Annotated in this window: 60 protein-coding genes, 1 tRNA gene and 1 pseudogene (1 of these 62 running past the window's edge); 31 read left to right on the top strand and 31 right to left on the bottom strand. The window is 73.8% G+C overall.

The features are described 5' to 3' along the window. Window positions 1-382 (bottom strand): annotated as a pseudogene (locus ABD993_RS12525) (hypothetical protein); the annotation flags it as partial. Between the two features lie 324 nt (window positions 383-706). Further along, the gene (locus ABD993_RS12530; RefSeq protein ID WP_345416334.1) at window positions 707-1,603 is read right to left on the bottom strand and encodes a LytR/AlgR family response regulator transcription factor; all 897 of its coding nucleotides are present in this window, start codon (window positions 1,601-1,603) and stop codon (window positions 707-709) included. Between the two features lie 270 nt (window positions 1,604-1,873). Here ABD993_RS12530 and ABD993_RS12535 point away from each other — a divergent pair, with 270 nt between their 5' ends. The 3 genes from ABD993_RS12535 (at window position 1,874) to mftD (ending at window position 5,037) form a co-directional block, all read left to right on the top strand. Next, entirely contained in the window at window positions 1,874-2,974 is a 1,101-nt protein-coding gene (locus tag ABD993_RS12535) for a CE1758 family FMN-dependent luciferase-like monooxygenase (protein WP_345416337.1), read from the top strand. Between the two features lie 428 nt (window positions 2,975-3,402). Beyond that, window positions 3,403-3,687 carry a hypothetical protein gene (locus ABD993_RS12540; protein WP_345416340.1) on the top strand — a complete coding sequence of 95 codons (285 nt, stop codon included), beginning with the start codon at window positions 3,403-3,405 and terminating at the stop codon, window positions 3,685-3,687. Between the two features lie 171 nt (window positions 3,688-3,858). Beyond that, window positions 3,859-5,037 carry a pre-mycofactocin synthase MftD gene (mftD, locus tag ABD993_RS12545; protein WP_345416343.1) on the top strand — a complete coding sequence of 393 codons (1,179 nt, stop codon included), beginning with the start codon at window positions 3,859-3,861 and terminating at the stop codon, window positions 5,035-5,037. A gap of 71 nt (window positions 5,038-5,108) precedes the next feature. Here mftD and ABD993_RS12550 read toward each other — a convergent pair whose 3' ends face one another. The 7 genes from ABD993_RS12550 to ABD993_RS12580 are packed head-to-tail and all read right to left on the bottom strand — an operon-like array spanning window position 5,109 to window position 10,631. After that, window positions 5,109-6,575 (bottom strand): sensor histidine kinase, encoded by a 1,467-nt coding sequence (locus tag ABD993_RS12550; RefSeq protein ID WP_425568973.1) that lies wholly within the window; start codon window positions 6,573-6,575, stop codon window positions 5,109-5,111. Next, complete coding sequence (locus ABD993_RS12555) at window positions 6,572-7,252, bottom strand: response regulator (RefSeq protein ID WP_345416346.1); 681 nt, start codon at window positions 7,250-7,252, stop codon at window positions 6,572-6,574. Before ABD993_RS12555 ends, ABD993_RS12550 begins: the two co-directional genes overlap by 4 nt. Window positions 7,253-7,272: 20 nt before the next feature. Further along, window positions 7,273-7,482, bottom strand: a complete 210-nt coding sequence (locus ABD993_RS12560; protein WP_345416349.1) for a hypothetical protein — start codon at window positions 7,480-7,482, stop codon at window positions 7,273-7,275. Then, a complete protein-coding gene (locus ABD993_RS12565) occupies window positions 7,479-7,832 on the bottom strand; it encodes a hypothetical protein (RefSeq protein WP_345416352.1) in 354 nt (117 codons plus the stop codon). The genes ABD993_RS12560 and ABD993_RS12565 overlap by 4 nt, the downstream gene beginning before the upstream one ends. Window positions 7,833-7,884: 52 nt before the next feature. Further along, window positions 7,885-8,775, bottom strand: a complete 891-nt coding sequence (locus tag ABD993_RS12570) for an ABC transporter permease (RefSeq protein ID WP_345416355.1) — start codon at window positions 8,773-8,775, stop codon at window positions 7,885-7,887. Then, window positions 8,765-9,532: an ABC transporter ATP-binding protein gene (locus ABD993_RS12575; protein ID WP_345416540.1), complete on the bottom strand. Its 768-nt coding sequence runs from the start codon at window positions 9,530-9,532 to the stop codon at window positions 8,765-8,767. Before ABD993_RS12575 ends, ABD993_RS12570 begins: the two co-directional genes overlap by 11 nt. Window positions 9,533-9,548: 16 nt before the next feature. After that, window positions 9,549-10,631 (bottom strand): ABC transporter substrate-binding protein, encoded by a 1,083-nt coding sequence (locus ABD993_RS12580; protein ID WP_345416358.1) that lies wholly within the window; start codon window positions 10,629-10,631, stop codon window positions 9,549-9,551. A gap of 331 nt (window positions 10,632-10,962) precedes the next feature. Here ABD993_RS12580 and ABD993_RS12585 point away from each other — a divergent pair, with 331 nt between their 5' ends. Then, window positions 10,963-11,130 carry a hypothetical protein gene (locus ABD993_RS12585; RefSeq protein ID WP_345416361.1) on the top strand — a complete coding sequence of 56 codons (168 nt, stop codon included), beginning with the start codon at window positions 10,963-10,965 and terminating at the stop codon, window positions 11,128-11,130. Here the strand turns inward: ABD993_RS12585 and ABD993_RS12590 are convergent. After that, complete coding sequence (locus ABD993_RS12590; RefSeq protein ID WP_425568974.1) at window positions 11,127-11,636, bottom strand: AMP-binding enzyme; 510 nt, start codon at window positions 11,634-11,636, stop codon at window positions 11,127-11,129. The genes ABD993_RS12585 and ABD993_RS12590 overlap by 4 nt on opposite strands. 33 nt (window positions 11,637-11,669) lie before the next feature. Between ABD993_RS12590 and ABD993_RS12595 the strand changes: the two genes are divergently transcribed. Continuing rightward, complete coding sequence (locus tag ABD993_RS12595) at window positions 11,670-11,849, top strand: biotin/lipoyl-containing protein (protein WP_425568975.1); 180 nt, start codon at window positions 11,670-11,672, stop codon at window positions 11,847-11,849. Continuing rightward, window positions 11,846-12,166 (top strand): AtuA-related protein, encoded by a 321-nt coding sequence (locus tag ABD993_RS12600; RefSeq protein ID WP_425568976.1) that lies wholly within the window; start codon window positions 11,846-11,848, stop codon window positions 12,164-12,166. The genes ABD993_RS12595 and ABD993_RS12600 overlap by 4 nt, the downstream gene beginning before the upstream one ends. Here the strand turns inward: ABD993_RS12600 and ABD993_RS12605 are convergent. Both ABD993_RS12605 and ABD993_RS12610 read right to left on the bottom strand, forming a co-directional pair. Beyond that, the gene (locus ABD993_RS12605) at window positions 12,132-12,992 is read right to left on the bottom strand and encodes an alpha/beta hydrolase (RefSeq protein WP_345416367.1); all 861 of its coding nucleotides are present in this window, start codon (window positions 12,990-12,992) and stop codon (window positions 12,132-12,134) included. The two genes, ABD993_RS12600 and ABD993_RS12605, sit on opposite strands and share 35 nt — an antisense overlap. Before the next feature lie 178 nt (window positions 12,993-13,170). Then, on the bottom strand, window positions 13,171-13,608 hold the full coding sequence (locus tag ABD993_RS12610; protein WP_345416370.1) for an Lrp/AsnC family transcriptional regulator: 438 nt from the start codon (window positions 13,606-13,608) through the stop codon (window positions 13,171-13,173). Between the two features lie 150 nt (window positions 13,609-13,758). Between ABD993_RS12610 and ABD993_RS12615 the strand changes: the two genes are divergently transcribed. The 10 genes from ABD993_RS12615 to ABD993_RS12660 all read left to right on the top strand — a co-directional run bounded on the left by ABD993_RS12615 (window position 13,759) and on the right by ABD993_RS12660 (window position 25,159). Continuing rightward, on the top strand, window positions 13,759-17,142 hold the full coding sequence (locus tag ABD993_RS12615; RefSeq protein WP_345416373.1) for an indolepyruvate ferredoxin oxidoreductase family protein: 3,384 nt from the start codon (window positions 13,759-13,761) through the stop codon (window positions 17,140-17,142). A gap of 63 nt (window positions 17,143-17,205) precedes the next feature. After that, entirely contained in the window at window positions 17,206-17,670 is a 465-nt protein-coding gene (locus tag ABD993_RS12620; RefSeq protein ID WP_345416376.1) for an alpha/beta fold hydrolase, read from the top strand. After that, complete coding sequence (locus ABD993_RS12625) at window positions 17,667-19,028, top strand: FAD-binding oxidoreductase (protein ID WP_345416379.1); 1,362 nt, start codon at window positions 17,667-17,669, stop codon at window positions 19,026-19,028. Before ABD993_RS12620 ends, ABD993_RS12625 begins: the two co-directional genes overlap by 4 nt. An 11-nt stretch (window positions 19,029-19,039) precedes the next feature. After that, the gene (locus tag ABD993_RS12630) at window positions 19,040-20,359 is read left to right on the top strand and encodes an MFS transporter (protein ID WP_345416381.1); all 1,320 of its coding nucleotides are present in this window, start codon (window positions 19,040-19,042) and stop codon (window positions 20,357-20,359) included. Next, the gene (locus ABD993_RS12635; protein ID WP_345416384.1) at window positions 20,356-20,904 is read left to right on the top strand and encodes an alpha/beta fold hydrolase; all 549 of its coding nucleotides are present in this window, start codon (window positions 20,356-20,358) and stop codon (window positions 20,902-20,904) included. The genes ABD993_RS12630 and ABD993_RS12635 overlap by 4 nt, the downstream gene beginning before the upstream one ends. 65 nt (window positions 20,905-20,969) lie before the next feature. Next, on the top strand, window positions 20,970-21,641 hold the full coding sequence (locus tag ABD993_RS12640) for a RibD family protein (RefSeq protein ID WP_345416387.1): 672 nt from the start codon (window positions 20,970-20,972) through the stop codon (window positions 21,639-21,641). Continuing rightward, entirely contained in the window at window positions 21,638-22,570 is a 933-nt protein-coding gene (locus ABD993_RS12645) for a zinc-dependent alcohol dehydrogenase (protein ID WP_345416390.1), read from the top strand. Before ABD993_RS12640 ends, ABD993_RS12645 begins: the two co-directional genes overlap by 4 nt. 20 nt (window positions 22,571-22,590) lie before the next feature. After that, entirely contained in the window at window positions 22,591-22,989 is a 399-nt protein-coding gene (locus ABD993_RS12650; protein ID WP_345416393.1) for a 6-pyruvoyl trahydropterin synthase family protein, read from the top strand. Next, window positions 22,986-24,140 (top strand): glycosyltransferase family 4 protein, encoded by a 1,155-nt coding sequence (locus ABD993_RS12655; protein WP_345416396.1) that lies wholly within the window; start codon window positions 22,986-22,988, stop codon window positions 24,138-24,140. Before ABD993_RS12650 ends, ABD993_RS12655 begins: the two co-directional genes overlap by 4 nt. 131 nt (window positions 24,141-24,271) lie before the next feature. Further along, window positions 24,272-25,159: a lysylphosphatidylglycerol synthase transmembrane domain-containing protein gene (locus ABD993_RS12660; protein WP_345416399.1), complete on the top strand. Its 888-nt coding sequence runs from the start codon at window positions 24,272-24,274 to the stop codon at window positions 25,157-25,159. Here ABD993_RS12660 and ABD993_RS12665 read toward each other — a convergent pair. From ABD993_RS12665 to ABD993_RS12680, 4 genes are all read right to left on the bottom strand, one after another. Beyond that, on the bottom strand, window positions 25,107-27,479 hold the full coding sequence (locus ABD993_RS12665) for a protein kinase domain-containing protein (protein WP_345416402.1): 2,373 nt from the start codon (window positions 27,477-27,479) through the stop codon (window positions 25,107-25,109). The two genes, ABD993_RS12660 and ABD993_RS12665, sit on opposite strands and share 53 nt — an antisense overlap. Window positions 27,480-27,511: 32 nt before the next feature. Then, complete coding sequence (locus ABD993_RS12670; protein ID WP_345416405.1) at window positions 27,512-27,694, bottom strand: hypothetical protein; 183 nt, start codon at window positions 27,692-27,694, stop codon at window positions 27,512-27,514. Window positions 27,695-28,127: 433 nt separating this feature from the next. Beyond that, on the bottom strand, window positions 28,128-28,316 hold the full coding sequence (locus ABD993_RS12675) for a DIP1984 family protein (RefSeq protein ID WP_345416408.1): 189 nt from the start codon (window positions 28,314-28,316) through the stop codon (window positions 28,128-28,130). A 552-nt stretch (window positions 28,317-28,868) separates the two neighbouring features. Next, window positions 28,869-28,956 (bottom strand) — tRNA-Leu (locus ABD993_RS12680). Window positions 28,957-29,025: 69 nt separating this feature from the next. Here ABD993_RS12680 and ABD993_RS12685 point away from each other — a divergent pair. Together ABD993_RS12685 and ABD993_RS12690 are read left to right on the top strand one after the other, a co-directional pair. Next, a complete protein-coding gene (locus tag ABD993_RS12685; protein WP_345416411.1) occupies window positions 29,026-30,342 on the top strand; it encodes a M20/M25/M40 family metallo-hydrolase in 1,317 nt (438 codons plus the stop codon). Beyond that, window positions 30,342-31,091, top strand: coding sequence for an SDR family oxidoreductase (locus ABD993_RS12690; RefSeq protein ID WP_345416413.1), 750 nt, complete (start codon window positions 30,342-30,344; stop codon window positions 31,089-31,091). Before ABD993_RS12685 ends, ABD993_RS12690 begins: the two co-directional genes overlap by 1 nt. 135 nt (window positions 31,092-31,226) lie before the next feature. Here the strand turns inward: ABD993_RS12690 and ABD993_RS12695 are convergent, their stop codons facing one another. Both ABD993_RS12695 and ABD993_RS12700 read right to left on the bottom strand, forming a co-directional pair. Next, on the bottom strand, window positions 31,227-31,472 hold the full coding sequence (locus tag ABD993_RS12695; RefSeq protein WP_345416416.1) for a DUF5703 family protein: 246 nt from the start codon (window positions 31,470-31,472) through the stop codon (window positions 31,227-31,229). A gap of 67 nt (window positions 31,473-31,539) precedes the next feature. Beyond that, entirely contained in the window at window positions 31,540-32,466 is a 927-nt protein-coding gene (locus ABD993_RS12700) for an aldo/keto reductase (RefSeq protein ID WP_345416419.1), read from the bottom strand. Window positions 32,467-32,533: 67 nt separating this feature from the next. On the opposite strand from ABD993_RS12700, the gene ABD993_RS12705 reads away from it, so the two are divergent. The 5 genes from ABD993_RS12705 to ABD993_RS12725 all read left to right on the top strand — a co-directional run bounded on the left by ABD993_RS12705 (window position 32,534) and on the right by ABD993_RS12725 (window position 35,994). Then, a complete protein-coding gene (locus tag ABD993_RS12705; RefSeq protein ID WP_345416422.1) occupies window positions 32,534-33,355 on the top strand; it encodes an undecaprenyl-diphosphate phosphatase in 822 nt (273 codons plus the stop codon). A 10-nt stretch (window positions 33,356-33,365) separates the two neighbouring features. Then, window positions 33,366-34,052 carry a histidine phosphatase family protein gene (locus tag ABD993_RS12710; RefSeq protein WP_345416425.1) on the top strand — a complete coding sequence of 229 codons (687 nt, stop codon included), beginning with the start codon at window positions 33,366-33,368 and terminating at the stop codon, window positions 34,050-34,052. Window positions 34,053-34,103: 51 nt separating this feature from the next. Continuing rightward, window positions 34,104-34,694: a DUF3090 domain-containing protein gene (locus ABD993_RS12715; protein WP_345416428.1), complete on the top strand. Its 591-nt coding sequence runs from the start codon at window positions 34,104-34,106 to the stop codon at window positions 34,692-34,694. Window positions 34,695-34,698: 4 nt separating this feature from the next. Continuing rightward, the gene (locus ABD993_RS12720) at window positions 34,699-35,502 is read left to right on the top strand and encodes an SCO1664 family protein (protein WP_345416431.1); all 804 of its coding nucleotides are present in this window, start codon (window positions 34,699-34,701) and stop codon (window positions 35,500-35,502) included. A gap of 126 nt (window positions 35,503-35,628) precedes the next feature. Further along, on the top strand, window positions 35,629-35,994 hold the full coding sequence (locus tag ABD993_RS12725; protein WP_345416434.1) for a group I truncated hemoglobin: 366 nt from the start codon (window positions 35,629-35,631) through the stop codon (window positions 35,992-35,994). A 20-nt stretch (window positions 35,995-36,014) separates the two neighbouring features. On the opposite strand, the gene ABD993_RS12730 is transcribed toward ABD993_RS12725, so the two are convergent. Beyond that, window positions 36,015-36,434 (bottom strand): RrF2 family transcriptional regulator, encoded by a 420-nt coding sequence (locus ABD993_RS12730; protein WP_345416437.1) that lies wholly within the window; start codon window positions 36,432-36,434, stop codon window positions 36,015-36,017. A 153-nt stretch (window positions 36,435-36,587) separates the two neighbouring features. On the opposite strand from ABD993_RS12730, the gene ABD993_RS12735 reads away from it, so the two are divergent. The 5 genes from ABD993_RS12735 to ABD993_RS12755 all read left to right on the top strand — a co-directional run bounded on the left by ABD993_RS12735 (window position 36,588) and on the right by ABD993_RS12755 (window position 41,043). Continuing rightward, a complete protein-coding gene (locus tag ABD993_RS12735) occupies window positions 36,588-36,722 on the top strand; it encodes a hypothetical protein (protein ID WP_345416439.1) in 135 nt (44 codons plus the stop codon). 109 nt (window positions 36,723-36,831) lie between these two features. Then, window positions 36,832-38,268 (top strand): NADP-dependent phosphogluconate dehydrogenase, encoded by a 1,437-nt coding sequence (gene gndA / locus ABD993_RS12740; RefSeq protein ID WP_345416442.1) that lies wholly within the window; start codon window positions 36,832-36,834, stop codon window positions 38,266-38,268. Window positions 38,269-38,330: 62 nt separating this feature from the next. Then, the gene (locus tag ABD993_RS12745) at window positions 38,331-39,098 is read left to right on the top strand and encodes a polysaccharide deacetylase family protein (RefSeq protein WP_345416444.1); all 768 of its coding nucleotides are present in this window, start codon (window positions 38,331-38,333) and stop codon (window positions 39,096-39,098) included. 13 nt (window positions 39,099-39,111) lie between these two features. Next, window positions 39,112-40,290: a YncE family protein gene (locus tag ABD993_RS12750; RefSeq protein WP_345416446.1), complete on the top strand. Its 1,179-nt coding sequence runs from the start codon at window positions 39,112-39,114 to the stop codon at window positions 40,288-40,290. Between the two features lie 258 nt (window positions 40,291-40,548). After that, window positions 40,549-41,043 (top strand): hypothetical protein, encoded by a 495-nt coding sequence (locus ABD993_RS12755; RefSeq protein ID WP_345416449.1) that lies wholly within the window; start codon window positions 40,549-40,551, stop codon window positions 41,041-41,043. On the opposite strand, the gene ABD993_RS12760 is transcribed toward ABD993_RS12755, so the two are convergent. The 11 genes from ABD993_RS12760 to ABD993_RS12810 form a co-directional block, all read right to left on the bottom strand. Beyond that, the gene (locus ABD993_RS12760; protein ID WP_345416452.1) at window positions 41,036-41,710 is read right to left on the bottom strand and encodes a hypothetical protein; all 675 of its coding nucleotides are present in this window, start codon (window positions 41,708-41,710) and stop codon (window positions 41,036-41,038) included. The two genes, ABD993_RS12755 and ABD993_RS12760, sit on opposite strands and share 8 nt — an antisense overlap. A gap of 296 nt (window positions 41,711-42,006) precedes the next feature. Next, window positions 42,007-43,059 (bottom strand): FAD-dependent oxidoreductase, encoded by a 1,053-nt coding sequence (locus ABD993_RS12765; protein WP_345416455.1) that lies wholly within the window; start codon window positions 43,057-43,059, stop codon window positions 42,007-42,009. A 133-nt stretch (window positions 43,060-43,192) separates the two neighbouring features. Next, entirely contained in the window at window positions 43,193-44,173 is a 981-nt protein-coding gene (locus tag ABD993_RS12770) for a threonine ammonia-lyase (protein ID WP_345416458.1), read from the bottom strand. Then, complete coding sequence (locus ABD993_RS12775) at window positions 44,170-44,493, bottom strand: putative quinol monooxygenase (protein ID WP_345416461.1); 324 nt, start codon at window positions 44,491-44,493, stop codon at window positions 44,170-44,172. The genes ABD993_RS12770 and ABD993_RS12775 overlap by 4 nt, the downstream gene beginning before the upstream one ends. A gap of 8 nt (window positions 44,494-44,501) precedes the next feature. Next, window positions 44,502-45,296: a vWA domain-containing protein gene (locus ABD993_RS12780; protein WP_345416464.1), complete on the bottom strand. Its 795-nt coding sequence runs from the start codon at window positions 45,294-45,296 to the stop codon at window positions 44,502-44,504. A gap of 194 nt (window positions 45,297-45,490) precedes the next feature. Further along, the gene (locus ABD993_RS12785; RefSeq protein ID WP_345416467.1) at window positions 45,491-46,393 is read right to left on the bottom strand and encodes an AAA family ATPase; all 903 of its coding nucleotides are present in this window, start codon (window positions 46,391-46,393) and stop codon (window positions 45,491-45,493) included. A gap of 94 nt (window positions 46,394-46,487) precedes the next feature. Then, on the bottom strand, window positions 46,488-46,931 hold the full coding sequence (locus ABD993_RS12790; RefSeq protein ID WP_345416471.1) for a DUF6855 family protein: 444 nt from the start codon (window positions 46,929-46,931) through the stop codon (window positions 46,488-46,490). Next, complete coding sequence (locus tag ABD993_RS12795; protein ID WP_345416474.1) at window positions 46,882-47,406, bottom strand: DinB family protein; 525 nt, start codon at window positions 47,404-47,406, stop codon at window positions 46,882-46,884. Before ABD993_RS12795 ends, ABD993_RS12790 begins: the two co-directional genes overlap by 50 nt. A gap of 117 nt (window positions 47,407-47,523) precedes the next feature. Continuing rightward, window positions 47,524-49,233: a glycerol-3-phosphate dehydrogenase/oxidase gene (locus ABD993_RS12800; protein WP_345416477.1), complete on the bottom strand. Its 1,710-nt coding sequence runs from the start codon at window positions 49,231-49,233 to the stop codon at window positions 47,524-47,526. Between the two features lie 57 nt (window positions 49,234-49,290). Then, the gene (gene glpK / locus ABD993_RS12805; protein WP_345416480.1) at window positions 49,291-50,808 is read right to left on the bottom strand and encodes a glycerol kinase GlpK; all 1,518 of its coding nucleotides are present in this window, start codon (window positions 50,806-50,808) and stop codon (window positions 49,291-49,293) included. Beyond that, window positions 50,808-51,638 (bottom strand): MIP/aquaporin family protein, encoded by an 831-nt coding sequence (locus ABD993_RS12810; protein WP_345416483.1) that lies wholly within the window; start codon window positions 51,636-51,638, stop codon window positions 50,808-50,810. The genes glpK (ABD993_RS12805) and ABD993_RS12810 overlap by 1 nt, the downstream gene beginning before the upstream one ends. Window positions 51,639-51,801: 163 nt before the next feature. Here ABD993_RS12810 and ABD993_RS12815 point away from each other — a divergent pair, with 163 nt between their 5' ends. The 3 genes from ABD993_RS12815 to ABD993_RS12825 all read left to right on the top strand — a co-directional run bounded on the left by ABD993_RS12815 (window position 51,802) and on the right by ABD993_RS12825 (window position 55,016). Beyond that, window positions 51,802-52,563, top strand: coding sequence for an IclR family transcriptional regulator (locus ABD993_RS12815; protein ID WP_345416486.1), 762 nt, complete (start codon window positions 51,802-51,804; stop codon window positions 52,561-52,563). Then, window positions 52,560-54,050: a glycerol kinase GlpK gene (gene glpK, locus ABD993_RS12820; RefSeq protein ID WP_345416489.1), complete on the top strand. Its 1,491-nt coding sequence runs from the start codon at window positions 52,560-52,562 to the stop codon at window positions 54,048-54,050. Before ABD993_RS12815 ends, glpK (ABD993_RS12820) begins: the two co-directional genes overlap by 4 nt. Before the next feature lie 117 nt (window positions 54,051-54,167). Beyond that, window positions 54,168-55,016 (top strand): mycofactocin-coupled SDR family oxidoreductase, encoded by an 849-nt coding sequence (locus ABD993_RS12825; RefSeq protein WP_345416492.1) that lies wholly within the window; start codon window positions 54,168-54,170, stop codon window positions 55,014-55,016. 47 nt (window positions 55,017-55,063) lie between these two features. Here ABD993_RS12825 and ABD993_RS12830 read toward each other — a convergent pair whose 3' ends face one another. Next, window positions 55,064-55,688 carry the end of a hypothetical protein gene (locus tag ABD993_RS12830; protein ID WP_345416495.1) on the bottom strand. 1,142 nt of this gene lie beyond the right edge of the window, so only the last 625 of its 1,767 coding nucleotides appear in the window; the start codon falls outside the window, past its right edge; it ends in the stop codon at window positions 55,064-55,066.

Genomic DNA, 55,688 nt, shown 5'->3' on the forward strand with positions numbered 1-55,688 from the left:
GGGCGTTGCGCTCCGGGCCGGGGCGGGCCGCGCCCGCGGGCGCCCCGCCGTGCGACCCGTGTGACGGCCTCTCGCGGCCCGCCGGGGTCCGCGGGGCACCGGGGCCGGGGACCGGGGGGCGCGCGGGCCCACCGGAGGCGGAGGACGGCCCACCGGCGCCCGCCGGGCCGGGACCGCCGGACCCGGGTCGGGGCGCGTGCCTGCCCGCGGCCCACGGCGGGTCGCCGACGGGCGGACGCGGCGGCGCCTGGTGGACCGGCTCGGGACCCTCGCCGGGTCTGCGGGGCGCGCGCTCGGCGCGCGGCGGCCACGGGTCCCGCACGGGCGGGCGGCTCTCGGGCGACTCGGCGGACGGGTGTCCGCGCCGCGTGTCCTCGGCCACGGGGGACCCCCCTTCTGCAGAGTCGAGTCAGGACCGTACGGGTGGACGCGTGAGGCGGGGGTACGTGGGTTCCGCGGGAGGGCGGGGGCGGCCTCCGCCGACACGACGGGATCTCCACGCCGAGATCTCCGGGAGAATACTGCCCGTCACCTGAACGCCGCGGATACCCCTACCGGGAGTAGTGCTCTCCTGCTCCGAGCGGCGGATCTCCGCCCCGGCCCGCCGTGATCCGGGGTGGGGGAGCGGAGCGGTCGTCGAGCGACCGGGCTGCTCCCGAGGGGTGGATCATCGGGGGTGGTGACGCGGGGGTGGCGACGCGCGGGCTCAGCGGATGCGGGCGAGGGGGCCGGTGGGGCCCTCGTCGCGCGGCGGGCGCCCGCGCAGGATGCGCTTGAGCGCCGCGGTGTGCCGCCGGGAGACCGGCAGTTCGGGGGCGCCGGGACCGTGCCCGATGCGCACGACGTACCCGGACCCGGACAGCCGCAGCTCGGTGATCAGCGGTAGCGCGACCAGGTAGGCGCGGTGGATGCGGACGAACCCGGCCTCCCGCCAGCGCTCCTCCAGCACCGACAGCGGGATGCGGACGAGGTGGGACCCGTCCGTGGTGTGCAGTCGCGCGTAGTCCCCCTGGGCCTCGACGAACCGCACCGAGGAGCGCGGCACCAGCTTGGTGGTGCCCGCGAGCTCGACGGGAATGACCTCGTCCTCCGGCGGCTCGGGGCGCGGCGGCCTGCCGGGCATCGGGGCGGCACCGGGCGGCGGCGGGGCGCTGGGCCGGGCGGTGGTGCGGCTGGCGAGCGTGCGGTCGATCGAGCCCGAGAGCCTCTCCGAGCGCAGCGGCTTGAGGAGGTAGTCCACCGCGCCGATCTCGTAGGCGTCCACGGCGCGGTCGTCGTGCGCGGTGACGAACACCACGGGCGGCGGCGCGGCCATCGCCGACAGCACGCGGGCGAGCTCCAGCCCGTCCAGCCCCGGCATCCGGATGTCGAGGAACACGACGTCCACACCGGACTCGCCGGGGTTGACGCCGGGGCGCGAGCCGAGGATGCGCAGCGCCTCGGTGGCGTCCGGCGCGGTCAGCACCGTGCCGACCCGGGAGTCCTCGCCCAGCAGGTGCGCGAGCTCCAGTAGGGCCGGCTCCTCGTCGTCGACGGCCAGGACCGTCAGTCCGTCCGAGACCTGGGTGCTCACGTGCGCCTCCTCCAAGCGGGTCCGCCGCATCGATGGGCCCGGGGAGCTCGGGGGCCCGTCGCCGACGCCGGATGAGTCCATCCCCGACACCAGTGGGTGACTGCGGGCACAACGCTAGCGAAGGGGATCAGGACCCTCGACGTCCGGTCGACGGCTATCCGGTCCCGCGCTGTGAACGGCAGCCTCCCGGCGCGTCGGGCCGAAGTGACGTCCCCGTGTCGCGGCCCACCGACCGCCCGGGAACACCAGACGACCGCTCACCGTTCGAACTGCTTGCAAGCGCAAATACAAGGGGGAGACATGCAGTTCGGGATCTTCACGGTCGGGGACGTCACGCGGGACCCGACCACGGGCACCACGCCGACGGAGCGGGAGCGGATCCGCGCGATGGTCCGCTACGCGCGGCACGCGGAGGAGGTCGGGCTGGACGTGTTCTCGACCGGCGAGCACCACAACCCGCCGTTCGTGCCGTCCTCGCCGACGACGCTGCTCGGCCACATCGCGGGCCTGACGGACCGGATCGTCCTGTCCACCTCGACCACGCTGATCACCACGAACGACCCGGTGAAGATCGCCGAGGACTTCGCGATGCTGCAGCACCTGGCGGGACCCGAGCGCGTGGACCTGATGCTCGGCCGCGGCAACACCGGCCCGGTCTACCCCTGGTTCGGCCAGGACCCGGCGGACTCGGTGGCGCTGACCGTGGAGAACTACCAGCTGCTGCGCAGGCTCTGGGACTCCGACGTCGTGGACTGGAAGGGCCGCTTCCGCTCGCCGCTGCAGGGCTTCACCTCGACCCCGCGCCCGGTCGACGGCGTGGCGCCCTTCGTCTGGCACGGCTCGATCCGCACGCCGGAGGTCGCGGAGATCGCCGCCTACTTCGGCGACGGCTTCTTCGCCAACAACATCTTCTGGCCGCCGTCGCACTACACCCGGCTGATCAACCTCTACCGGCAGCGCTTCGAGCACTACGGCCACGGCCCCGCGGCGCACGCCACCGTCGGCCTCGGCGGGCAGTTCTTCATGCGCCCGAACAGCCAGGACGCCTGGGACGAGTTCCGGCCCTACTTCGACGAGGCCCCGGTCTACGGCCACGGCCCCACGATGGAGGACTTCACCGAGCGCACACCGCTGACCGTCGGCAGCCCGCAGCAGGTGATCGACCGGACGCTCACCTTCCGCGAGCACTTCGGCGACTACCAGCGCCAGCTGTTCCTCGTCGACCACGCGGGCCTGCCGGAGAAGACGGTCCTCGAGCAGCTCGACCTGCTCGGCGGGATCCTCCCGGAGCTGCGCGCGGGCTTCGAGGCCCTGCGGCCCGCGGGGGTTCCGTCGGACCCGCCCACGCATGCGGAGCGGGTGGCCCGGCAGGCGGCGCGACCCGAGCCCGTCGCCGTCTGACCGGACATCCGGCGGCGGCCCCCCGTTCACCGGGACGTCACGTGGAGTGACCCCGGCCCCGGTCGGGGCGCCCCGGACGTGCGGGGAAGCGAAATGGTTCCCCAGTGTGACGTGCACCCGCGGTGACCGAATGGAGTTGCCTGCGGTCGCCGGGGCGGGCACTCTGGAACCCGTGATCGAGAACGGCGTCGTCGCGCGGCGGGTACCCCGGGTGCCCCGCCTGCGGCGCCGTCCCGAGCACATCGCGCACGGCCGGTGTCACGGTCGCTGACCGCCCACCCCCGTCGCACTCCCGGAGTACTCGATGCGCAACCAGAAGCGCCTGATCCGTCGTCGCACCGTCGACCACCTGCGGACGTCGAGCGCGCTGTGTCGGTCCATCACCGCACCCGCCACCCTTGATCCGTTCGTCCCGTAGGAGCACTGCCATGACCGCCCCGACAGACGACCGCACGGCGTCCACGCCGTCGGTCCCCCGCCAGGACCCGCCCACCGTCCGGCTGCCCCGGCCCACCCGGGACGACAACCGCACCGCGATCGTCTCGCGGCTGCTGGACTCGCTGGAGGACCTGGTCACCCGGCACCGCGCGCTGGCCGGGGACGCCGACCAGGTCGAGCTGCACGCCGAGCTCATCGCCGCCGAGGTGGCGCACGAGCTGTCCGTGACCCGCTCGGCCCTGCGTCGACACCCCCCGCTGCGCCGCAGCAACTGAGCCCCGGCTGCCCGACGGCCCGCGACCTCCCAGGTCGCGGGCCGTCTGCGTCTTTCGGGGAGGTCGGGCCCGTCGCTTCGGAGAGGCTTGCGCCGCCGGTACTATGGCACCGAGTGCCGAAATAGTAGGGTCACCGCGACCGCGGGGAGCGAGCTGCGAAGGGGCAGGCGAATGGCCAGCACGAAGAATTGGTTCGAGACGGTCGCGGAGGCGCAGCGCCGGGCGAAGAAGCGCCTGCCGCGCTCGGTGTACCTGGCGTTGGTGGCAGGCTCCGAGAAGGGCCTGACGATCTCGGACAACGTCGCGGCGTTCGACGAGCTGGGGTTCCGCCCGCGCATCGCGGACGCCCCCGCCGAGCGCGCCAAGGCGACCACGGTGATGGGCCAGGACATCTCGTTCCCGGTGATCATCTCCCCGACGGGCGTGCAGGCGGTCCACCCCGAGGGTGAGGTCGCCGTCGCTCGCGCCGCCGCGGGGGCGGGCACCGCGATGGGGCTGTCGAGCTTCGCCTCGCGGTCCATCGAGGACGTCGCCGCCGCCAACGACAAGACGTTCTTCCAGATGTACTGGGTCGGCTCGCGCGACCAGCTCCTGGCCCGCGCCGAGCGCGCCAAGAAGGCGGGCGCCAAGGGGCTGATCATGACCCTGGACTGGTCCTTCGACTCCGCGCGGGACTGGGACGCCCCGATGATCCCCGAGAAGGTCGACCTGAAGGCGGCGCTGCACTTCGCCCCCGAGGTCGCGCTCAAGCCGCGCTGGCTGTGGGACTTCGCCAAGACCGGGAAGCTGCCGGATCTGACCACGCCGAACCTGGCGATCGACGGCGAGCCCGCCCCGACCTTCTTCCAGGCCTACGGCCAGTGGATGGGGACCCCGCCGGTGACCTGGGAGGACGTCGCCTGGCTGCGCGAGCAGTGGGGGGGTCCCTTCGCGGTGAAGGGCATCATGCACCCGGACGACGCGCGCAGGGCCGTCGACGCGGGCTGCACGGCGATCTCGGTGTCCAACCACGGCGGCAACAACCTCGACGGCACCCCGGCGTCGATCCGGGCGCTGCCCGCGATCGTGGACGCCGTGGGCGACCGGATCGAGGTGCTGCTCGACGGCGGCATCCGCCGCGGCTCCGACGTGGTGAAGGCACTCGCCCTGGGCGCGCGGGCGGTGCTGATCGGCCGGGCCTACCTGTGGGGCATGGCCGCCGCGGGCCAGCACGGCGTGACCAACGTGCTCGAGGTGCTCCGCCAGGGCATCGACTCGACGCTGCTGGGCCTGGGCAAGTCCGGCATCGGGGACCTGAGCAGGGACGACCTGATCATCCCCGACGGCTTCGCCCTGTCGCCGAAGTCCTGACCGCTGCGCACGAACGGCACTCCTGTGCGCGGGTCCGCACCCCGGAACCGCACGAACGGCACTCTTGTGCGCTAGGTCCGCACGAGAGTGCCGTTCGTGCGATCAGGGGGGAGGCGGATCGTGAAGGCCGCGCCGCCCTCGGGGGCCTGCGCCGCCTCGATCGTGCCGTCCATGCGCTCGACCAGGCCGTGGACCAGTGCCAACCCGACGCCCCCCGCGCCGACGGGGCGGTGGCCGCGGTAGCGCTCGTGCAGCGTGCCCCGCTCGAACACCACCGCATAGTCCTCCGGGGCGAGCCCGGGTCCGCCGTCGCGGACCTCGAGGATCCCCGGGGGCCGGGCCGCGAGGACGAGCGGCCCGCCCGCGGGTGTGACGCGCAGAGCGTTCTCGGCGAGCCCATCGAGGACCTGCCGCAGCCGCCGCGGATCGGCGTGGACGGGGGCCGCGGTCGTCTCCACCCGTAGCTCGACGCCCACCGCCCGGCACCGCTGCGCCCACACCGGGGCGGCCTCCGCCACCACCGCGGCGAGGTCCACCGGCACCGGGTCCAGCCGGAAGTCGTCCGCCTCCAGTCGCGCCAGCTCCATCAGGTCCCCGACGAGCCGGTCCAGCCGCTGGGCCTCGCGCAGGATCGTCCGGCCCGCGTCGGGGCCGTCGACCAGGCCGTCGACCAGGGACTCGGCGAAGCCGCGCACCGAGGTGAGCGGGGTCCGGAGCTCGTGGCTGACCGAGAGCAGGAACTCCCGCTGCCGGGTCTCGCTGCGGGCCAGCGCGTCCGCCAGCTCGTTGACGGCGGCGGCCACCTCGGCGACCTCACCGGGCCCCCGCACGGGCACCCGCACGTCCCGACGGCCGGTGCGCAGCTCGTGCGCGGCGCTCGCGGTGCGCCGCAGCGGTCGGGCCGCCAACCCACCCACCACCAGCCCGACGACGATCGCCACCCCGGCCCCGGCCAGCAGCGCGAACCCGATGTTCCGCCGGATCAGGCCGCTGCCGAGCGGGCCCGCGTCCGTGCTCCGGACCAGCGCGAACCCGCCGCCCGGGGACGGGCGGGCCTCCACGACCCAGGTCCGCCCGGCGACCGTCACGGCGGTCGACCGGGGCGCGGTCACCGCGGACCCGTCCAGGCCCGCGCGGCGCAGCACCTCCCGCACACCGGGATCCGGCTCCCCGACGAACCCGGGCCGGTCCGCGCCGAGGGTCGCCACCGCGATGTCCTGCCCCTGCAGGACCGCGACGACCTGCCGGATCCCGGCGAGCCTGCGCAGCGGGGCCGGGTCACCGTCGGCCGCGGCGAGCTGAGCGGCGACCACGTCCGCCTGCTGGCCCAGCACCTCACCGGTGACCTCCCGCGCGGTCTGGGCGATCAGCCGAACCGACACCAGGGCCGCGACCGACACCGCCACCAGTGCGACCAGCAGGCAGCTCGCCGCGATCCGCCAGGCCAGCCCGGTCCGCGGCCGCTCCCGGCCGGCCTCCCGGGACCCGGGGACCCACGCGGTGGCCGGGTCGCGGGGGGCGCCGACGGGACTGCTCACGGGGTGTCCGCCGCGTAGCCCACGCCCCGCACCGTGCGGATCGGCGAGCCCGGGCCGAGCTTGCCCCGCAGCTGGGCCACGTGGACGTCGACGGTCCGGGTGCCCGCGGCGGCCGCGTACCCCCACACCGCCCCGAGCAGCTGGTCCCGCGAGAACACCCGGCCCGGGCTGCGGAGCAGGTGGGTGAGCAGGTCGAACTCCGTCGAGGTCAGGGCGACCCCGACGCCGTCGACCGTCACCCGCCGCCGGTCGACGTCCACCCGCACGGCCCCGAGCGCGAGCACCTCGGAGCGCGCAGGGGGCCCCGCGACGCGCCGCAGGACCGTCCGCACCCGGGCGACGAGCTCGCGGGGGCTGAACGGCTTGGTCACGTAGTCGTCCGCGCCCATCTCCAGGCCCAGGATCCGGTCGATCTCCTCGTCCCGGGCGGTCACGAACAGCACCGGGGTCCAGTCGTCCTCGGCGCGCAGCCGCCTGCAGACCTCGACGCCGTCGAGGCCCGGCAGCCCGACGTCGAGCACCACCGCCACCGGGTGCAGCCGCCGGACGGCGGCGAGCCCGCCGTCCCCGGTCGCCTCGACGTGCACCCCGAAACCCTCCTTGCGCAGGTAGAGCCCGACGAGGTCGGCGATGGCACGGTCGTCCTCCACCACGAGCACGAGGCCACGCTCGGTCATGCGGTGATCGTGCCGGCGGGTCAGCCGGGCACGTCGTCGAGGGCGCGTTGGATCGCGTCGAGCTGCGACTCGACCTGCGAGACCTGCGCACCCGCACCCGCGTCCGTGTCCGTGCCCGCGCCCGCGCCTGCGCTCTGGCAGCCCGCCAGAGCGAGGCCGGCCGCCGCGACGACCACCAGTGCCCGACCCACCCGGCGGGCCGTGGCGGGAGTGGGGGACCCGCGGGTCATGCGCAGTCCTTGCGCTGCACGTCCTGGAGCTGCGACCTCAGGGTCTGCAGCTCCTGCACCTTCGCCGGGCGGGCCGCGGCGCGCTGGTCCAACAGGTCCGCCAGCGCCGGATGGGTGGTCCGCACCCGGTCGGCTCGGGCCTTCAGCCACGCGGTGGAGCCCTTCGTGGAGGCGCCCCCGTCGATCCGGGTGAGCATCGTGTCGATCCGGTCGAGGGCCTTCGGGATCCGCTGCGTGCAGACGGTGTCGGTGCCGCCGGGAGTGCCCCCGCCGTCGTCCGCCAGGGCCACCCCCGACCCGAGGAGGAGCCCACCGGCCAGCAGGCCGCCGACGATCATCGTTCGCGTCATGGGGGCGACGATCGGGGACGGGCGTGCGGTGCCCGTCCGGGGAGTGTTCGGATCAGGTAAGGGCGAGCCCGCGGGTCTGCAGGACTCGGCGCTCCAGCGGCCGGAACACCAGCAGCTCGATGCCGATCCCGACGACCAGGATCAGCAGCACCGCCGAGAACACCCCGGCGATGTCGTTGTAGTCGCTGCCGTTCTTCAGGTAGGCGCCGAGGCCGATGCCCAACGCCGGACCCGCGGCGATGATCTCCGCGGCCATCAGCGAACGCCAGGAGAACGCCCAGCCCTGCTTGCAGCCCGCGAGGTAGCCCGGCAGTGCGGCGGGCAGCAGGACGTGCCGCGCGCTCGCCAGGCCGCGGGCGCCCAGCACCCGGCCTACCCGCGGCAGGATCGGCGGGATCTGTTCGATGCCCGCCACCAGCCCGTTGGCGATGGACGGGACCGACCCGAGCAGCACGACGAAGTAGATCGTGGCGTCCGTCAGCCCGAACCACAGCACCGCCGCAGGCACCCAGGCCACCGACGGGAGGCTCTGCAGGCCGGACAGCAGGGGCCCGATCGCCGAGCGCACCACCTTGACCTTCGCCACCAGCAGGCCCAGCGGTGTCGCGATGACCAGCGCGATCAGGAAGCCCAGGAACGCACGGCTGACCGAGGTCCACAGGATGGCCCCGATGCTGCCGTCGGCGACGATGCTCAGGAAGGACGCCCACACCGCGGCAGGCGAGGGCAGCTTGTACTCGGGCAGGACCGCCGAGGCCCAGACGACCTGCCACACCGCGACGACCAGCACCAGCGCGACGATCGGCGGCAGCACCGAGCTGCTCAGCCGCCGCCACCACGGGGTGCGGGTGACGGTCGGGGTGTCCAGGGCGTCGAGTCCCGCGACCGCGGCGGCCTCGTCCGTCCGGGCGGCGAGGTCCGGCCGGACGACCTCAGGCGGCATGGCTCGTGATCACCTGCCGCAGCCTGCCGGTGATCTCCTCGTGCAGCTCCGGGCCGTGCTCGTCCACCGTCCACTCCCGCACCACGGTGCCGGGCCGGGACGAGAGCAGGACCACCCGCTGGGCGAGCCGGACGGCCTCGCGGACGTCGTGCGTCACGAACACGACGGTGGTGCCGGTGGCCTCCCAGACCCGCAGCAGCTCGCCCTGCAGGACGTCCCGGGTGATCGCGTCGAGCGCCGCGAACGGCTCGTCCATGAGCAGCAGGCCGGGACCGCCCTCCGCGGACGAGGTGGCGGCGGCGAGCGCGCGGGCCAGTGACACGCGCTGGCGCATGCCGCCGGACAGCTCGTGCGGACGCTTGTCGCCCACGCCGGAGAGTCGGACCAGGTCGAGCAGCTCCCCGGCCCGCTCGCGCCGGGCCGCGCGGCCCAGGCCCGCGAGCTGCAGCGGCAGCTCGACGTTGCGCGTGGCGGTCAGCCACGGCATGAGCGCGGCCTCCTGGAACATGAACGACGGCCGCGCCGCGCTGACCCCGACCGTGCCGGTGGTGGCCTCGTCCAGCCCCGCCAACAGGTTGAGCAGCGTCGACTTGCCGCAGCCCGACGCCCCGAGCAGGCACACGAACTCACCGTGCCTCACCCGCAGGTCGATCCCGCGCAGGGCGGTGACCGCCCCCGCGCCGCTGCCGAAGGTCTTGCCGACCCCCGCCAGCTCGACGGCGGTGTCCGCCGCCCGCTCACGCCTGGCCAGGTCCATCTGCACGGTCACGCCGTCATCCCTGCCGATCGAGGCCCGCGGCGCTGACGGGGGTCTTCCCGGCGGCCTCGCGGACGGTGTTGAGTGCGGTCACGTCGACGAAGCCCGTGAGGTTCGTCTCGTTCTTGGTGGCGCCCGCGGTGACGCTGTCCTTCGACAGCTGCGGGAACGTGGCGGCCAAGGGGTCGTTGTCGAAGCTCAGCTCGGTGAAGGCGCGGTCGAGCACCGGCTGGCTGAGCGCCGAGTTGGTGATGGCCTTGATCGAGTCGTTGGTGATCGTCTTGGCCTCGGCCTGGTTCGCGGTGGCGAAGTCGATCGCCCGCTGCTCGCCGCGCAGCAGCGCCTGGACGGTCTCGGGGTGGTCCTTCAGGAACTGGGTGCGGACGATCAGCACGGTCGTGGGGAACCGGCCGTCCGGCCACAGGGTCTTCTCGTCCACGAGCACCGCCGCGCCCGCGTCGACCAGCCGGGAGCTCCACGGCTCCGGCAGCCAGCCGCCCGCGACCTGGCCGCCCTTGAACAGGTCCAGCGTCTTGGGGTTGTCGATGTTCTGGACGGTGACCTTGTCCGGGCCCTCGCCGATCTCGAGGTTGTTCTCCTTGAGCCACTTCTTCAGCGCGACGTCCTGGGTGTTGCCCGCCTGGGGGGTCGCGATGACCTTGCCCTTGAGCTGCTCGGGGGTGGTGATGTCCGGGGTGGTCACCAGCTGTGCGCCCGCCGAGGTGGAGCCCGCGATCAGCCGCACGGCCTCGCCGTTGGACTTGGCGAAGGCGTTGATCGCCGGGCTGGAGCCGATGAACCCGGCGTCCAGCGACCCGCCGAGCAGGGCGTTCACCTCGTCCGGGCCCGCGTTGAAGGTCTGCGTGGTGAGCGTGGTGCCGCTCCCCAGCTCCTCGGCGAAGTAGTTCTGCGCCACGCCGATCAGCGCGGGGGCGTGGGTGATGTTCGGGAAGTAGCCCAGCCGGAGCTCGGCGGCCGGGCTCGTGTTCGCGGGAGCGGCCGGGATGGTGCTCTCCTGGGCGCGGGAACAGCCTGCGGCGAGACCGAGGGCGGCGAGGGCGGCGAGCCCGGTGGTGAGCAGGCGACGGGCGGCGGGCATGCGGGGTTCGGGTCCTTCCGGGGGCGCACGGGATCCCCGGATCTCCGCCGGGTGACCCGGTGCGATGAGGGCGCACGGGGGTGGTGGGAAAGGGAGGGGACGGCGGGATCGCCGATGCTCCCTACCGACACCCCTCGTCGAAGGCGTGGCTCCGCCGCGACGGCCAGAACCGCTCGAGGTCGAAGGCGCGCAGCGCGCGGCGCACACGGAGGGTGCACGGGGCGCTCGTGGGCATGTCCCCATCGTGCGACGGGGGGGTCGGGCCCGACAAGCCGGTGTCCGCGTACCGAGAGTGGGTCGGCAATGACCGGACATCTGGACGCCCGTTTCCATGGCATTCGTCCGGTTCCGGGGGCGTGAGGTGTCCGGTCAGGTCGCCGGCGTCCGGCTGCTGCCCCGCAGGCATCCGGCCGGGGCCGACGCGGCCATCGAGGTGCCGATGGTGTCCGCGGAGCAGCTCGCGGGCTCCCTCGACCGCATCGAGCAGGCCGTCACCTAGGAGTACAGGCCCGCGTGCTCGGCGCGCAGGCGGTACTTGAGGATCTTGCCTCCGACGGTGTCCGGCAGCGTGTCGACGAGCACCACCCCCTTGGGGGTCTCGTACCCGGCGAGCCGGGACCGGCAGTGTGCGATGAGGTCCTCCGCCTCGGGCTTGCGGCCCTCCCGTGGCACCACGACCGCGGTCACCGCCTCGCCCCAGTGCTCGTGCGGCAGGCCGATCACCGCCGCCCGCAGCACGTCGGGATGCTCGTGCAGCACCGCCTCGACCCGGATGCTGGAGACGTTCTCCCCGCCGGTCTTCACGATGTCCTTGTAGCGGTCGACCATGATCCGCAGGCCCTGGTCGTCCACCAGGGCGGAGTCGCCGGAGTGGAACCACCCGCCGCGGAAGGCCTCCCGCGTCGCCGCGGGGTCCTTGTAGTAGCCCGCGGTCATGACGGGGGAGCGGTAGACGGCCTCGCCCGGTTCGCCGCGGACGGGGTCGCCCCGAACGCCGTCGCGCACGCGGGCTCGCTGCTCGCGCCGATGCTCGGCGGGGTGGTCAGGGTGCTCGCCGCCGAAGGCGACCCGGTGACCGCCGGGCAGCCTCTCGTGGTGTTGGAGGCCATGAAGATGGAGCACACCGTCGCCGCCCCGGTGGACGGGACGGTCGCCGAGCTGCGCGTGGCGCAGGGCGACCAGGTGGAGACCGGCCAGGTTCTGGTGGTGGTGGCGTGACCGTCACCTACGAGGTCGTGAACGGGGTCGCCTGGCTGACCATCGACTGGCTGCGCGCGTTCCTGACGGCGGACACCGCCCGCGCGCTGCTCGGACCCGAGGCCGCCGAGCTCCCGATCGAGGTCCACGCGCTGCCGAACCTGCGGGCCCTCAACGTCGTGGTGCACGGGATCCTGGGGGAGGGCGTGGCGAGCAGCACCCGCCCGGACCCCCGGGCCAAGGGGCTCGGCGAGTACCTGCGCAGCCGCGTCGTCCCGGTCCCGGAGGACCTGCTCGGGAGGGTCAGACCCCCGGGACCACCCGGTCGAGCCAGCTGACCAGGTCCGCGACGACCTCGGTCCGGTTGGTCTCGTTGAACACCTCGTGGCGGGCGTCCGGCCAGATGCTCACGGTCACGTCCTCGAGCCCGGCGTGGGCGAGCCGGTCCACCAGCGGCGTGAGCAGGGCGAGCCCGCCGTTGACGGGGTCGGCCGACCCGACGGTGATCAGCACGGGCAGGTCGGCGCGGATGTCGGCCACCCGCGCGGGGTCGGCGAGCGCGCGGGCGCCCGCGAACATCTCCCGGGTCGCGGCCCCGTCGAGGCCGAAGCCGCAGTCCGGGTCGTCCACGTAGAGGTCCACCTGAGCGGCGTCCCGGGACAGCCACTCGTAGCCGGTGCGCTGCGCGAAGGGGGAGTTGAACGAGGACAGGTCCATCGGGCCGGAGAGGTCGAGCGCGGGCTCGAGCAGGTCCAGCACCGCCGTCCCGGACAGGACCAGCCCGTCGACGGCGTCGCTGTGGTCGAGGATCCACTGCTGCGCCGCGAACGACCCCATCGAGTGCCCGAGCAGCACCACCGGCACCCCCGGCGCGGCGGCGCGGCCGAGCTCGAGGAGCACCCCGATGTCGTCCACCAGGGCGGCCCAGCCCCCGGGCAGCGCGCCCTGCGTCCCGCCCCGGGCGGTGGCGCCGTGGCCGCGGTGGTCCTGGCCCTGCACCACGAACCCGCGCGCGAGCAGCTCCTCGGCCAGCGGGGTGTAGCGGCGCAGGTGCTCGCCCATGCCGTGGGTGAGCTGCACGAGCCCGCGCGGGGCCCCGGTCGGGGACCACCGGTAGGCGGTGATCTCCACGCCGTCGCGGCCGGGGAAGGTGAAGGTCTGCACGGCGGCCTCCTCGTCGAGTCCGGCGATCGTCGTCGCGCCCCGCGGGACGGGTCAAGACCCGGCGGTCCCGGTGGCCGGAGGGCGGGACCGGGCGGGCGCGGGAGGGGCGACGCCGCGTGGCTCCCCGTGTTCGCGGCGCTGGGCCGCGGCCCGTCCGCCCGGACCCGGCCCGGTCCACTCAGGACCGGTTCCACGCCCCCAGCACGAGCAGCGTCTTCGTGCCCGCGATCGGCCCCGCGTTCCGCAGCCGGTCGATGACCTGCTGCAGGTGCGGGACGTCCCGGACCCGGACCTGGACGAGCGCGTCCGGGTCGCCCGCGATCGTGTAGACGGCCTGGACCTCGGGGACCGTCGTGGCCGTCGCGACGATGTCCGCGACCCCGGTCGTGCCCGCGTAGCGCAGCTCGGTGAACGCCTCGACGCCCCAGCCGAGCCGCCGGTGGTCCACCTGCACGGTGAACCCCGTGATCACCCCGGTCTCCTGCAGCCGGTCGACCCGCCGCTTCACCGCCGCGACCGACAGCCCGACGATCGCCGCCATGTCCGAGTAGGTCCGCCGCCCGTCCTGCTGCAGCAGCGCGAGGAGTCGGTGGTCGATCTCGTCGACGTCCGTCATCGGGGTCCCTCCACGCAAATCTGTGTTGCCGGGAGAAGCATATCCGGATCATCTTTGCGTCTTCGCGGGCATCGACCGGGACTTGCTTGCGTCGCCGCCGTCCGGCCCGGTGCACTGTGGCGACCACCACCACAGCCGACGGAGGCCACGTTGACCGTCCCCACCACGGTGACCCTCGACGACCGTTACACCGCCGAGCACGGCCGCGCGCTCCTCACCGGGATCCAGGCCCTCGTGCGGCTGATGCTGGAGCAGCGCAGGCTGGACGACGAGCGCGGGCTCGACACCCGCGTGTTCGTCTCCGGCTACCAGGGCTCGCCGCTGGGCGGCCTGGACGCCGAGCTGATCCGGTCGAAGCGCTTCCTCGACCCCGCGGGCGTGGTGTTCCAGCCGGGCGTCAACGAGGAGCTCGCCGCCACCGCCGTGGCCGGCAGCCAGCTGCTCGGGCGGGTGCCCGGGCGCAGGCACGACGGCGTCGTCGGGTTCTGGTTCGGCAAGAACCCCGGCCTCGACCGCGCCGCGGACGCCATCCGGCACGGCAGCCTGTCCGGCACCGCCACCCTGGGCGGCGCCGTCGCGATCATCGGCGACGACCCGGCGTCGAAGTCCTCGACCGTGCCCAGCTCCTGCGAGCCGATGGCGCAGAGCCTGGTCATGCCGCTGCTCGCGCCCGGCACCGTCGACGAGATCATCGGGCTGGGGCTGCACGCGGTGGCGATGTCCCGGGCGTCCGGGCTGTGGACCGGCCTGAAGATCGTGGCGGACAACGCCGACGCGTCGGCCACCGTGGACGTCGGCGCCCTGCGCCGCGGCATCCCGCTCCCGCCCACGCAGTCCCGCCCGACCGGCGGGGCGCTGGTCGGGCCCGCCGCGCTGGACGCCGAGCACGACATGCTCACCCGCCGCCTCGACCTGGCCCGCGCCTACGCCCGCGAGACCGGCCTCAACCGCGCCGTCTTCGCGCCTGCGGGCGCCCGGCTCGGCCTGCTCGCCAGCGGCACCGGGTTCGCCGTCCTGCAGCGCGCGCTGGACGACCTGGGGCTGGACGAGGCCACCTGCGAGCACCTCGGCATCCGGCTGATCCGGCTCGACATGCCCTGGCCGATCGACGCCGAGGAGCTGGTCCGGCTCACCGCGGGCCTCGACGAGGTGCTCGTGGTCGAGGACAAGGTGCCGTTCCTGGAGGGGCACCTCAAGGAGTCGCTGTACCGGGTGCCGTCGGCGCCGCTGGTGGTCGGCCGCCGGGACGAGCGGAACCGCCCGCTGCTCACCGCCCGCGGCCAGCTCGGCGCGGAGGACGTCGCCACCGCCCTCGCCGCGCGGATCGGTGCCGACCGGCTGCCCCGGCCGCTCGTCGAGGTGCGCAGGCCCTCGCGGATCGGCCTGCCGATGGCGGGCGCGGCCCGCACGCCGTACTTCTGCTCCGGCTGCCCGCACAACACCTCCACGAAGGCGGCGGACGGGACGCTCGTCGGCGTCGGGATCGGCTGCCACGTCATGGTCGCCCTCGACGGTGCGGGCCGCGGCACCCAGATCGGCCTCACCCAGATGGGCGGCGAGGGCTCGCAGTGGCTGGGGCTCGCCCCGTTCACCGACGACCGGCACTTCGTACAGAACCTGGGTGACGGCACGTTCCATCACTCCGGCTCGCTGGCCGTGCGCCAGGCCGTCGCCGGCGGGGTGTCGATGACCTACAAGCTGCTCTACAACGACGCCGTGGCGATGACCGGCGGGCAGCAGGCCGTCGGGCGGCTCTCGGTCCCGGAGATCGTGTCGCTGCTGCTCACCGAGGGGGTGCGCAAGGTCGTCGTCACCACGGACGACCCGGCGAAGTACCGCGGGACCACGATCGACGTGCGCCACCGGGACGACTTCGCCGCCGTCGAGGCGGAGCTGGCGGAGATCGACGGGGTCACCGTGCTGATCCACGACGACCGCTGCGCCGCCGAGGAGCGCAGGCTGCGCAAGCGCGGGACGCTGCCCACCCCGACCGAGAAGGTCGTGGTCAACGAGCGGGTGTGCGAGGGCTGCGGGGACTGCGGCGAGCAGTCCACCTGCCTGTCCGTGCAGCCGGTGGCCACCGAGTTCGGCCGCAAGACCCGCATCCACCAGCCCTCCTGCAACTCCGACCTGTCCTGCCTCAAGGGCGACTGCCCGTCGTTCCTGCTGGTGGAGCCGGGGACGAGGGCGCCGCGCGCGGTCCCGGCCCTCCCGGTCGCGCTGACCGAGCCCGAGCCGCGGTTCGACGGCGTCGAGACCCTGATCCGGATGCCCGGCATCGGCGGCACCGGGGTCGTCACGGCCTCCCAGATCCTGCAGATGGCCGCGCACCTCGACGGCCGGTTCGCCGCCGGGCTGGAGCAGGTCGGGCTGGCGCAGAAGGGCGGCCCGGTCGTCTCGGACGTCCGGATCGCGAAGCAGCCCGTGCGCGGGGCGCTGCGGGCGACCCGCGGCACCGCGGACGTCCTGATCGGGTTCGACGTCCTCGGCGCGGCCGACGCGAAGAACCTCGCCGCCGCCCGGCCCGGGCACACCGTCGCGGTGCTGAACACCGCGATCGTGCCCACCGCCGCGATGGTGAGCGGGCGGGTGGCCGTGCCCGGGACCGCCGACGAGGCCGTCGGCCGGATCACCGAGGCGGTGGCGGACGTCGTCGCGCTCGACGCGCAGGGCCTGGCCGAGGCGCTGTTCGACGACCACATGCCCACGAACATGGTGCTGCTGGGCGCCGCCTTCCAGGCCGGGGTGCTGCCGGTCTCGGCCGAGGCGATGGAGGAGGCGATCCGGCTGAACGGGGCCGCCGTACCGAGGGTCGGCTCCGCACGCTCCGCCTCCGTCGAGCGGACCCTCGCCGCCTTCCGCTGGGGCCGGGCCGCCGTCCTCGACGCCGAGGCCGTCCGGGCCGCGGTGAACCCGCAGGTCCCGGTGGTGCGGACCGAGTCGCTGGACGAGGCGCTCGCGATCCGGGTCGAGGACCTCACCGGCTTCCAGGACGCCGCGCTCGCCGCCCGCTACGAGACCGAGGTCCGCCGGGTGGCGGAGCTGGGCGGGGAGCGGGTCGGCCTCGCCTACGCCCGCGGGCTGCACAAGCTGCTGGCGTACAAGGACGAGTACGAGGTGGCGCGGCTGCACCTCGACCCGGCCGAGAAGGCCCGCCGGGACGCCGAGTTCGGGCCGGACGCGCGCACCTCCGTGCTGCTGCACCCGCCGGTGCTGCGGGCACTGGGCATGACGCGCAAGATCAGGCTCTCCGGACGCACCGCGGACGTCGCCTTCCGTGGCCTGCGCGCGGCGAAGGGCCTGCGCGGCACCGCGTTCGACGTCTTCGGCTACGCCGGGGTCCGCCGCACCGAGCGCGCGCTGGTCGGCGAGTACCAGGCCCTGGTGCGCGAGGCGATCTCCCGGTCGACGGACGAGGACGCGATCGTCGCCATCGCCGAGCTGGCGGACCTGGTCAGGGGCTACGAGGACATCAAGCTCGCGAACGTGGAGCGCTTCCGCGCCGAGGCGGGCTCGCGGCTGCGCCACCTGTGAGCGGGGGCGGGCCGGAGCACCACCGACCGCGCACGCGCGGCGGAGCCGCCTACGATCCGGCGAATGCGGACCAGTGACGGAGTGACCCTGCACGCGGCGGTGGACCGCCGCTCGCACGGGCTGTCCGAGGCCCCGGCCTTCGGCCACCGGATGTCCCGGCACGGCAAGGACCTGCGGGACGCGCTCGACCAGCTGGACCTCGGCGAGGTCGTGCACGTCGGACAGTCCATGGGCCGACGTGATCTGGGCCTTCGGGGACCTCTTCGGCACCGCGGGCGTGCGGGGGTCGTGACCGTGGACCAGACGCCGCGCATGACGAACACCGAGGACCGGCCCTACGGCCTCCACGGCCCGACCGACGAGAACTCCGGCACCTTCTTCGCCCGGGTCATCCCGGACACCGGCCGCGGGTTCACCCGCGCGCAGGCCACCCCGGCGCTCGTCCGACTGATCGAGAAGGCGGGGCCCGCGGCCGCACCGAGCCTGCCGCCCGTGACCGAGGCCCTGCTCTTCCCTGGCGAGCTGTGACGATCCTCGAGGAGCTGGACCTCCCGGCCGAGCGGGTGCTCACCGATCCGGACGTGACCTCGTCCCTGGCGCACGACGAGGCCGAGTGGGCCCCGGCGGGCAGGCCGCTCGCGGTGGTCCGCGCGATCACCCCGGAGGAGGTCCAGGCCGTCGTCCGGGCCTGCTTCGCGCACTCCGTCCCGGTCGTCGCGCGCGGCGCGGGCACGGGGCTCTCGGGCGGGGCGAACGCCGTCGACGGGTGCGTGGTGCTCGCGCTGGACCGGATGGACCGCGTCCTGGAGATCGACCCGCTGGAGCGGCTCGCCGTCGTGCAGCCGGGGGTCGTCAACGACGACCTGCGCGCCGCCGTCGCCGAGGAGGGGCTCTGGTACCCGCCGGACCCGGCCAGCTCGCCGTGGTCGACGATCGGCGGGAACGTCGCGACCAACGCCGGCGGACTGTGTTGCGTGAAGTACGGCGTGACCAGGGACTACGTCCTCGGTCTGCAGGTGGTCACCGGCACCGGCGAGCTGGTCCGGCTCGGCCGCCGCACCGCCAAGGGCGTCGCGGGCTACGACCTCGCGGGGCTGATGGTCGGGTCGGAGGGGACGCTCGGGATCGTCACCGAGGTCACGGTGAAGCTGCGCCCGCTTCCGCCGCCCGCGATCACCGTGGCGGGGTACTTCTCGTCCATCGTGGACGCCGGAGAGGCCGTCGCGGCGAGCGCCGCCGCCGGTCTCACCCCCGCGGCGCTGGAGCTCGTGGACAAGCACTGCCTCGAGGCCGTGGACGACTGGAGGAACATGGGCCTGTCGGTGGAGGCCGAGGTCGTCCTGCTGGCCCGGCTGGACGAGCCCGGCGCGGCGGGCGAGCGGGCCGCGGCCCGCATGGTCGAGTGCTTCGAGGGGGCGGGGGCGACGTTCGCCGTCCAGTCCACCGACGAGGCCGAGTCCGAGGCGCTGTTCGCCGCCCGCAGGCTCGCCTACCCCGCGCTGGAACGGCTCGGCCCGGTGCTCACCGAGGACGTCTGCGTGCCGAAGGCGCAGGTCCCGGAGATGCTCGCGCGCATCGAGCGGACCGCGCAGCGGCACTCCATCACCATCGCCAACATCGCCCACGCCGGGGACGGCAACCTGCACCCTCTGCTGATCGTGGACCACGGCGACGAAGCCGCGCGGGCCCGGGCCCAGCGCGCGTTCGACCAAATCGTGGCGGACGCGCTGGCCCTCGGCGGGACGGTGACCGGCGAGCACGGCGTCGGGCTGCTCAAGAAGCCCGGGCTGACCGCGGAGCTGGGCCCGGCGGTGCTGGACCTGCACCGCTCCGTCAAGCACGCGCTCGATCCCCGGGGCATCCTCAATCCCGGCAAAATCTTCTAGAAGGAGCCGCCATGTCCTCCGACACCGCCGTCGGTCGGGACGAGCAGCTGGTCCGCTCTGGTGTCCGCCGGGCCGGTCGCCGCCTCATCCCGCTGCTGATCCTGCTGTACTTCGTGAACTACCTCGACCGGGTCAACATCGGCTTCGCGGGTCCGAACGGGATGAACGAGGAGCTGGGGCTCTCCGCCACGATGTTCGGCGTCGCGGCGGGCGTGTTCTTCATCGGCTACCTGCTCCTCGAGGTGCCCAGCAACCTGCTGCTGCACCGCTTCGGGGCCCGCCGCTGGATCGCCCGCATCCTGGTGACCTGGGGGATCGTCGCCACGGCCATGGCGTTCACGCCGAACCCCACGGTGCTGATCATCCTGCGGTTCCTGCTCGGCGTGGCCGAGGCGGGCTTCTTCCCCGGGATCATCCTGTACCTGACGTACTGGTTCCCGGCCGGGCAGCGTGCCCGGATGACCGCGTGGTTCATGACGGCCGTCCCGATCTCCACCGCCCTCGGCGCGATCGTGTCCTCGCTGATCATCGCGCACGGCGACGGCTGGTTCGGGCTCTCCGGCTGGCGGGTGATGTTCCTGGTGGAGGGCATCCCGGCGATCCTGCTCGCCGTCGTCGTCTGGTTTCTGCTCACCGACCGCCCGTCCGTGGCGACGTGGATGCCGCAGGACGAGCGGGACGCCCTGGAACGGGCCGTCGCGGCCGAGGGCGCCGAGGTCTCCGACGCCGGGCCGAAGTCGGTCCTCGGGGCGCTCAGGAGCCCGCGCGTGCTCGCGCTGAGCTGGGTGTACTTCGGCGTCGTCTACGGCCTGTACGCGCTGAGCTTCTTCCTGCCGACGATCGTCAAGGGCTTCGCCGCGCAGTACGGCAGCACGTTCACCACGGTCCAGCAGGGCCTGATCACCGCGGTCCCGTACGCCGTGGGGCTGGTGGCGATGATCCTCTGGACCCGCCGCTCCGCGAACCCGACGGTCCGGGTGGCGGTGCCCGCGCTCGTCGGCGGGCTGTTCATCCCGATCGCGCTGTACATGAGCAACCCGTGGCTCGCGATGGTCGCGGTGACCATCTGCGCCTGCGGCGTGCTCGCCGCGCTGCCGGGGTTCTGGTCGCTGCCCACCGCGTACCTCACCGGGGCCGCCGCGGCGGCGGGCATCGGGCTGATCAACTCGCTCGGCAACCTGTCCGGCTTCGTGGCGCCGTACGTCACCGGCGCCCTGTCCGACGCGACCGGCGACAACCGGCTCGGGATGTGGGTGGTCGGGGCGGCCATGATCTCGGCCGCGATCGTGACCTGGCTGTTGCGCTCGACCCGGGGGAGGTCCCGCTCGTGAAGCTGAGCGCGACGGTCCACGGCGACGGCCTCCGACGGGTCGCGCTGGTCCACGGGCTGGGCGGGTCCGGGAAGACCTGGCGACCCCTGGTCCGGCGGATCCTGGCGCTGGGCGGCCGCTCCGTGGTCACCGTGGACCTGCGCGGGCACGGCACCCTGGGGCTGCCCACGAGCCATTGGTCCCGGGTGGCCCCGGCGGTGACCATGGGCGCCGTGGCGCTGGCCGCCATGCCGGGGCGGGCGCGGATCCGCGCGCGGTTCGCGCCGGAGGACCAGGCCCTGGTGGACGAGGCCGAGGCGGGCATGGCGCGCGGGGTGATGATCGACACCTTCCGGGACCTCACGCACCATCCGCTCGTCCCCGGCCCGGCACCGGTGCCGTCGACGGTCGTGCTGTCCGCGGAGGGCTCGACCGTGGTGCCGGACGCCGTGCTCGCCGAGCTGGTCGGACACGGCTGGGAGGTCCGGCGGGTGCCCGAGGTGCACCACGATTTCCACCTCGAGGACGCCGACGCCACCTTCGCGGCGATCCGGGACCTGCTCTAGGCCGAACGGCCGAGTTGTCCACCGGCCGGTGTCTCTCAGGGTTCGGAGAGGGCACCATCGGACGGGTGCGCCCGTATGTGATCGCCTCCGCGGCAGTCTCCCTCGACGGGTACATCGACGACGTCGGGGCCGCCCGCCTGATGCTCTCCGACGACGAGGACCTCGACCGCGTGGATGAGGTCCGGGCGTGGGCGGACGCGCTGCTGGTCGGCGCGGGCACGCTGCGCGCGGACGACCCGCGGCTGCTGGTGCGCTCGGCGGAGCGGCGGGCCGCGCGGGTCGAGGCGGGCCGGCCGCCCTCGCCCGCCAAGGTCACGCTGACCCGCTGCGGCAAGGTCGACCCGGGCGCGCGGTTCTTCACCGCGGGGGAGACCGAGCGCTACGTCTACACCTGTGACCGCACGGTGCCCCGGGTGCGGGCCGCGCTGGGGTCGGTGGCGACGGTCGTCGGGGCGGGGGACCCGCTGGACGTCCACCGGCTGCTCGCCGACCTGCGCGACCGCGGGATCGAACGGCTGATGGTCGAGGGCGGCTCCGCGGTGCACACGCTGTTCCTGTCCGCGGGGGTGGTCGACGAGCTGCACGTCGTCTACGCGCCGTTCTTCGTGGGGCAGTCGGCGGCGCCGCGGTTCGTCAACGCGGGTGTCTTCCCCCAGGGCCCGGACAACCGGATGACGCTGGGCAAGTCCCGACAGATCGGCGACCTGATGTTCCTGCAGTACTTCCCGCAGCCGTGAGGGCGCTCTGGCTGACCGCGCCCGGCTCGCTGGAGCTGCGGGAGGGCCCCGACCCGGTGCCCGGGCCGGACGAGGTGCTGGTCCGGACCCTGCACACCGGGATCAGCCGGGGGACCGAGGCGCTGGTGTTCCGCGGCGGGGTGCCCGCCGCGCAGGCCGCGGAGATGCGCGCGCCCTTCCAGGAGGGCGAGTTCCCGGCGCCGGTGAAGTACGGCTACCTCAACGTGGGCCTGCTGGAGTCCGGGCAGCCGGTGTTCTGCCTCTACCCGCACCAGGACGTCTACGCGGTGCCCGCGGCGGCCGTGGTGCCGGTGCCCCCGTCCGTCCCGCCCGCTCGGGCCGTGCTGGCCGGGACGGTCGAGACCGCCGTCAACGCGCTGTGGGACGCCGCGCCGCGGGTGGGGGACCGGATCGCCGTCGTGGGCGGCGGGATGGTCGGCTGCTGTGTGGCCGCGCTGCTCGCCTGCATCCCCGGGGTGCGGGTGGAGGTCGTCGATCCGCTGGACCGGTCGGTGGTCGCGGCGTGGGGGGCGCGGTGGGTCCTTCCCGGGGCGGCGTCGGGGGAGTGCGATCTGGTCGTCCACACCTCGGGGACGTCCGCGGGCCTGCAGCAGTCGCTGGAGCTGCTCGGCGTGGAGGGCGAGGTCGTCGAGCTGTCCTGGTACGGGGACCGGCCGGTCACCGTCGCGCTCGGCGGGGCGTTCCATCCGCGGCGGCTCGCGGTGCGGTCCTCACAGGTGGGGATGGTCGCGCCCGCCCGACGGGCGCGGTGGAGCTACGCGGACCGGATGGGCCTCGCCCTGCGGCTGCTGGCGGACGCACGGTTCGATGAGCTGATCACGGACTCCGTGCCGTTCGCGTCCCTCCCCGAGGTCCTCCCCGGGATCCTGGGTGAACCGTCCGGCCTCGGAGTCCGTGTGGACTACTGATCGGCTCTGACGGAGGTTCCATGTTCGGCATCACGGTGCGCGACCACATGATGGTCGCCCACAGCTTCACCGGCGAGGTCTTCGGACCGGCGCAGCGCCTGCACGGCGCCACGTTCGTGGTGGACGCGACCTTCCGCCGCCCGTCGCTGGACTCGGACGACCTGGTCGTCGACATCGGCCTCGCCGCGCAGGCGCTGAAGGCGGTGCTGGCCGAGCTGACCTACCGCAACCTCGACGACTTGCCCGAGTTCGCGGGCCGCAACACCTCCACGGAGTTCCTCGCCCAGGTCGTGGCCGACCGGCTGGCGGGCCGGATCGCCGCGGACGAGCTGGGCCCGGGTGCGCGTGGCCTCACGGAGCTGGTGGTGACCCTGCACGAGTCCCACATCGCCTGGGCGACCAACGAGAGACCGCTGTGATCGCGGTCCTCCCGGCGGACGTCGACGACCCCACCCGCCCCAGCGGCGGCAACCTCTACGACCGCCGCCTCCTGACCTCCTGGCCCGCGGCCCCTCCACTCCCGACCCCCCAGTCCTGCACTTCCGCCGTCCGAGTCGGACACCACCGAGCCGCGAGTCCCCCACCCCCGACGCCCGAGTCCCGCACTTCCCGCGCCCGGGTCGGACACGCCGACGGGGAGCGGCCGACGGAGATCCTCGCCGCGGGCGGGTGGCCGTATCCGTCCGCCGCCGACCTCGCCGCGCTGGGTGCCGCGCTGGCGGCGGTGCCCCGCGGCGAGACGGTCCTGCTGGACGGGCTGGTCGCCTGCGCGTCCCCGTCGGTGGTCGTGCCGGAGGCGGCGCGGCTGCGGCTGGTCGTGCTCGTCCATCTCCCACTGGGCGACGAGGCGGGCGCCGACCCGGTCCTGGTGCACCGGGAGCGCGAGGTCCTGCACGCGGCCGCGGCGGTCGTGGCCACGAGCGGGTGGTCGGCGCGGCGGATCGCGGAGGTGCACGGACTCGAGCGCGTGTGCGTGGTGCGGCCGGGCACCGACCCGGCCCCGGTCGCGTCGGGTTCGGGGGGCGGTGGGCTACTGTGCGTCGGCTCGATCACCCCGACCAAGGGACAGGACGTGCTGGTCCGGGCCCTGGCGCGGATCGCGGACCGGGAGTGGCGCTGCAGCCTGGTCGGGCCGGTGGACCGCTCGCCCGCGCACGTCACGCTCGTCCGGACGCTGGTGGCGGACCACGGCCTGGCGGGTCGGGTCTCGCTGACCGGTCCGCTGACGGGCGCCGCCCTGGACGAGGCCTACGCCGCCGCCGACCTGCTGGTCCTGCCCTCGCGTGCGGAGTCCTTCGGGATGGTGCTGGTGGAGGCGCTGGCCCGCGGGATCCCGGTCGTCGCGTCCGAGGTCGGCGGGGTGCGCGAGGCGGTCGGCGGGACCCCGCCGGACGGGGTGCCGGGGCTGCTCGTCCCCCCGGACGACCCGGCGGCCCTCGCCGCGGCCCTCGCCGCCCTCCTCGACGACCCGCACCGGCGTGCGAGCCTCCGCCGTGCCGCCCTGGCCCGCCGCGACACCCTGTCCACCTGGCCCGACGCGGCCGCCGAGATGTGCGAGGTCCTGGCATGAGCACCACGATCCCTCCCCGCACGTTTCGTGCTCCCAGGGCTGTCGACAGTGCACGGGATCAGCGATCTCGCCGCGCTGAGCGCACGAAACGTGTGCTGGGCGCGCTGCTCGGGCATCGGCACGCGCGGACGGTGCTCGCGGTCGTGCTGCTCGGGGTCGTGCTGTGGCGGCTCGGGGCCGGGCCGTTCCTCGACGGGATCCGCTCCGTCGACCTGCCCGCGGTCCTGGCGGCGCTCGGCATCGGGGCCGTGACCACGGTTCTCGGCGCCTGGCGGTGGGTCCTCGTGTCCCGCAGCCTGGGGATGCCCCTGCGGCTGCGGCCCGCCGTCGCCGACTGCTACCAGGCGCTCTTCCTCAACACCGTGCTCCCGGCCGGGGTGCTGGGAGACGTCGGGCGGGCGGTGAAGCAGGGCCGCGAGGTCGGTGACGTCGGCCGCTCGGCGCGCGCCGTCATGATCGAGAAGGCCGCGGGACAGATCGTGCTGGTGCTGGTCGGGGTGGTGGTCCTGGCCGTGGAGCCCGCCGTGCTGCGGGTGCTGGGCGTCCCGCCGCAGGTGTGGGGGCCCGCGTCGGGGATCCTCGGACTCAGTGCCGCGGCCGCCCTCGCCGTCCCCCGGCTGCGGAGTGCGCTCGCGACCCTGGCCGCGGACGTCGTGCGGTCCCGGAGGGCCTGGGCGGGCGCGGCCGCGCTCTCGCTGCTCGCCCTGGCCGGGTACGTCACGCTGTTCGTCGTCGCCGCCCGCAGCGTCGGCGCCACCGCGCCCGTCGCGACGCTGCTCCCGCTGCTGCTCGTCGCGCTGCTCGTGATGGGTCTGCCGGTCAACCTCGGGGGCTTCGGCCCCCGCGAGGCGGCCGCGGCCCTGGTCTTCGGCGCCGTCGGGCTCGGGGCGGCCCAGGGGCTGAGCAGCGCCGTCGCCTACGGGATCCTGACCATGGTCGGCACCCTGCCGGGCGCGCTGGTGCTGGTCAGCCGGCGGTGGTGTCGAGCACCATCACCTCGCCCGCGTTCAGCAGCGTGACGTAGGCCTGCCTGCCGTTGGGCAGCATCGACACGCTGGTCGGCGACGGCGCCGGGATGGTCGCCGTGACCCGGCTCGTGGTGGTGTCGATGACCGAGACGGAGTTGCCGTCGACGTTCGCGGTGTAGAGGTAGCGCCCGTCCGCGGTGAACGCGATGTCCTGCGGCTTGAGCCCGACCGGCACCGTCGCGGTGACCGTGTTCGTGGCCGTGTCGATCACCGAGACCGTGCTGCTGTCGAAGTTCACCACCGCGAGCCTGCTGCCGTCCGGGGAGAGCGCCGTGCTGTGCGGGCTGGCCCCGACCGGGATCGTGGTGCGCACGGCGTTGGTGGCGACGTCCAGCACCGACACCACGTTGGACTCGTGGTTCGCGGTGTACAGGGTCTTCCCGTCCTTGCCGAACACGACCCAGTGCGGGTTCTTCGGCACGTCGACCTTCGTGACGAGCTGGTCGGTCGTCGTGTCGATCACGTCCAGCTGGCCGTCGTCGTGGCTCGGAACGTAGAGCAGCCTGCCGTCCGGCGTGGTCGCGGAGGCGAACGGCCGCGTCCCGACGGGGATCGTGGTCAGCACGGTGTTCGACGCCGTGTCGAGCACGCTGACCCGGTTCACCGTCTTGTCCTTGTTGTAGATGCTCACGTACGCCCGGCTGCCGTCCGGGGAGAACGAGACGAACTGGGGCGGCCCCGAGGGGATCAGGATCGTCGCCGTCACCTGGTTGATCTTGGTGTCCAGGACCGTGACGACGCCGGCGTCCCGGTTCGCGATGTAGGCGAAGCGCCCGTTCGGCGCGACCTCCAGGAACCCCGGCGTGGAGCCGACCGGGATCGTCCCGTTGACTGTCGGCACGGCGATGGCGGGCGCGATCGCCGCACCGGTCTGCCCCGCGGCGGGCACGGCCGGGTTCTGCGCGACGGCGGGCACCGCACCGGCCGCAGCGGGGGCGGCGGCCCCGTGGTCGTGCTCGGCGGCGGCGGCGGGGGCCGCGGGGGCCGCTGGGGCCGCGGAGTTCCCGAGGGGCCGGACGACGACCAGGACGACCACCGCCGCGATGATCGCGGCGAGGATCGGCGTGCCGATGAGCGCGATCCTCCGCCCACGACCCGACTTCGGGGCGTTCAACGGCGGCGGTGGCGTCCCGGCGCCGATGATCACCGTTCGGTCCGGGTCCTCCGGCGGGGCGCCCGCGGTGAGCCGGACCGTGGCGTCCGGGTCGGGCGCGGCGCCCGAGCCGTCCGTCGACACGCCCCCGCCGACCGGGGCGGCCGAACCCTCGGAGACGGCGGGACCGGTGGGCTCGGCGGACGAAGGGGACGGAGCGGCGTCGGTGACCGGGGACTCGGCGACGCCCGACCCGGCGAGCGCGGCTTCGGGGACGACCGGCTCCACGGTCGGGGGCAGCGCGGTGGGGACGAGGGCGGGCACGGTGTTCTCCGGAGCCGACGGGGGCGGCGCCACCACCGACGGCACGGTCCGGTCGGACGACCGCGGCCGGGCCACCGCGCCGGACCGCAGCGACTCCTTCGCGGCCGCGGCCAGCGCCGTCGGGGTGGGGAACCGGCCGTCGAGCGACTTCGCCATGCCCTGGGCCACGACGTCGTCGAGCGCGGCGGGCAGCTCGGGCCGGGCGTCGGTGACCCTCGGCGGGTCGGTGTAGAGGTGGTTGAACATCAGCGATGGGAGGTCGTCGCCGGGGAACGGGCCCGTCGCGGTGAGGCACTCGAACAGCAGGCAGGCGAGCGAGTAGACGTCCGTGCGACCGTCGACGGCCTTGTTGGTGAACCGCTCGGGCGCCATGTAGTCGAGCGTCCCGACCGTCACCCCGGTCAGCGTCACCGACGTGCGCGCCGTGCCGATCGTCCGGGCGATCCCGAAGTCGACGACGTAGACGAACCCACCCGGCGTGACCAGCACGTTCGACGGCTTGATGTCCCGGTGCACCAGTCCGTCCGCGTGGGCGGCCTCGAGCGCCTCCGCGACCTGCCCGACCACGGCGACCGCGTCCTCGGGGTGCATCGGGCCGAGCCGCTCCAGCCGGGTGCGGACGTTCTCGCCGTCCACCAGGCGCATGTCGATGAAGAGCCTGCCGTCGAGCTCGCCGTAGTCGTGGATCGGGATGACGTGCGGCTCGCGCAGGCGGGCGGCGACGTGGGACTCCCGCTTGAACCGGCGCAGGAACTCGGGGTCCTTGGCCAGTCCCTCCGGGAGCAGCTTCAGGGCGACCATCCGGTCCCGCTGGGTGTCGTAGGCGCGGTAGACCTCACCCATCCCGCCGACGCCGAGCAGTTCCTCGATCCGGTAGTGCCCGACCTGTTCCACGAAGAGCCTCCCCGACCCACGCCTGTGACCCATCAGTCGAGCGAGCGGCGGCGGACGTTAGCCCCCAGGCTGCCGCGGTGCCCGGGCAGCCCGCCGTCCGCCGGGACGGGGACGGCCGACTCGTCCGGAACGTCCTCCGGGACCGCGACCAGCTCCGCGGTGAGCCGCTCGTCGTAGCCGGTCACGGCCGCGAAGGCGCGGTCGACGGCGGCCACGCACGGCGTCCTGGGCGGTGGGCATCGCGCCGAGCACCGGGGTCAGCCGCATCGCGAGCTCGGTCGTGACCGGGTAGAAGATCCGCTCCGCGCCGTTGCCCCGGTTCGGGACGAGCAGGTCCATGTCGTCCAGCACGCGGGCCCGCGGGCTTCCTCAGCCGCCAGTTGTGGAGGAAGAGGTCGGTGTAGGAGGCGTCCGCCCATGGTCGCGCCCGCGCTCAGCACGGCTCCAGATCGGGAACCAGGGCCCGGATCAGGTCGTCCTCCGGGAGCCGGCCGACGAAGGCGTCGTCGGTACGGGGCTGCGCCGTGCACGGCGGAGTCGAACCGCCCACGCTGCCCTTCGCGTGCCAGGCATGGAGGCCGGATTTCACCCGCCGGCCGCCCGGGCTCGTGCACGCCCCGCGTCCGGGTACCTGCTCACCCTCCCCGGTCAGTCGACCAGCTCCACCGTCCAGTTCGCCTGCTGCACGGCGGTGTCCAGCTCCCGGAGCTCCTTCGCGACGTCGTCCGCCCGCCTCCGCAGCTCGCCCACCGGGAGAGCCGAGACCTGCCTCAGCTCGGAGCGCAGCTGCCGGAACCCGCCCGCGCCCGCCGCGGCGTCCGCGGCGGCGACGAGCACGGAGTGCGCAGCGCGTCCGGGTCCAGCACGCGGGCGTGCTGGACGAGGTCTCGTTCCAGCGCTTCGTGATGGTCGGCGATGAGGTGGGCGGGTAGGGCGGCGAGGGTGCGTTCGATGACCTGGGCGTGGTCGAAGGAGATCTCCGCCGACGCCAGTGCCTGGCTGGCGTTCGAGCCCCTGTGTGATGCCACCTCCGTCGTTTCGGCGGCGCAGCACGGCACGGGCTGCGCCCGGGCCGCCGCCTCCGCGTCGAACCGACGGCCGAGGACGGAAGCCGGCGGCCCGGGTGGGGTCCGCGCTGCCCTCCGGGGCCGGAAGGACGGAGGTGGCGAGGCCCTCTCCGGAGCGAGGCCCCCCGGAGGGCGGTGGTCCGTCACCCTCACCCGCCGACGGGGCCGTCCGACGCGCGCAGGTGCAGGATTCACCCGTCGGGGGTGGGCTGGATCGCACAGTCGAGGTGCCCGGCGAACCCGCGGGTGGTGAAGTCCATGCCGAGCCGCGTCGGAGCCTCGGCGTCGGTGACCGCGCTGCCGTACCGCCGGAAATCGATGGTGGTGTCCGAGGGGGGACTTGAACCCCCACGCCCGTTAAAGGGCACTAGCACCTCAAGCTAGCGCGTCTGCCATTCCGCCACTCGGACCTCACCGGGGCACGCCCGGTGCGACTCCGGAATCATAGCGGGCCCCTCGCGGGTGGTAGGAACTGGGTCATGACCGGCCCCCAGAGCGCCGCGGACGAGGTCGTGCAGATCTGCTCGGACCTCATCCGCATCGACACGTCCAACACCGGCGACCCCGCGACCGTGGTCGGTGAGAAGGAGGCCGCGGACTACGTCGCAGGGAAGCTGACCGAGGTCGGCTACGAGGTCGAGGTGCTCGACTCCGGCGCCCCCGGGCGCAGCAACGTCTTCACCCGGCTGAAGGGGGCGGACCCGTCCCGCGGTGCCCTGCTCGTGCACGGCCATCTGGACGTCGTGCCCGCGGAGCCCAGCGAGTGGTCGGTGCACCCCTTCTCCGGTGCCGTCCAGGACGGCTTCGTCTGGGGCCGCGGCGCGGTGGACATGAAGGACATGGTCGCGATGACGATCGCCGTCGCGCGGCAGTTCAAGCGCGAGGGGTTCGTGCCGCCGCGGGACATCGTGTTCGCCTTCCTCGCGGACGAGGAGGCGGGCGGCGCCTACGGGTCGCAGTGGCTGGCGAAGAACCGGCCGGACCTCTTCGAGGGCTGCACCGAGGCCGTCGGGGAGGTGGGCGGGTTCTCGCTCACCCTCGCCGAGGACCAGCGCGTCTACCTGATCGAGACGGCCGAGAAGGGCATGGCGTGGATGCGCCTGCGGGCCAAGGGCAAGCCCGGCCACGGCTCGTTCCTGCACGACGACAACGCCGTCACCATCCTGGCCGAGGCGGTCGCGCGGCTGGGCAACCACCGCTTCCCGCTGGTCATGACGGACACCGTGCGCGCCTTCGCGGACGAGATCCGGGCGCTGACCGGCATGGAGTTCCCCGACGAGGACATCGAGGGCGCCTTCGCGAAGCTCGGCCCCGTCGCGCGGATGGTGGGCGCCACCGTCCGGGACACCGCGAACCCGACGATGCTCTCCGCCGGCTACAAGGCCAACGTCATCCCGTCGACGGCGGAGGCGACGGTGGACTGCCGGGTGCTGCCCGGTCGTCGGGAGGCCTTCCTGGCCGAGGTCGACGAGCTGCTGGGCCCGGACGTCGAGCGCGAGTGGATCCAGGACCTCCCCGCGCTCGAGACCGAGTTCGACGGCCCGCTGGTCGAGGCGATGGCCGCCGCCCTGCGCACCGAGGACCCGACCGCGAAGACCGTGCCCTACATGCTCTCCGGCGGCACGGACGCGAAGGCCTTCACCGACCTGGGCATGCGCTGTTTCGGGTTCGCCCCGCTGCGGCTGCCCCCGGACCTGGACTTCGCGTCGCTCTTCCACGGCATCGACGAGCGCGTCCCGGTCGACGCGCTGGAGTTCGGGGCGAAGGTCATGGACACCTTCCTGAGGAACATCTGATGGTCGCGCTGGTGACAGGGGGTGCGTCCGGCATCGGTGCCGCCGCCGCCCGCAGGCTCGCCGCGGCCGGTGAGCACGTGGTGATCGCGGACCGCGCTCCCGCCGAGGAGCTGGCGGCGGAGCTCGGCGGCACCGCGCTCGTCGCGGACGTCACCGATCCCGCGGCCGTGGCCGCGCTGGTCGCGCGGGCCGAGGAGATCGGCCCGCTGCGGACCGTGCTGCTCAACGCGGGCATCACCGCGGGCCAGTCCGGCGTCGAGGACATCGACCTGGCCGGCTACCGGGCGATCATGGGGGTGAACCTGGACCACGTGATCTTCGGCACCGCCGCCGCGGTGCCTGCGCTGCGCCGGGCCGGGGGCGGCCGGATCGTGGCGACGGCGTCGCTGGCGGGGATCGTCGCCATGCCGGGGGACGCGCTGTACACCGCGACCAAGCACGCCGTCGTCGGGTACGTGCGGTCGGCCGCGCCGACGCTGGCCGCCGAGGGGATCCGGATCAACGCGGTCTGCCCGGGCTTCGCCGACACCCCGCTCATCGCAGGCGCCAGGACCCAGTTCGGCGACTTCCCGCTGCTCACGGCAGAGGACGTGGCGGACGCGATCGACACGATCCTCGATCGCGGGGAGCCGGGGGAGTGCTGGTTCGTCCAACCCGGCCGCGAGCCCGCCCCCTACGGCTTCCGCGGCGTCCCGGGCCCGAAGGGCGCAGGCGCCCCGCCTGCCGTGGACTGGCAGTCCGGCCACTGACGCTCGGGGTCCCCAAGCGCCACGCAGCGACGCTCGGGGACCCCGAGCGTCAGTGGCCCGCGGTGCTTGGGGACCCCAAGGGTCGGTCACTGGTGCTTGGGGTCCCCAAGCACCAGTGGGGGCCGGCGGGGCCGGTCAGTACGAGAGCTCCGGGAGCATGCGGTTCGTGCGCTTGCGGCGCAGCCACACCTTGCGCACCCCGCCCGGGTAGAGCCGGACCCTCGACAGCTCCCACCCGCCGTACTCGGCCTGGATCGCCAGCCGCACCGCCGCCGTCAGGCGCGGGACGTCCCCGTCGATGCGGAGGGGGCGGTACTCCCAGTCCCCCTCCACCGTGATTTTCCCGTCGGGATCGACAGTCTCCACCGAACCGGTCGCCACCGGTCACCTCCCGCCGTACTCGCACGTCCCCGGGTGAACCCGGAGTCACCCGCCACCATACGACGTCTCAGGGGGCGCTGACATCGTCCAGCGCGGCCCGGATCTCGGGCGGCAGCAGCACCGTCTCCGTGGCGAGCGAGGCGGTGAGCTGCGCCGCGTCCCGTGCCCCGACCACCGCGGCCGCGACCCCGGGCCGGTCCCGCACCCACGCCAGGGCGACGGCGAGCGGCGAGGTCCCGAGCCCGTCCGCGGCGGTGAGCACGGACTGCACGATGCGGGCGCTGCGCTCGTTCCGCCGGGCCTCGACGTACGGGGCGAGGGCCGGGGAGCTCCCCCGGGAGTCCGCGGGGGTGCCGTCGGTGTACTTGCCGGTGAGGACTCCGCGACCCAGCGGTGCCCAGGCCAGCAGGCCGAGCCCGTGGAAGCGGGCCGCGGGCAGCAGCTCGCGCTCGGCGGCCCTGTGCAGCAGGGAGTACTCGGCCTGGGCCGCCACGGGCAGCACGAGGTTGCCCACCCCGCGCGCCCGCTCGGCCACGGTCGCGAGCTGCCAGCCGGACGGCGCGACGAGCCCGGCGTAGCGCACCTTGCCCGCCAGCACCGCGACCTGGACCGCGGACAGCGTCTCCTCCAGCGGGACGTGGGCGTCCCAGCCGGGCAGCTGCCAGAGATCGAGATGGTCCGTGCGCAGCCTGCCCAGCGTGGCGTCGAGGCCGTGCAGCAGGGAGCCGCGGGCCGAGCCCTCGGGGGTCCCGCGGGCGGCGACGACCAGGTCCTCGCGCGCGACGAGCCCGGCGGCCAGGTGGTCGCCGAGGACGGACTGGGCCGCCCCGTCGCCGTAGACGTCCGCGGTCTCGACCAGGGTCCCGCCCGCCTCGACGAACGCGAGCAGCTGCTCGCCCGCCGCGTCGGCGTCGGTGTCCGCGCCCCAGGTCATCGTGCCGAGGCCGACCCGGGAGACCTGCAGACCGGATCCCCCCACCCTCCTGCGCTGCACCCGCCGAGCGTGCCATCCGGGGGTGTGCGGCGGGTGCCCGACCCCACCCCCGCTACGGTGACGCCCCGTGAGCTGGCTTGAGGTCGTCGTCCTGGGTCTCGTGCAGGGCCTCACCGAGTTCCTCCCGATCTCCTCCTCCGGGCACCTGCGGATCGTCTCCGGGGTGTTCTTCGGCCACGACCCGGGCGCGGCCTTCACCGCGGTGACCCAGATCGGCACCGAGGTCGCGGTGATCGTCTTCTTCGCCAAGGACATCGGGCACCTGGTGGCGACCTGGTTCCGCGGCTTCCGGGATCCCGAGGTGCGGGCGAGCCAGGACTACCGGATGGCCTGGATGGTGATCATCGGCACCATCCCCATCGGCGTGCTGGGCGTGCTGTTCAAGGACCAGATCGAGACGGTCGCGCGCAATCTCTGGCTCATCGCCACCACACTGATCGTGTTCGGTGTCCTGCTCGGCCTGGCCGAGCGGTACGGCACGCAGCGGCGTTCGGTCGAGAAGCTGACCATGAAGGACGGCGTCATCCTCGGCTTCGCCCAGGCGATGGCTCTGATCCCCGGGGTCTCGCGCTCCGGGGGGACGATCACCGTCGGACTGTTCCTCGGCCTGGAGCGCGCCGCGGCGGTGCGGTTCTCGTTCCTGCTGGCCATTCCGGCGGTCTTCGCCTCCGGCCTGTTCACCCTGCCGGACGTCTTCGCGGGGGACGGGCCCAGCCCCTTCCAGATGATCGTCGCGGTGGTCATCGCCGGCGTCGTCGGGTACGCGGTGATCGCGTGGATCCTCAAGTTCGTCGAGAAGAACACCGTGTACGTGTTCGTGGCCTACCGGATCGCGCTGGGCGCGGCCCTGCTGGCGGCACTCGCGATCGGCGCCGTCTCCGCCACGTAGGGTCGACGGCGTGACCACCCTCATCCTGCTCCGGCACGGCCGCTCGACGTCGAACACGTCCGGTGTGCTCGCAGGCCGCAGCCCCGGGGTGGAGCTGGACGAGAAGGGTCGCGAGCAGGCCGAGCGGGTCGTGGAGCGGCTGGCGCCGGTCCCGCTGGCGGCGATCGTCACCTCCCCGATGACGCGCTGCGTCCAGACCGTCGAGCCCCTGGCGCAGGCCCGCGGGATGACCCCGGTCCTGGAGCCGGACATCACCGAGGTCGACTACGGCGACTGGACGAACCGCGAGCTCAAGGAGCTGGCGAAGGAGGACCTCTGGAAGGTCGTCCAGGCCCACCCGTCCGCCGCGGTGTTCCCCGGCGGCGAGGGCCTGGCCGCCATGCAGGCCCGCGCGGTCGCCGCCATCCGCCGTCAGGACCTGCGGATCGCGGAGGAGTTCGGGCCGAGCGCGGTGTGGGTCGCCTGCAGCCACGGGGACCCGATCAAGTCCATCGTGGCGGACGCGCTGGCCAGCCACCTGGACAACTTCCAGCGGATCGTCGTGGACAACTGCTCCATCTCGGTGATCACCTACACACCCACGCGGCCCTTCGTGGCCCGGGTGAACGACGTCGGCGGGGACGTGGCGTCGCTGATCCCCAAGCCGGACGAGAAGCCCGCCGAGGAGGCCGTGGTGGGCGGGTCCACAGGGGCCTAGGGGCACATCGGCGTGCCACGTCCGCGCGCGTGGCCTACTCTGGGTTTCGCCATGTCACGCGTCATCCATGTCTTCCGCCAGCCCGAGCGGTTCGTCGCCGGGACCGTCGGTGAGCCCGGCGACCGGGCCTTCTACCTCCAGGCGATCGAGGAGGCCCGCACGATCAGCGTGCTGTTGGAGAAGCAGCAGGTCTCCGTGCTGGCCGAACGCATCGAGGCCCTGTTGGCCGAGGTGAGCCGCCGGTTCGGGGGCGCCGAGGCGGAGGCGGACCCCGCCGTGTCGTCCTCGGACAACGACCCGCTCGCCGTGCCGCTCGAGGAGGAGTTCCGGGTCGGCACCATGGGCCTGGGCTGGGACTCGGACTCGAAGTCCATCGTGGTCGAGCTCCTCGCGGTCACCGAGGAGGAGATCGACGAGTCGGTGGTGCTGGACGACACCGACGAGGGGCCGGACGCGCTGCGCGTGTTCCTGTCCCCGACGCAGGCCAGGGCCTTCGCCGACCGCGCCGAGAAGGTCGTCTCCGCCGGTCGCGCCCCCTGCCCGCTGTGCGCCGAGCCGCTGGACCCGGAGGGCCACGTCTGCGTGCGGCTCAACGGGTTCCACCAGCGCTCGCCGATGGGCGGCGCCGAGGCGGCCGAGTAACCACTTGGCCGGTCCCGACCTGCGCGATCCCGCGGTCCTCGACGTGCTCCGACGGGGCCGGATCGAGGTCACCGGCCGGATGGTCGCCGCCTCCAACGCCACCCTCGTCGGCACCGTGTCCGCGGCGGGCTGCACCTTCGAGTGCGTGTACAAGCCGGTCCGCGGCGAGCGGCCGCTCTGGGACTTCCCGGACGGGACGCTCGCAGGCCGCGAGGTCGCCTCCTACCTGGTCTCCGAGGCGGGCGGGTTCGGCGTGGTGCCGCCGACAGTGCTGCGTGACGGCCCCTTCGGCCCCGGCATGGTCCAGGCCTGGGTGGACACCGAGACCACGGACGACCTGGTGGACGTGTGCGCCCCCAAGGAGGTCAAGCGCGGCTGGAAGCGGGTCCTCCGTGCCAGGGACGACGACGGCGCCCCCGCCGTGCTCGTCCACTCGGACGACCAGCGGCTGCGCGCGATGGCCGTGTTCGACGTCGTCGCCAACAACGCCGACCGCAAGGGCGGGCACGTCCTCGCGGGGGACGACGGCCGGGTCTACGGCGTGGACCACGGGCTCACCATGCACACCGAGGACAAGCTCCGCACGGTCCTGTGGGGCTGGGTCGGCGAGGAGCTGACCGAGGTGGAGATCGAGCGGCTGTCCGTCCTGCGCGCGCAGCTCGAGGGTCCCCTCGCCGAGGAGCTGGGCCCGCACATCACGCTCTCCGAGATCCGGGCGCTGACGGAGCGGGTGGACCTGATGCTCGCCGTCCCGCTGTTCCCCGAGCCCTCCGGCTACGGCCCCGCCATCCCCTGGCCCGCCTTCTGAGCGGGCCTCACCGTCGGCTCGCAGCCGCCGTGAGGAAACCTTCACTCCGAGCGAATATTTCGATCATCCGCCGTCCCTAGGTTCTGTCCTGCGCGCGTACCACCACACGAGCGAGAGGGCACAACCATGAGCATCTACGACGAGATCGGCGGCGCGGCCGCGGTCTCGGCCGCGGTCGAGCAGTTCTACGAGCGAGTCGTCGCGGACCCCGAGCTCGCGCCGTACTTCGACGGCATCGACCTGGCCCGGCTCAAGGGGCACCAGCGCATGTTCATCGCGGTAGCGCTGGGCGGGCCCGAGAAGTACGTGGGCCGCTCGATGGGTGAGGCGCACGCCCGGCTGCACATCCTGCCCGCGCACTTCGACCTGGTCGTGGGGCACCTGGTCGCCACGCTCGACGGGCTCGGCGTCCCGCAGGAGACCATCGGCCGGATCGGGGCGAGCCTCGCCCCGCTCAAGGCCGAGATCGCTCCCGGAGAAGCGGTGGCGTGAACCGGGCCTGGTTCGTCCCGTCAGGCCGAGCGCGGTCCGAGCAGCCGCAGGATGGGCTCCTGGACCAGGTCACCGACGGTGACCGGGTCCAGGGTGCGGAAGAAGTTCTCCTGGGCTTCCCGCAGCAGCCCGCGCAGGCTGCAGGCGGAGCGCAGCGGACAGGGCGGGTCGTCCTCGCAGCCGACGACGTCCCCGACGCCCTCGAGCTCGCGGGCGAGCGCCCCGAGTGAGCTGGCCCGGCCCGCCTCGGAGAGCGAGAGGCCGCCGCCGCGGCCCCGGCGGGCGTCCACCACGCCCAGCTTCTGCAGCCGCGCGACCACCTTCACCGCGTGGCTGTAGGTGACCGCCACCGAGTCCGCGACCTGACGTGTGGTCAGCTCCTCCTCGGGCCCGGCCACTGCCAACCTCATCAGGATCCGCAGTGCCAGGTCGCTGCTCATCGCCAACCGCACGGTCTCAGCCTAGGCGTACGCGGCCGGTCCGGCAGCACACCCGGCGCGTCGGGGCGGCTCCGGGCGGTGGGCGGGGCCGAGATCAGCAGCTTTGCCTACGCCCGTCCGCGTCTGGTCCGACCGCCTCCGCGCGGTGACCCTGTGTGCAGGGACGGAGTGCGCCGGGCACTGCCCGCCGAGCCGGGGGAGTGGCTGCGGCGGTCGTCCTCGGTCGCCGTCGCGGCGCACCGCGGGCTCGCGGCGCCGGTCCGCGCACTGTGGACCGCCGGGCGGTAGCGGATCACACCCGGGGGGTCGCCGTCGGCGGCGCCCGCGCGGCAGGATGGGCCCGGAGAGTCCGGCGCCCACGCGCGGCGCCTCGGCGACAGCGAGGGAGCATTCAGCCATGGCGGAGAAGAGCCGGATCGGTGTGACCGGCCTGGCGGTGATGGGGGCGAACCTGGCCCGCAACATCGCGAGCCGCGGGGTGCCGGTGGCCGTGCACAACCGCACGTACGCCAAGACCGAGCAGTTCATGGCGGACTACGCGTCCGAGGGGGACTTCACGGCGTCGGAGTCCGTGGCGGACTTCGTGAACTCGCTGGAGACCCCGCGGAAGATCATCGTCATGGTGAAGGCGGGCAAGCCCGTCGACGGGGTGATCGAGGAGCTGACCCCGCTGCTCGACCAGGGCGACATCATCATCGACGCGGGCAACTCGCACTTCCCGGACACCGTGCGCCGCACCGCCGAGTGCGAGGCGAACGGCCTCCGCTTCATGGGCGTCGGCGTGTCCGGCGGCGAGGAGGGCGCGCTGCTCGGGCCGAGCATCATGCCCGGCGGCGACCCGGCCGCCTACGAGGAGGTCCGCGAGATCTTCGAGTCGATCGCGGCGGTCGTGGGCGGCACCCCGTGCGTGGTGCACGTCGGGCCGGGCGGGGCCGGGCACTACGTCAAGATGGTGCACAACGGCATCGAGTACGCCGACATCCAGCTGATCGCCGAGGCGTACGACCTGCTCACGAACGTCGCGGGGCTCGACGCGCCCGCCGTCGGGAAGATCTTCGAGGAGTGGAACACCGGGGACCTCGACTCGTTCCTGATCGAGATCACCGGCAAGGTCCTCGCCCAGACGGACGAGAAGACCGGCAAGCCGCTCGTCGACGTGATCGTGGACCAGGCGGGCCAGAAGGGCACCGGCACCTGGACGGCGATCGACGCGCTGAACCTCGGCATCCCGCTGACGGGCATCACCGAGGCCGTGTTCGCGCGCGGGCTCTCGGCGCTGCGCTCCGAGCGTGCGGTGGCCGCGAAGACCCTGGCGGGCCCGAACCCGGCCAAGGAGGCGGACGACGAGTCGCTGGTCGAGGACATCCGCCAGGCGCTCTACGCGTCCAAGGTCGTCGCCTACGCACAGGGCTTCGCCCAGATGCGCGCCGCGTCGGTGGAGAACGACTGGGGCCTCAAGCTGGGCGAGATGGCCACCATCTGGCGCGGCGGCTGCATCATCAGGGCGCGGTTCCTCAACCGGATCCGCGAGGCCTACGACGAGCACCCCGACCTGGACAACCTGCTGATGGTCCCGTACTTCACCGAGGCCGTCGCGAACGCGCAGGACGCCTGGCGCCGGGTGATCGTCAAGGCCACCGAGCAGGGCGTGCCGATCCCGGCCTTCTCGTCCTCGCTGAGCTACTACGACGGGTACCGCCGCGAGCGGGGCCCGGCCAACCTGATCCAGGGCCTGCGGGACTTCTTCGGCGCGCACACCTACAAGCGGATCGACACCGAGGGCAGCTTCCACACGCGCTGGGCCCAGGACGGCACCGAGGTCCGGACCGACTGACGGGGACACGCGCTCTCCACCAAGGGGAGACCAAGAAGGCGGGTGCTCTAGGGTCCGTCGTCGTGCAGGGGGAGAGGGCCGGGACGTCCCGGCGGGCGGTGCTCGCCGCCGCGTGGGCGCTGCCGGTCCTCGCCGCCTGCTCCACCGGCACCCCCGCGGCGCCGACGTCGCCGCCGCGCGCGACCGCGACCCCGCGGCCTGCGCCGCCCACCCCGACCGCGCAGGCCGCCCCGCCCACCGGCGAGGTCGAGCACGCGTCCACCGGTCGCCCCGAGGTCGCCCTCACCTTCCACGGTGCGGGTGACCTCGGGCTGGCCCGGCAGGTCCTCACGGCCCTGCGGACCGGGGGCGCTGCGGTGACGGTGCTCGCCGTCGGGACCTGGATCGAGCAGCACCCGGACGCGCCCCGGATCGTCACCGACCTGGGCCACGAGCTGGGCAACCACACCTACGCGCACAAGGACATCGACTCCCTCGGCACGGCGGCCGCGCGCGCGGAGATCGAGCGGTGCCGGGACCTGATCGCGGCCGCGACCGGTGGCCCGGGGGCCTTCTTCCGGCCCTCGCAGACCCAGCACGCCACGGCCGAGGTCCGCAGCCTCGCCGCCGCGGCGGGCTACCCGACGGTGCTGTCCTACGACGTCGACTCCCAGGACTTCACCGACCCCGGGGTCGCCGCGATCCGGCGCAACATCGACACCGCGACGGCGGGCAGCGTGGTGAGCATGCACCTCGGTCATCCCGGGACGCTGCAGGCGATCCCCGGGGTGCTCGCGGACCTGGCGTCCCGGGGGCTGACCCCGGTCACGGCGACCAGGCTGTTCGGCTGAGGAGGGTCGAGAAGTGAGAACCCGTGTCCGGCTGGTCGTGGGAGTGGTCGCCGCCGCCGTGCTGGCGGGCTGCAGCGCCGCGCCCGCCGCCGCGCCCCCGGCCGCAGAGACGTCCGCGCCGGGGGCGTCGACGGCCGCCCCCGCCGCCGCCGACGGCCTCGCAGGCATGCCGCCGGTGACCGACCCGCACAACGTGTACGCGAGCGCGGGCGCGAACATGCTCTCCGACGCCGCGAAGGCCGCGACGCCGCTGGTCTACGTGCCGGAGACGAAGTCCGGGGACGTCCGGGTGGTCGACCCGCGGACCTTCGCGACGGTCGGCACCTACCACCTCGGCGGCGAGCTGCAGCACGTCGTGCCGTCCTGGGACATGCGCACCCTGTACGCCACGGACGACACCACGAACAAGGTCGTCCCGTTCGACCCGGTCACCGGGAGGCCGGGCGCCGCGATCCCGGTGACGGACCCGTACAACATGTACGCCACGCCGGACGGGAAGTCCGCGATCTCGGTGGCCGAGGCCCGTCGGAAGCTGGTCTTCTACGATCCGCACACCTGGGCCGTGCAGGGCGAGCTGCCCACGCCGGACTGCGCGGGCATCGACCACGCCGACTTCACCCCCGACGGCCGCACGGCCGTCTTCACCTGTGAGTTCGCCGGCCGAGTCGCCGTGATCGACATCGAGCACCGGACCCTGCTCCGCATGATCGACATGCCGCAGCGGAACACCACGATGGGCCCGCAGGACATCAAGCTGGCCCCGGACGGCTCGGTCTTCTACATCGCCGACTCGGACCAGAACGGCGTCTGGGTGCTCGACGGCGCGGCCACGAAGGTCCTGCGCGAGATCCCGACGGGCGGTGGCGCCCACGGCCTCTACCTGTCCCGGGACGCCACGCAGCTGTACGTGACCAACCGCCACGAGGGCTCGGTCAGCGTGCTCGACGCCTACACCGGCGCCCCGATCACGACCTGGCGGATCCCGGGCGGCGGCAGCCCGGACATGGGCAACGTGACCGCGGACGGCACCCAGCTCTGGCTCTCCGGCCGCTACGACCGGGCCGTCTACGTGCTGTCCACCGCGGACGGGCACCTGATCACGAAGCTGGACGTCGGCGACGGCCCGCACGGCCTGTGCGTCTGGCCGCAGCCGGGCCGCTACTCGTTGGGGCACACCGGCATCACCCGCTGAGCTCGCCGACCCCCGCCTTCGCCGGGGTCTCGACGTGCACGCACCGGCAGCCGCGCGGCAGACCGGCCGGGGCCGCAGGCGAACCCGAGGGCGGGGCCGGCCCGCGTGGTGTTCGAGAGCGCGATCCACCGGTAGTGCGCCGCGGATCGTGAGCATCGCTCAAAGAATCGCCGCACATCCGAGGGGAGGCCAGCCCCACCTCCCGGACGCCTGCTGCTCACCTGGGGCGCGGACCTGCGCGTTCGTAGCGTTCCGCACATGAAGAAGCCGTTGCTCCTCCTCGTCGCCGCCTCCGCCCTCGGCCTGGCCGGGTGCGCGGCGGTGCCCGCCGCCCCGACCGTCGCGCCCGCCCCGGCCGTAGCCCGGGACGCACCGCCGTCCGCCCACGTGCAGTTCTCCGTGGATCCGCGGGACGTCGCGGGCCGCGCGTCGTACGACCTGACCGGGGAGGCGACCTGCTCCTCGGAGGCGGGGACCACGAAGGTGAGCATCCGCGACGACGCCGCCGCGAAGGGCGCCCTGGACGCCGTGTACCTGACGGTTCCGGCCGCGGGATCACCCGTCGTCGAGCCCACGTTCAACAGCGACCGCGGGGGCTGGAGCTACGACACCTCCTACGTCACCTCCGACGGCAGGGCGGGCACCGCCACCGCGACGGCGGCCGTGCGCGACGGGCGCGTGGAGGTCACCTTCGACGCCCGCACCTGGGACGGCGCGGTCTACTCGGGGACCGCGAACTGCCCGCTCAGCTGAGCACGTTCACCGCGCGCGCGACGACGAAGCCGGTGACCGCGAGGGCGACGGTCGACTGCAGCATCATGGTCAGCTTGGCCCGGCGGGACATCGGCAGGACGTCGGTGGGGCTGAACGCCGTGGCGTTGGTGAACGCGAGGAAGAGGTAGTCCACGAAGTGCGGCTCCCAGTCCCGCGGGGCGAGGTCGGGGGACTGCATCTGCGCGAAGAGGAAGTCCGGCAGGTCCTGCTCGCCGTGCGCGCGGGCGGCGGGGCCACCCCGGTCCAGCTCCCAGAACACCAGCGCGAAGGCGATCACGTTCGTCAGCCAGACGCCCGCGCCCGAGAGCAGCAGCGTCGGCGCGTCGCCGGAGGTCCCGGTGACGATGGCGCGCACCAACAGCACGACCGACCAGGCGTTGGCCACGCCCACCACGGCCGCCAACGCGAGCCCGGCCCTTCGGGCGACGATCGTCCGCCTGCTGATCCGCACGGGATCGCTCGCCACCAGCACGACCAGGAACGCCAGCTCCAGCGCGGGCAGCACCCACCGCACCTGCGGCGTGACCGTCTCGGGCAACAGCAACTGGATCCCGACGGCGACGAGCACGGTCACCGTCGCGGGCCACCGGTACTCGAGATCCTTCGCCGCGGTGACCCGCCGCCACGCGGGCTCCTCCTGCCTCATCGCCGGGAGTCTGCCCCCGCCGCCCGCCCGCGGTGTCCCGACGCGCGGCGAGCGGCACGACTTGCACGTTTCGTGCTCTCAGCGCGGCAAGATCGCCGATGACGTGCGCCCAGCGCTGTTCGCACCGCGCTGTGCGCACGAAACGTGTCGCTCGTGCCGCGCCGTGTGCCCGCTGCGCGCTGTGCGCACGAAACGTGCTGCTCGCACCGCGCTGTGCGCACGAAACGTGCTGCTCGCACCGCGCTGTGCGCACGAAACGTGTCGCCCCCACCACGCTGTGCGCACGAAACGTGCCGTCACGCCGCCGCCTCGCCCCGCAGGAACTCCGCGATCTCGTGGGCCGCCGCCCGCCCCGCCCGGTTCGCGCCGATCGTGCTCGCGGAGGGGCCGTAGCCGACGAGGTGCACCCGCGGGTCGGCGAGGGCGCGGGTGCCGTCGAGCGCGATCCCGCCCTGCGGCGACCGCAGGTGCAGGGGCGCGAGATGGCCGATCGCGGGGCGGAACCCGGTGGCCCACAGCAGGACGTCCGCCGGTTCGGTGCTCCCGTCCGCCCACTCCACCCCGGTCGGGGTGATCCGCGTGAACATGGGCCGCCGCACCAGGACCCCGGCCTCGATCCCGGCGCGGTAGGCATCGGTGAGCGGGAGGCCGGTCACGCTCACCACCGGCCGCGGCGGCAGCCCCGCACGCACCCGCTCCTCCACGAGCGCGACGGCCTCGCGGCCCGCGTCGGCGTCGAAGGGGTCCTCCCGCCAGCGCGGCGGGGTCCGGGTGACCCAGGTGGTCGACGCGGCGACCGGAGCGATCTGCAGCAGGAACTGCACCGCGGAGGAGCCGCCCCCGATCACCACCACCCGCTGCCCGGTGAACGCCTCGGCCCCCGGGAAGTCGACGGCGTGCAGCTGACCGCCGCGGAACGTCGACGCCCCCGGGTAGCTCGGCACGAAGGGTCGGGTCCAGGTCCCCGTGGCGTTGACCAGTGCCTTCGCGGTCCACACCCCGCGGTCGGTCTCGACCCGCAGCTCCGAGCCCACCGACCGCACGGCGGTCACCCGCACCGGCCGCTCGACCGGGAGCGCGAATTCTCGTTCGTACGCCGCGAAGTACTCGGGCACCACGACGTTGGCAGGCAGCGAGGGATCGGCGGGGGCGAACTCGAGGCCCGGTAGGGAGTGGATCCGGTGCGCGGCGAAGGCGTCCCCGGAGACCCGCAGCGAGTCCCACCGGTGCCGCCAGGCCCCGCCGGGTGCGTCCTCGGCGTCCAGCACCGTGAAGTCCAGCCCCGCGCGCCGCAGCCCCCAGGCGGCGGACAACCCCGCCTGCCCGGCACCGATCACCACCACGTCCACACCGCACTCAACGCCGGCCGGCGGTTGCACAGTCCCGACCGTGATCCGTCGTCCGGGAGCGACGAGGTCGATATCCGACCGCCCCGCTCCCGACGAGTGGATCACCGGCAGGCGCCGGACCGCGTCCCTGCGGTCAGAACGCCACGCCGAACCGCTCCGCGAACCCGAGCAGGTCGCGCACCCCGGTGTTCCCGCCGCAGACCACCAGCCCGAGCCGCGCCTCCGGCCCCACCCGGTCCACCACCCGTCGGGCCGCGGGGAGCAGGCAGCCCGCAGCGGGCTCGGCCCAGACCTTCGCGTGCGCGGCGAGATCGAGGGAGCCCCGGACGGCCTCGGCGTCCGAGACCACCAGCACCTCCTCGACCAGCGCGCGGACGTGATCGAGGGTCAGCGCCGACACCGACGGCGCGCTCAGCGAGGTGACGATCGAGGAGAGGGCGACCGGTGTCGGTGCTCCGGCGGCCAGCGCCGCCGACATCGCCTCCGCCCCCTCGGTCTCCACACCCCAGACCCGCACCCCGGGCCGTCGCGCCTGCAGCGCCGCCGCGACCCCGGAGACCAACCCGCCGCCGCCTACGCTGACCAGCACGTCCGTGAGCTCGCCCGCGTCCTCGGCGAGCTCCAGCCCGACGGTGCCCTGCGCGGCCGCGACGATCGGGTCGTCGAACGGGTGGACCATGGTCCGCCCGGCCGCCCGCAGCTCGCCTGCCAGCGCGAACGCCCCCGCGACGTCCGGCGTGAGCCGCACGTCCGCCCCGGTCGCCCGGCAGGCCGCCACCGTGCTCGACGACGCCGACTCCGGCATGCACACGGCCGCCGCGATCCCCAGCACCCCGGCCATCTCCGCGACCGCGATCCCGTGGTTCCCGCCGCTGACGGCCACCACGCCCGCCGCCCCCTCGGCCTCGGTCAGCGACAGCAGCTTCGCCGTGGCGCCCCGGGACTTGAAGGACCCGGTGCGCTGCAGCAGCTCCAGCTTCACGGTCACCGGCACGCCGAGCAGCCCGGTCAGGCCCGGACTGGGCGCGGTCGGGGTCCGGACGAGGTGCCCGGCGATGCGCCGGGCCGCCTCCTCGATCGCGGCGAGGTCGATCAGGGTTCGTGCAGTCGTCACACCGAGATGGTGCCCTGCTCGGCGGTGCCCGCGGGGACGGGCGTGAGCCGCGTGACCTCCAGCGGCTTGGCCAGCCTTCCCTTGAGCGCCCCGCCGAGCTCGGCGAGCGCCGGGGCCTTGCCGTGCACCTTCAACGCCTCCGCCGACTCCCACTGCTCCACGAACACCAGGTCGGTCGAGTCCCCGGCCACCTCGTGCAGCGCGTACTTCACGCACCCCGGCTCGGCGTGGACCTGCGGGATCGCGGCGAGGAGCGCCTCACGGACGGCCTGCTCCTCCCCGGGCTTCGGCGAGACGGTGGCGACGACGACGACGGTCATGGGTTCTCCTACCCGGCGAGGATGCGGTTCAGGGCCGGTGCGACGTCTCGATGGGTGTGCACCGGGGTCAGGGTCCCGTGGCCGAGGCGGGCGAGATCACGGCCCAACGGCAGGTCGTGCTCGCCGTCGGTCTCGAGCAGGACGTGCAGGTCGGCGAAGCGGCGGGCGAGGTCGCGGGGATCGGGTCCCGCGTTGTGCACGGCGTCGGTCAGCAGGACCGCGGTCCGCCTGCGCGCCGCGGAGCGGGCCAGCTCGGCGTGGGCCACCGACAGCCCGAACCCCACGTTGGTCAGCCCTCGCGCGGGGATCCGCAGCAGCGTGTCCAGCAGCTTCGCGGGGGTGGCGGGCTCCGTCAGCGACTTGACGACGGCGGCGTCGGACCAGAAGGCGACCAGCGCCAGCTGGTCCCCCGCACCGGACAGGTCCGCCGAGAGCGCCGCGACCGTGGCGGCGGCGATGCGGACCTTCTCCCCTCGCATCGACCCCGACACGTCCACGATCAGCACCGCCGCGCGCCGGGAGCTCATCCGCTCCCGCACGATCACGTCCGTGTCCTCCGGCACCGGCCGCTCGGCCAGCATCTCGATGGTCTTGTCCAGGTCGATGTCGTCGCTGCGGTAGGCGTAGGGCACGGAGGCGAGCGCCCCGGTGCCGCGTTCGGCGCGGGCGTCCCGCGGCCGCCGCCGGACCGCCAGCCGGCGCGCGATCGCCTGCGCCATCGACGCCACCGCGGGATCCGGGGCGGTGTCCTCCAGCAGCTCGGTCAGGTCCTTCTGCGCCGCCTTCTGGGCGGTGACCAGCACGCCCTGCCCGCCGGCGGGCAGCTCGTCGGCGCCGTCGCCGCGGTCCGGGTTCAGCTCGGCGACGACCGGCGCGCCCTTCCCCGTCTGGAACAGGTCGGGTGCGGCCGCGAGCTTCTTGGGCTTGCGGCGCAGGGGCTGGAGGGTCCGTCGCTCACCGGCTTCGGCGGTGGGCAGCGCGACGGCGTTCGGGACGGTCAGGCGGTGCGGGCCCGGCGCTGCCCGCCGGGGGCGGAGAAAAAATGGTTCTCCCAGATCTCGGTGATCACCTGTTCCGGCGTGGCGTCCGACGCCTCGTCCACCCCGACCCGCGCGGACAGGGCGAGCAGCGCGGCGTCGAGGACGGTGCGCGTCCGCTCGGCGTCCGGGGTGATGCGCTCCAGCTCCACGGCGATCGCGACCAGGTCGATCGCCCCGCGCACCGACGACCCGCGCCGCAGCTCGGGGTGGGTGCGGGTGGCCCGGGTCAGCGCGACGCCGTCGGCGATCAGCGCGGCGTCCTCGCAACCGGTGCGGCGCGCCACGATGTCGGCCTCCTCCGCGTCCGACTGGTACCCGACCGCGAGCCGGTTCCAGCGGTCGTAGACCGAGTCCGAGATCCGGGCGGTGCCGACGTTGTCGAACGGGTTCATGCTGGCCAGCACGCGGAACGTCGACCGAGCCCGCATCGTCCCGACCCGGGGGACGGTGACCGCCCGCTCGGCCATCGCCCCGAGCAGGACGTTGAGCGTGTCCTCCGGCGCCCGGTTGAGCTCCTCGATGTAGAGGAACCCGCCGGACTGCATCGCGTCCACCAGCGGGCCGGGCACGAAGTTGTCCGGGGAGTAGTCCTCCTGCAGCACCCGGGCGGGGTTGTGGTGCCCGACCAGCCGGGCCGGGGTGAGCTCGGCGTTGCCCTCCACCAGCACGAACGGCACGCCCCAGTGCTCGGTGATCGCGCGCAGCATCGTCGACTTCGACGTGCCCGGCGGGCCCTCCAGCAGCACGTCCCGGCCCGCCGCCACCGCGGCGAGCACCAGCGTGAGCTCCCGTTCCCTGCCGACGACCGCGCGGGCGATCGCTTCCCGGGCCTCGGGCCCCACCGCCGTTGATGCACTCACATCACCATCCGACCCCGCCCGCGTGCGGTTCGTCAAGGTGACCCGCGAGTCCGACACCTCGACCCGCGAGTCCGACGCCGGGCGCGCGGGCGCGTCAGACCGCCCGCATCCGGTTGTTGCGGGGGTTGTGCTCCAGCTCCGCGAGCCCGAGGTGCTCCAGCAGCGGCGGCAGGTACATCCCCGCCCGCCCGCGGTAGCCCTTGCGCAGGCCGTACCAGCCCCCGACGGGGTTGTCCTCAGCCCGGGCCCACGCCTCGACGGTCCCCTCCTTCGCGGTCCTCTGCTCGTCCGCGCTGCCCAGCTCGACCCAGTCGCCCCGCTCGACGAGCATGGCGTGCAGGTCCTCGAGCACCCGGGCCCGGTAGGTCAGGACCGTCTTGCCGACGGTGCAGACGAGGGTGTCCCCGTCCCGGTGCAGCAGATACTCCGACGTGCCCGGGGGAGTGCGCAGCACCCAGGGGTCTTCGGGCGTTCCGGCGCCCACCGTGTCAACCCATCGTCTTCGCGCCGTCGATCGCCTCGCGGATGATGTCCGCATGGCCTGCGTGCTGCGCGGTCTCGGCGATCACGTGCAGCAGGGTGCGGCGCAGGGTCCAGACCGCGCCCGGCTCGAACCAGGGCGCCGACGGGAGCGGCGTGGCGTGGTCGAGGTCCGCCGTCTCGACGACGGCGTCCGTGGCCGCCGCGACCGCGTCGTAGCGGGCGAGCAGCGCGGGGAGGGTGTCCGCGTCGGACAGGACGAAGCGGGGGTCCGGGGCGTCGGGGTCCCACTCCCCGTCCCAGCCCTCCCCGCCGCCCATCGCCTCCGGGGACCCGGTGGCGAACGCGATCCACTGCTCCTCGGTGTCCGCGACGTGCTTGATCAGCGACGCGAGCGTCAGCGCCGAGACCGTGCTCCGGGTCCGCGCCTGCTCCTCGGTCACGCCGGCGACGGTCTGCCGCAGGAACCCGCGGTGCCGCCGCAGCGAGGCGAGGAGATCGGCCCGCTCGCCGGTGAGTGTGGTGGTGGTCACTGGCCCTCCAGGAATCCGGGGCCAGGACCGTACCGCCCGACCCACCGAATGCGCACGAACGGCACTCTCGCGCGGTAGGTCCGCACAAGAGTGCCGTTCGTGCGGGGGCGGGAGGTCCTACGCGACGGGCACGACGTCCGGGGCGCCCATGCGGGCGCTGTCCGCCGTCGCGTCGTCGGGCATGGTCTGGGACTCCCGCTCCGCCGCGACCCGGCCCTGGTAGTGCTCGACCTCCTTGGCCTTCTGCTCGTCCGTCCATCCCAGGATCGGAGCGATCAGGTCGGCGGCCTCCTGCGCGGCACCGAGGCCGCGGTCGAAGGTCTCGATGGAGGTCCGCGTGCGGCGGGTCAGGACGTCGTCCAGGTGCAGCGCACCCTCGCTCGCCGCCGCGTAGACGATCTCCGCGCGGATGTGGTCCGGCGCCCCGCCCAGCGGCTCGCCCAGCGAGGGGTCCGCCGCGACCAGGTCGAGGATCTCGGAGATCAGCGAGCCGTAGCGCCCGAGCAGGTGCTCGATCCGCGCCGGGTGCAGCCCCGACTGCGCGGCCAGGACGCCGACCGAGTTCTTCAGCGCCTCCCAGCCCTCGGCCCCGAGTAGCGGGATCTTCTTGGTCACCGACTCGGGCACCTTGGCGTCCATGCCGTGCACGGCCGCGTCGACGGCGTCCTTCGCCATGACCCGGTACGTCGTGTACTTGCCACCCGCGACCACCACGAGCCCCGGCACCGGGGTCGCGACGGCGTGCTCGCGCGACAGCTTCGACGTCGACTCCGACTCACCCGCCAGCAGCGGCCGCAGCCCCGCGTAGACGCCCTCGACGTCGTCGTGGGTCAGCGGCTGCTCCAGCACCTCGTTGACGTGGTACAGCAGGTAGTCGATGTCCGCCGCCGACGCCGCCGGGTGGGCCTTGTCCAGGTCCCAGTCGGTATCGGTGGTGCCGATGATCCAGTGCCGCCCCCACGGGATGACGAACAGCACGGACTTCTCGGTGCGCAGGATCAGCCCGGACTCCGACCGGATCCGGTCCCGCGGCACGACCAGGTGGATGCCCTTCGACGCCCGGACGTGGAACCGCCCGCGCTCGCCCGCCAGCCCCTGTGTCTCGTCCGTCCAGACCCCGGTGGCGTTGATGACCTGCTTGGCCCGGACGTCGAACCGCTCGCCCGTCTCCAGGTCGTGCACCGTGGCCCCGATGACCCGGCCGGACTCCTTCAGCAGCCCGACGACGCGGGCCCTGGTCGCCACGTGCGCCCCGTACGCCGCCGCGGTGCGGGCGACGAACATGGTGTGCCGCGCGTCGTCCACCTGCGCGTCGTAGTACTGCAGGGCGCCGACGAGGGCGTCCTTGCGCAGCGACGGCACGATCCGCCGCGCGCCGCGGCGGGTGAGGTGCCGGTGGTGCGGCACCCCGCGGGACTGCCCGGAGAGCAGCCCGAGGCTGTCGTAGAGCGCGACGCCCGCACCCGCGTACGCCCGCTCCCACACGTGGTGTTTGAGCGGGTACACGAACGGCACCGGCCGAACGAGGTGCGGGGCGATCTTCTGGATCAGCAGCCCCCGCTCCTGCAGCGCCTCGGCGACGAGCCGGAAGTCCAGCATCTCCAGGTAGCGCAGGCCACCGTGGATCAGCTTGGAGCTCCGCGACGACGTCCCGGCGGCGTAGTCCCTGGCCTCGACGAGGCCGACGCGCAGGCCGCGGGTGGCGGCGTCGAGGGCGCTACCCGCACCCACGACACCGCCCCCGACGACGAGAACGTCGAGCTCACCGGACGCCATGTCCCGCAACGCCTGTGCACGGGCATCCGGGGAGAGCGCGACCGATCTCATGTGTGAAGCCTCCTTCAGACGAGGAACAGTGCAGGAGCGTCGTTCCGCACACTGCTCTCAGTCCACGTCCACCCAGTCCAACGTTCGCTGGACCGCCTTCTTCCACTGCGAGTACCCCGTCTGGCGCTGCTCCTCGGTCCAGGCGGGGTCCCAGTGCTTCGACTCGTTCCAGTTGGCCCGCATCTCGTCGGTGTCCTTCCAGAACCCGACGGCCAGGCCCGCGGCGTACGCCGCCCCCAACGCCGTGGTCTCGGCCACGACCGGCCGCGACACCTGCACGCCGAGCACGTCCGCCTGGATCTGCATGCACAGCTCGTTGGCGGTCACGCCGCCATCGACCTTGAGCACCTCCAGGTGCACCCCGGAGTCCTTCTCCATGGCGTCCGCCACGTCCCGGCTCTGGTAGCAGATCGCCTCGAGCGTGGCCCGGGCCAGGTGCGCGTTGGTGTTGTACCGCGACAGCCCGACGATCGCGCCGCGCGCGTCGGACCGCCAGTACGGCGCGAACAGACCCGAGAACGCGGGCACGAAGTACACCCCGCCGTTGTCCTCGACCTGGCGTGCCAGCTGCTCGCTCTGCGAGGCGCCCGAGATGATCCCGAGCTGGTCGCGCAGCCACTGCACGGCCGACCCGGTGACCGCGATCGAGCCCTCCAGTGCGTAGACCGCGGGCTCGTCGCCGAAGCGGTAGCAGACCGTCGTCAGCAGGCCGGACTCCGACCGGACCAGCTCGGTGCCGGTGTTGAGCAGCATGAAGTTGCCGGTGCCGTAGGTGTTCTTGGCCTCACCCGGCGCCAGGCAGACCTGCCCGACCATCGCCGCCTGCTGGTCGCCGAGGATGCCGGTGATCGGCACCTCGCCGCCGAGCGGCCCGTTCTTCAGCGTCGTCCCGTACGCCTCCGGCGAGCTGGACGACCGGATCTCCGGCAGCATCGACCGCGGGATGTCGAACAGGGCCAACAGCTCGTCGTCCCAGTCGAGGGTCTCCAGGTCCATCAGCATGGTGCGGCTGGCATTGGTCACGTCCGTGACGTGCACTCCGCCGTTCGCCCCGCCGGTGAGGTTCCAGACGAGCCAGCTGTCGGTGTTGCCGAAGATCGCGTCCCCGCGCTCGGCGGCCTCGCGCGCCCCGTCGACGTTCTCCAGGATCCACTGGATCTTGCCGCCGGAGAAGTACGTGGCAGGCGGCAGGCCCGCCTTGCGGCGGATGGTGTCGCCGTGGCCGTCTCGCTCCAGCTTCGACGCGATGCGGTCGGTGCGGGTGTCCTGCCAGACGATCGCGTTGTACAGCGGTCGCCCGGTGTTCTTGTCCCACACCACGGCCGTCTCACGCTGGTTGGTGATGCCCAGCGCCGCGAGGTCGGAGAAGGAGAGTCCGGTCTTGTTCAGCCCCGTCTGGATGACCGAGGAGGTGCGCTCCCAGATCTCCACCGGGTTGTGCTCGACCCAGCCGGCCTGCGGCAGGATCTGCTCGTGCTCGAGCTGGTGGCGGCCCACCTCGTTGCCGCCGTGGTCGAAGATCATGAACCGGGTACTGGTCGTCCCCTGGTCGATCGCGCCGACGTACTCGGGCATCAGTTCTCTCCTCCGTGGGACTGGGGGACCTCGCGGCCGACGGGCTGCGGCTCGCTGTCGTCCGCGAGCAGGTAGCGACCCACCAGGATCTTGAAGAACGCGCCGCCGATGAGGCCGCCGATGATCGGCGCGACGATCGGCAACCACCAGTACTGGTTGCCGTTCTGGTCCAGGAAGGCCGTCCCGTACCCGGTGATGAACGAGGCGAGCCGCGGGCCGAAGTCACGGGCGGGGTTGATCGCGTAGCCCGCGTTCGCGCCCCACGCCATCCCGATCGCGACGACCAGCAGACCGATGACGACCGGCCCCAGGTTGGCCAGCGGGGGGTTGTTCAGCGCGTTGACCAGCGCGAAGATCACGAAGACCAGGATCGCCGTGCCCACGACCTGGTCGAGGAAGGCGGTGGGTATCGAGACGCCGTCGCCGCCGTTGCCCGGCAGGGTCGAGAAGATCCCCTGGGTCTTGACCGTGTGCCCCGGATCCATCCTGTTGATCAGGTCCGAGTAGGTGACCCGCACGATCAGCGCGGCGACGAAGGCGCCGAGCGTCTGGGCCAGGATGTACGGCGCGACCTTCTTCCAGGCGAAGCCCTGGTAGGAGGCGAGCGCGATCGTGACGGCGGGGTTGAGGTGGGCGCCGGAGATCCGGCCCGCGACGTAGACGCCCAGCGTCACCCCGATGCCCCAGGCCCACGCGATCGAGTCGTGGTCGCCCAGGGGGCTGTCCTTCGACGCGGTGACGACCTGGGCCACCACGCCGTTGCCGAACAGGATGAGGATCATCGTGCCGGCGAACTCGGCGGACAGTTCGCCGAGATAGGAGTTCCGCATCGAACTCTCCTTCCGCTCGTGCGGACCTCCGCCCGGGGGTGGCAGGAACACCGGGCGGGGGTCGGCGTGGAGAAAGGTAGGAAGCGGCGAGTGGGCTCGTCCACGCCCTCCGTTCGACAATGTCGAACCGCGGCTGTCGAGTCGATCACAGTAAGCTGAGGCCGTGCCCGGCCCCATCCAGTCCGTCGAGCGGGCGGCGACGATCCTGCGCCTGCTCGGCGGCGCCGGGCGGCCGCTCGCGCTCGCCGAGCTGGCCGCGGCGCTGGACCTGCCCCGGCCGACGGTGCACGGCATCGTCCGCACCCTGCGCGAGGAGGGCCTGGTCGACCAGGACCGCGTCAGCGCGCTCTACCGGCTCGGCTCCGGGCTGTTCACCCTGGCCACCGGCTGGGACCGGCACGACCTGCGGTCCCGGGCCATGAACTGGGCGGACGCGCTGGCGGGCGGCACCGGGTGCGCGGTCTACCTCGCGGTGCCGGACGGGAGCGTCGCCGGCGTCGTGCACCACGTGTTCCGTCCCGACGGCTCGCCGCAGACCCTGCGCACCAACACCGAGCACCCGCTGCACGCCACCGCGTGGGGCAAGTGCCTGCTGGCCTTCGCGCCCGTCTCCACGCCCGCCCCGCGGGACCTGGAGCTGCGCCGCTACACCGGCCGCACCGCGTCCACGCTCGCGATGCTGGAGGCGCACCTGGCCACGGCCCGCACCCGCGGCATGTCGACCGATGTGGGCGAGTACGAGACGGGTCAGGGCGGGGCGGCGGTCCCGCTGCGCTCCGGCGGCGGCCTGACGGTCGCGGCACTCGGCATCGCCGCCCCCGTCGAGCAGCTCTTCGGCGGGGGCGGCGAGCCGCGCCCCGCCCAGGCCGACCAGCTCCGCGCCGCGGGCCGGGAGATCTCCGCGCTGCTCGGGACCATCCGGTGAGTTCCGGGGACCGGGTGGTCGCGGCGATCGACCAGGGCACCACGTCGACCCGCTGCCTGCTGTTCTCGCGCAGCGGCCGGATGCTCGCCGTCGCCCAGCGCGAGCACCGCCAGCACTACCCCGAGCCCGGCCGGGTGGAGCACGACGCCGAGGAGATCTGGCGCAATGTCGCCCGGGTCGTCCCGGAGGCGCTGAAGCGGGCGGGGCTGGGGCCGGAGAACATCGTCGCGCTGGGCATCGCCAACCAGCGCGAGACGACGGTGGTCTGGAACCGGCACACCGGCGTCCCACTGGCCAGGGCGATCACCTGGCAGGACACCCGGACCGGCCCGATCGTGGCCGGGCTGGTCGCCGAAGGGCTGACCGACCTCTACTCCGAGACCAGCGGCTTCAACCCGGCGACCTACTTCGCCGGGCCCCGGCTGCGCTGGCTGCTCGACCACGTCCCCGGCGCGCGCGAGGGCGCCGAGGCCGGGGACGTCCTGTTCGGCACCATGGAGTCCTGGCTGATCTGGCGGCTGACCCGCGGGGTGCACGTCACCGACGTGACCAACGCCAGCCGGACCATGCTGATGGACCTGCGGACCCTCGAATGGTCCCCGCGCCTGCTCGCCGTTCTGGGCGTGCCCGAGCGGATGCTGCCGGAGATCCGGTCCAACGCCGAGGTCTACGGCGTGTGCGCGGACGTGTTGCCCGGGGTGCCGGTCGCGGGCGCGCTGGGGGACCAGCAGGCCGCGCTCGTCGGACAGACCTGCTTCGCGCCCGGCGAGGTCAAGTGCACCTACGGCACCGGGGCCTTCCTGCTCAAGAACACCGGTCCGCGCATCGCGGGCTCGGCGCAGGGGCTCATCCCGACCGTCGGGTACCTGGTCGGGAAGGAGCCGGTCTACGCCCTGGAGGGCTCGATCGCGATGACCGGCTCGCTGGTGCAGTGGTTCCGGGACTCGCTGGGCATGATCGACACCGCGCCGCAGATCGAGACCCTCGCCATGACCGTGCCGGACAACGGCGGCTGCTACGTCGTGCCCGCCTTCTCGGGCCTCTACGCCCCCCACTGGCGGCCGAGCGCCCGTGGCGTGATCGTGGGTCTGACCAGCTACATCACCCGCGGCCACCTGGCGCGGGCGGTGCTGGAGGCGACCGCGTGGCAGACCCGTGAGGTCGTCGAGGCGATGAACGCCGAGTCGGGCATCCCCGTCACGCGACTCAAGGTCGACGGCGGCATGACCGCCGACCACCTCCTCATGCAGTCCGTCGCGGACGTGCTCGACGTCCCCGTCGAGCGCCCCCTGGGCTCGGAGGCGGTCTCGCTGGGGGCCGCGTACGTCGCCGGGCTCGCGGTCGGCCACTGGTCCGACCTGGAGGTGCTGCGCGCCAACTGGCACCGGGCGGGGATGTGGCGCCCGGACATGGAGCCCGGGGTCCGCGACCGCGAACGCGCCAACTGGGGCCGCGCGGTCGAGCGCAGCTACGACTGGGTCCGCTGACGGCGCACGGTGGTGTGGGAGCCGACAAGGCGTCTGCCCCGGGCCCGTTGACGATCCCGGCCGCTCGGCGGACGGTGGGGATGCGGGCAACGGGGCCCGCCAGACCGGGAGGTCCCCATGGCAGGACGGGTCGAGGGCAAGGTCGCGCTGGTCACCGGGGCGGCGCGGGGGCAGGGTCGCAGCCACGCGCTGCGGCTCGCCCAGGAGGGCGCGGACATCATCGCGGTCGACGTCTGCGCGGACGTCGACTCGGTGCCCTACGGCGGCGCCACCGAGGCGGACCTCGCCGAGACGGCCAAGCAGATCGAGGAGCTGGACCGGCGCGTGGTCAGCCGGGTCGCGGACGTTCGCGACCTCGCGGCGCTGGAGGCGGCGGTGGCGGCGGGGGTCAGCGAGCTCGGCAGGCTCGACATCCTGGCGGCCAACGCGGGCATCGCCTCGTTCGCGCCCGCCTGGGAGCTGGACGAGGCCACCTGGCAGACCATGATCGACGTCAACCTGACCGGGGTCTGGAAGTCCGCCAAGGCCGTGATCCCGCAGATGCTGGAGCAGGGCTCCGGATCGATCGTGCTCACCAGCTCGACGGCCGGGCTGGTCGCCTTCGCGAACCTCGCCCACTACACGGCGGCCAAGCACGGCGTCGTCGGGCTGATGCGGACGCTTGCGGTGGAGCTGGCGCCGCACGGGGTCCGGTGCAACTCGGTGCACCCCACCACGGTGAACACGCCCATGATCCACAACGAGGCGATGTACTCGCTGTTCCTCGGCGACTCGGCGGAGCCCACCCGGGACAACGCCACGTCGGCCTTCCAGACGCTCAACGGCCTCCCGGTCCCGTGGGTCGAGCCGGTCGACATCAGCAACGCCGTCCTCTACCTGGCCTCGGACGAGGCCAGGTACGTCACCGGCACGACGCACGTCGTCGACGCGGGTGGGCTCGCGCCCTACAAGGCGCCGCACCTCTGACCGGTCCCGCAGCGGCGCGGTGAGGTGCCGCGCCGCTGCGGTCCGTCTCAGAGGAGGGCCGCGACGAGCTGGGCGTCCGGTGCGGTGGGGTCCAGCCGGGCGAGGACCAGCACCGACCGCGTGGCGGGCGTGTCCGGCAGCCCGACGGGTGCGCGGCCCGCCCCGGCTCCGAGCTGCCTGCGGGCGGTGGCCAGCGTGGTCCAGGTGACGGCGACCGGGTCCCCCAGCTCGGCCAGCACGGCGAGCGCGGAGCGGTGCGCGGTCACCGCGGGGCACGGGTGGCCTGCGGCCAGCTCGATCTCGCCGATGTCCTGCCAGGTCCGAGCGGCCTCCGCCGCCGCCCCGAGGGTGTGCTGCAGTGCCACCGCGGCGCGCAGGTCCACCAGCGCGGCCGCGGTCCGGCCGCGCCGGTACGCCAGCAGGCCGCGGTCGCGCAGGGCGGCGGCGTGCACGGCGTCGTCCCGTCCGGCCGCGCCGACGACGACGGTGTCGTAGGCCCGCCGGGCCCGGTCGAGGTTCCCGGGGCCCTCGCGGGCGCGCAGCGCGCCCGCGAGGGTGAGGGTCGCGGCGAGCAGCGCCGCCCGGTCCCGTGCGGCCGCCACGCCGGCCAGGGCGGCCTCGACCGGGTCCGGCGGTGCGCTCCGATCCTCCAACCGAGCGGCGATGAGGGCG

It is taken from the genome of Pseudonocardia xishanensis (assembly GCF_039541715.1).
Classification (GTDB): Bacteria; Actinomycetota; Actinomycetes; order Mycobacteriales; family Pseudonocardiaceae; genus Pseudonocardia; species Pseudonocardia xishanensis.

Coding starts and splice junctions, on each gene's coding strand:
- ABD993_RS12620 (WP_345416376.1), top strand. CDS start 17,206: ATGCGGACCAGTGACGGAGTGACCCTGCACGCGGCGGTGGACCGCCGC.
- ABD993_RS12650 (WP_345416393.1), top strand. CDS start 22,591: ATGTTCGGCATCACGGTGCGCGACCACATGATGGTCGCCCACAGCTTC.
- ABD993_RS12580 (WP_345416358.1), bottom strand. CDS start 10,631: ATGCCCGCCGCCCGTCGCCTGCTCACCACCGGGCTCGCCGCCCTCGCC.
- ABD993_RS12565 (WP_345416352.1), bottom strand. CDS start 7,832: ATGACGCGAACGATGATCGTCGGCGGCCTGCTGGCCGGTGGGCTCCTC.
- ABD993_RS12690 (WP_345416413.1), top strand. CDS start 30,342: ATGGTCGCGCTGGTGACAGGGGGTGCGTCCGGCATCGGTGCCGCCGCC.
- ABD993_RS12610 (WP_345416370.1), bottom strand. CDS start 13,608: ATGACGGACGTCGACGAGATCGACCACCGACTCCTCGCGCTGCTGCAG.
- ABD993_RS12730 (WP_345416437.1), bottom strand. CDS start 36,434: ATGAGCAGCGACCTGGCACTGCGGATCCTGATGAGGTTGGCAGTGGCC.
- ABD993_RS12560 (WP_345416349.1), bottom strand. CDS start 7,482: ATGACCCGCGGGTCCCCCACTCCCGCCACGGCCCGCCGGGTGGGTCGG.
- ABD993_RS12535 (WP_345416337.1), top strand. CDS start 1,874: ATGCAGTTCGGGATCTTCACGGTCGGGGACGTCACGCGGGACCCGACC.
- ABD993_RS12775 (WP_345416461.1), bottom strand. CDS start 44,493: ATGACCGTCGTCGTCGTCGCCACCGTCTCGCCGAAGCCCGGGGAGGAG.
- ABD993_RS12530 (WP_345416334.1), bottom strand. CDS start 1,603: ATGCGGCGGACCCGCTTGGAGGAGGCGCACGTGAGCACCCAGGTCTCG.
- ABD993_RS12540 (WP_345416340.1), top strand. CDS start 3,403: ATGACCGCCCCGACAGACGACCGCACGGCGTCCACGCCGTCGGTCCCC.
- ABD993_RS12755 (WP_345416449.1), top strand. CDS start 40,549: ATGAAGAAGCCGTTGCTCCTCCTCGTCGCCGCCTCCGCCCTCGGCCTG.
- ABD993_RS12555 (WP_345416346.1), bottom strand. CDS start 7,252: ATGACCGAGCGTGGCCTCGTGCTCGTGGTGGAGGACGACCGTGCCATC.
- ABD993_RS12810 (WP_345416483.1), bottom strand. CDS start 51,638: ATGCGGAACTCCTATCTCGGCGAACTGTCCGCCGAGTTCGCCGGCACG.
- gndA (WP_345416442.1), top strand. CDS start 36,832: ATGGCGGAGAAGAGCCGGATCGGTGTGACCGGCCTGGCGGTGATGGGG.
- ABD993_RS12790 (WP_345416471.1), bottom strand. CDS start 46,931: ATGCGGACATCATCCGCGAGGCGATCGACGGCGCGAAGACGATGGGTT.
- mftD (WP_345416343.1), top strand. CDS start 3,859: ATGGCCAGCACGAAGAATTGGTTCGAGACGGTCGCGGAGGCGCAGCGC.
- ABD993_RS12800 (WP_345416477.1), bottom strand. CDS start 49,233: ATGAGATCGGTCGCGCTCTCCCCGGATGCCCGTGCACAGGCGTTGCGG.
- ABD993_RS12760 (WP_345416452.1), bottom strand. CDS start 41,710: ATGAGGCAGGAGGAGCCCGCGTGGCGGCGGGTCACCGCGGCGAAGGAT.
- ABD993_RS12570 (WP_345416355.1), bottom strand. CDS start 8,775: ATGCCGCCTGAGGTCGTCCGGCCGGACCTCGCCGCCCGGACGGACGAG.
- ABD993_RS12575 (WP_345416540.1), bottom strand. CDS start 9,532: ATGGACCTGGCCAGGCGTGAGCGGGCGGCGGACACCGCCGTCGAGCTG.
- ABD993_RS12825 (WP_345416492.1), top strand. CDS start 54,168: ATGGCAGGACGGGTCGAGGGCAAGGTCGCGCTGGTCACCGGGGCGGCG.
- glpK (WP_345416480.1), bottom strand. CDS start 50,808: ATGCCCGAGTACGTCGGCGCGATCGACCAGGGGACGACCAGTACCCGG.
- ABD993_RS12685 (WP_345416411.1), top strand. CDS start 29,026: ATGACCGGCCCCCAGAGCGCCGCGGACGAGGTCGTGCAGATCTGCTCG.
- ABD993_RS12725 (WP_345416434.1), top strand. CDS start 35,629: ATGAGCATCTACGACGAGATCGGCGGCGCGGCCGCGGTCTCGGCCGCG.
- ABD993_RS12585 (WP_345416361.1), top strand. CDS start 10,963: ATGGCATTCGTCCGGTTCCGGGGGCGTGAGGTGTCCGGTCAGGTCGCC.
- ABD993_RS12715 (WP_345416428.1), top strand. CDS start 34,104: ATGTCACGCGTCATCCATGTCTTCCGCCAGCCCGAGCGGTTCGTCGCC.
- ABD993_RS12630 (WP_345416381.1), top strand. CDS start 19,040: ATGTCCTCCGACACCGCCGTCGGTCGGGACGAGCAGCTGGTCCGCTCT.